We start from the raw sequence: 57,671 nt of genomic DNA, 5'->3' as shown, positions 1-57,671 counted from the left end.
ATTTCCACGACAAATATCCTGACATCGAGGTGCGGCTCAGGCTCTCGGACCACAATGTCGACATCATGAAGGAGGGCATCGACGTCGCCTTCCGGCTCGGCATCATCGAGGATTCAAGCCTCAGGATGCGCGGCATCATGGAGTGCGAACGCGTGCTGGTGGCGGCGCCGAACTATCTGGAGGCGCGCGGCGAACCGGCGGAGCCGCAGGAGCTGATCGGCAAGAAACACGACTGCCTGATGCTGCGCTATTCCGGCGCACGCGAATATGTCTGGACACTGCAGACCCCCGCCGGCCCGCAGAAATTCGAGGTGCACGGACCCTACGACACCGACGATGGCGATGTGCTGACCGGCTGGGCACTGTCGGGACGCGGCATCATCAACAAGCCGCGCTTCGAGGTCGAACCGTTCATCCGCGACCGTCGGCTGCAGGTGATCCTGGCCAACACGCCGCCAACGCCGGTGCAGTTCGCCGCCGTGTATCCGCACAAGAAGCTTCAGGACCCCAAGGTGCGGCTTCTGCTCGACTTCATGGCCGAGCGCTGCCAGCGGCTGATCAAGGATATCCTGGCCGGCAAGTGAGCGGCTGGCCGACAAGTGAGGGTCCACTGGTCTATCCGCCGGACTTGCCTTGCGCACCGGCGAACCTAGGTTGGCGCAATGCATCTCGCCATTTCGCTCAACATCGCTGCCGCCAACGAACAGGCCGTTCTGGATTTCGGAGAGATCAAGACCTTCGTGCGGGCGGCAGAGGCGGCCGGCATCGATATGGTGGTGATTTCCGACTCCGCGGAAGGGTCATCAAGCAGCCCGTTCGAAGCGACAACGCTGCTGGCCGCCCTGGCGACCGTCACCGATAAGATAGGGTTCGTGGCCAGTGCCTCGACGGTTGCCCATCAGCCCTACAATCTGGCGCGTCGTTTCGCTTCGCTCGACATCATCAGCCATGGTCGTTCCGGCTGGCATGCGACGATGGTGCAGGGCTCTCGCGAAGCCGCCAATTTCAGCCGACCGGAGGGGTTTTCCGACGCCGACTTTCGCCGCCGCGCCGAGGAATATATCGGTATCGTTCAAGGCCTGTGGCAGGGCTGGGATGAGGATGCTCTGCTGTTCGACAAGACAGGTGGCCGCTTCCATGATCCCGAAAAGATGGATCTGCTGGACCACAGGGGCGAGTTCTTCTCCGTGCGCGGGCCGCTGAACGTCGCACGCTCGCCGCAGGATACCCCGGTGCTGGTGCTGTCAGGCCTATCCGAGCCCGACCTGGATATTGCGGCCCGCACCGCCGATGTCATTTTGCTGGAGAGCGGGTCGGCCGAGCGCGCGAAAATACGCTTCGATGAGCTGAAGCGTCGCGCAACGGCCGCCGGGCGCGATCCCGACGCTGTGAAGGTGCTGACGAATATCTCGTTCGCCCCGGATGATGGGGCAGCCGCCACCGCGGACAAGCTGGAAACCCAATTGCGGGCGAAAAGCTGCGACGGCTTCAACATCCGGCTGCCCGCGCAGCACTCAGCGCTCGACGATTTCGCCGATCGTGTTCTGCCGGAGTTGCGGCAACGCGGCCTTGTCCGGGAGGGCTATCACGGGGCGACGTTGCGCTCGCATCTTGGACTTGCAGGCGGAGGTGACCGATGACCGCGCAGATGAAGCTCGGCGCCTTCCTGTGGGCGACGGGTCACCACATCGCCGCCTGGCGCCACCCGAAGGCGCATGTCACGGCAGGCATCGACATCGACCACTACATCCAGCTGGCGCGCACGGCGGAGGCGGCGAAGTTCGACATGATCTTCTGCGAGGATGCCGCCGGCTTGCGGGAGGCCAATGTCGGCATCGCCAGCCAGACGTCGCGTTCGATCGGCTTCGAGCCGATCAGCCTGCTTTCGGCGCTGGCGGTCCAGACCAGCCGCATCGGCCTCGTGTCGACGGCCTCGACAAGCTACAACGAGCCCTACGGACTGGCGCGGACTTTCCTGTCGCTCGATCATCTGAGCGGCGGCCGGGCCGGCTGGAACCTGGTCACCTCGGCCAGCCCGATCGAAGCCGCCAATTTCGGCTCGACGGGCCTCAAGCCCCATGCCGACCGCTACGAGCGGGCGCGCGAATTCGCCGAGGTGGTCACCGGCCTATGGCACGGCAAGGCTTCCGGCCATGACGGCCAGAGCTTTTCGGTTCGCGATCCGCTCGACCTGCCGCGCTCGCCGCAGGGCGCACCGGTCATGGTGCAGGCCGGCGCCTCGGATGTCGGCCGCGACCTTGCCGCCTGCACCGCCGATGTGGTGTTCACGGCTGCGCAGACCTTCGAGGAGGCGAAGGCCTTTTATGACGATCTCAAGGGACGCATGGCCGCCTATGGACGTGAGCCTGACGACATCAAGATCATGCCAGGCGTCTCACCTGTGGTGGCGGAAACAGAGGCCGAGGCCCGGGAGAAACATGAGGAATTGCAGGAGCTGATTCCGGACGATGTCGGCGTGGCGCTGCTGTCCAGCTATCTCAGCATCTCCGATCTCTGGCGCTACCCGATCGACGGGCCGCTGCCGGACTTGCCTGACAGCGAGGGGATGAAAAGCCGGCAGGCGCTGGTCGTCGAGCAATCGCGCCGCGACGGCCTTTCCATCCGCCAGCTGGCCCGCCACTTCGCCGGCGCGCGGGGCCATTGGCGCATTGTCGGAACGGCGGCGCAGGTCGCCGACGAACTCCAGGCGCGGTTTGAGGGCGGTGCGGCCGACGGCTACAACGTCATGCCGTCCTGGTTCCCGGGCGAGCTCGATGCCTTTGCCACGCTGGTGGTGCCGGAACTGCAGCGGCGCGGCCTGTTCCGTAAGGAATATGACGGCAACACGCTACGGGAGCATCTGGGCTTGAAGCGGCCGGCGTGAGCTGGAGACTTCTATGCTTCGTCCATCATCCGGGCCGTGCCAGAAACCCTGACCGAGCTGCCGATCTCAGGCCGAATATCGGCATGCAGACGCGACCGCATGCCCATGTCCTCGCCTTGCACGACATCGATCGCGCCGCCATGCAGCCAGCCAATGTCGCGCAGATAGCCGGCAAAGGCAGCTGTCGAGGCGCCCGTCGCCGGATCCTCATAGACGCCACCTGAAGCAAAAGGATTGCGCGTGTGGAACAGTCGTGGCGTTTCGCCATAGGCCAACAGGATCGTTACCAGCCCTTCGCGACGCATCAGGGCCTGTCCGGCTTTCAACTCGTAGCGCATCGCGGCCAGTGCCTCGCGCGATCCGAGGGCCAAGACCAGATGGTCGGCGCCGCCGTGGATCAGCGCCGGCGGAATGGCCGGATCGAGATCGGCCGCGGTATAGCCGAACAATGCCAGCGCCTCGGTAATCAGCGCCGGCGGCCCCGGCTTGCTGCGTGTCGGCGGCGACTGCAACGCCGCGGCGATGGTCGCACCGTCGCGGAACCCTTCGACAGTGATGTTCGCCTGGTTGAGTTTCAGCGGGAAAATCCCATCGCCGAACTGCCGGACCAGGGCGGCTCCCAAGGCGATCGTGGCGTGACCACAGAAGGGGACTTCGGATTCCGGCGAGAAATAGCGGACCCGCCAGTTATCTCCCTGCCTGGCGGCAAAGGCCGTTTCAGAGAACCCGACTTCCGCTGCCAGACGCTGCATCTCGGCCGCATCGGGCAAGACATCGCCTATCAGCACCCCGGCAGGATTGCCGCCGGTGTTGCCATCCGAAAAAGCCGCGATTTTCAGAACGCCCATGTCTCCACACCTCATGCCGCAACGCCGGGTGGATATAGCAAACGGATCTTTCCCGCGATTGAAAAACGGACAAGCCGCTGAGCAGCTGTGACTAACCGGCGAGCACCCTGTGCCGCGGCACCTGATGGTCGGCATTTGATGCAGCTCTATGCACGACCAGCGCGGTCATGATCTCGGCGGCAGCAAGTGCCGCAATGACTTGAGGGCGCTTGTCCTTGACGGCGTCGCCGCCGATTGGCGAGACGAGACGGGCAAATTCCGCTTCTGTGCCTTCGGCCGATTTCAGGAACCAGTTCCTGAACGTCGCTTTCTTGGTCTTCGAGCCGATCATGCCGACATAGGCCGCATCGTCGCGTTTCAGCGCTTCGGCGACGATCAGGAAATCCAGCGCATGGTCATGGGTGAGGATGGCGAAGGCGGTGCCGGCGGGCGCGTTGCGCACTTCGGCCTCGGGCATCGGCGTCAGCCGCGTCTCGACGGTTTGCGGCATGCCTTCCAGCGCCTCGGCCCGCGTCTCGATGACGGCGCCGTGCACGGGAAGCAGCGACATTGCCGCTGCCAGCGCCTGGCCGACATGACCGCCGCCGAAGATATAGACATGCGGTAGATGCGCTTCTTCGGCTTCCGCCGCTGCAACCAACTCGTTGGCGAGATCGACATCGACGAGCCGGATCAAGACTTCGACGCGGCCGCCACAGCATTGGCCAATCTCCGGTCCGAGCGGCACGTCCAGTGTAGCGCAGACTTCATCGGCCTCGATGCGGGCTTCTTGGCCCTGCGGCTTGCGGCGAGGTGACGACGCCACCATCTGCCGCGCCCTGTCGATCGCCATATATTCGAGCTGGCCACCGCCGATCGTGCCAAAAATCGCCTCCCGCGAGACCAGCATGAAGGCGCCCTTCTCGCGTGGCGTCGAGCCCTTGGTGCCGGCCACTTCGACCAAAGCGACGCGACCCTGGCCAGCCAGGAAGTCTTTCAGGCTTTGCACTTTCGAAGTCATCATTCGCATTCCCGTGCGGGAAACATAGGGTTTTTCGACCTGAATTGCACGTTTTGCCGGATTCAGGCCTTCGCCTCGCCTTTCAGCCGCTCGATCGCCATCAGCACGCGCTCCGGCGTCGCCGGGGCGTCAAGGCGCGGACAGATCCTGTGATCGGCGACGCTGGCCACCGCATCCGACAGCGCATGCAGCACGGACATGCCTAGCGGGAAGGGCGGCTCGCCGACCGCCTTGGAGCGGTGGATCGTTGGCTCGCTCGCTTCCGGCCAGTCGGCCAAAGTGACGTTGAAGATCTTCGGCCGGTCGGAGGCGAGCGGGATCTTGTAGGTCGACGGCGCATGGGTGCGCAGCCGGCCCTTGTCGTCCCACCACAATTCCTCGGTCGTCAGCCAGCCCATGCCCTGGATGAAGCCGCCCTCGATCTGGCCGAGGTCGATGGCGCGGTTCAGCGAGCGGCCGGTCTCGTGCAGGATGTCGGTGCGCTCGACCACATATTCGCCGGTCAGCGTGTCGACCGAGACTTCCGAGCAGGAGGCGCCGTAAGCGAAATAGTAGAAAGGGCGGCCCTCGCCCTTGTCGCGATTCCAATGGATTTTCGGCGTCTTGTAGAAGCCCGCCGCCGACAGCTGGATGCGCGCCATATAGGCCTGCTTGACGAGATCGGCGAAGGCGATCTCCTGGTTGCCGATGCGCACCCGGTTGGGCAGGAACAGCACCTGATCGCGCGGCACCTGGTATTTCTCGGCAGCGAAATCGGTCAGCCGGCCCTTGATCTGGCGAGCGCCATTCTGTGCCGCCATGCCATTGAGGTCTGAACCGGACGATGCCGCTGTGGCCGAGGTGTTGGGCACCTTGCCGGTGGTGGTGGCGGTGATCTTCACCTGGTCGAGATCGATCTGGAATTCTTCCGCCACCACCTGCGCGACCTTGAGGTAGAGCCCCTGCCCCATCTCGGTGCCGCCATGGTTCAGATGCACCGAACCATCGGTATAGACATGCACCAGCGCGCCGGCCTGGTTGTAGTGCGTGGCGGTGAAGGAAATGCCGAACTTGACCGGCGTCAGCGCCAGGCCGCGCTTGACGAAACGGCTGTTGGCATTGAAGGCCGAAATTTCGCGCCGCCGCCGCGCATAGCAAGCGCTCTCTTCGAGTTCAGTGACGATGCGCTGGATGATGTTGTCCTCGACCGTCTGGTGGTAGGGCGTGATGTTGCGGTCGCTGGTGCCATAGAAATTCTTCTTGCGGATCTCGAGCGGATCCTTGCCGACCGCGAACGCCACCTCGTCGATGACGCGTTCGGCGCCGACCATCCCTTGCGGGCCGCCGAAACCCCGGAAGGCAGTGTTCGACACGGTGTTGGTGTAGAGCGGCGCCGATTGCGCGTGCACGGCGGGCCAGAAATAGGTGTTGTCGCAATGGAACAGCGCGCGATCGGTCACCGGGCCTGACAGATCCGACGAGAAGCCGCAACGCGCGGCGAACATGAAATCGACACCGAGAATGTTGCCCTCGTCATCGAAGCCGACTTCGTAGTCGACGAGGAAATCATGGCGCTTGCCGGTGGCGATCATGTCGTCGTCGCGGTCGGGCCTGATCTTGACGGCGCGATGGTGTTTCTTGGCGGCGATGGCCGCGAGCGCGGCAAACTGGTTGCCCTGCGTTTCCTTGCCGCCGAAACCGCCGCCCATGCGGCGGATCTCCACCGTGATGGCATTGCTGGGTATGCCGAGCGCATGGCTCACCATGTGCTGGACTTCGCTTGGATGCTGGGTCGAGGAATAGATGGTGACGTCCTGATCCTCGCCGGGTACGGCCATGGCGATATGGCCTTCAAGATAGAAATGCTCCTGGCCGCCGACGCGCATCTTTCCCTTCAGCCGGCGCGGCGCCGACTTGATCGCAGCGGCGGCATCGCCGCGCTTCAAGGTAAGCGGCGGCGTGACGAGCTTGTCCTTCCTCGGATCGAGTCCGCCGATGTCGGTGACGAAGGGCAATTCCTTGTATTCGACCTTGGCCAGCCTGGTGGCGCGGCGTGCCTGTTCGCGGGTTTCGGCGATGACGCAGAAGATCGGCTGGCCGAAGAACTCAACCTTGCCGTCGGCGAGCACCGGCTCATCGTGCCGGCCGGTCGGCGAAATGTCGTTCTCGCCCGGCACATCCTTTGCCGTGAGCACATCGACGACACCGGAAGCAGCGCGCACCGCCGAAAGATCCATGCGGGTGATGGTGGCATGCGCGGCGGCCGAGAGACCGAGGCAGCCATGCAGCGTGCCGGCCGGTTCCGGCATGTCGTCGATGTAGACGGCGGTGCCGCTGACATGCTTGTGGGCGGAATCATGCCGCTGATCGGTGGCGACGCCGCCGACGATCTTCTCAGCCTTGAGATTTGATGTGGCGTGCTTGTTCATCATGCCGCCTCGTTGCGGGACACCTGGAAGGGCGCCCTGGTGCCGGAGGTTTCGACGAAGAAGCGCAACAACAGGTTCTTGGCCGCCAGCGCCCGGTATTCGGCTGACGCCCGCATGTCGGTGAGCGGGGTGAAATCCCTGGCATATTGCGCCATCGCCGTCTCGACCGTCTCTTCGGTCCATGGCTTGCCGAGCAGCGCCTGTTCGACAAAAGACGCCCGCTTCGGCGTCGCAGCCATGCCGCCATAGGCGATGCGCACATCGGCAACCGTACCGTCCTTGGCTAGCGTCAGCAAGAAGGCGCCGAGGGCAGCGGTGATATCCTCGTCGCGGCGCTTGGTGATCTTGTAGACGGCAAATTTTTCGCCCTTGGCCGGCACGGGCACGTGCACGGCCTCGACGAACTCGCCCGGTTGCCGGTCCTGCTTGCCATAGGCGATGAAGAAGGTTTCCAGCGGGATCGTGCGCCGCTTCTTGCCCTTGCGCAGCGTCAGGCGCGCGCCGAGCGCGATCAAGGGCGGCGGCGTGTCGCCGATCGGCGAGCCGTTGGCGATGTTGCCGCCGATGGTGCCCATGTTGCGCACCTGTTCGCCGCCGATGCGGTCAAACAGCGGCCCGAGCGCCGGGATGGTTTTGGCCAGCGTCGAAAAGGCTTCGCTGTAGGTGACGCCGGCGCCGATCGAAATGACGCCCTTGTCTTCGGCGATGGTGCACAGCCCGTCGAGATTGCCGATGAAGACCGCCGGAGAGATGTCGCGCATGTGCTTGGTCACCCACAGGCCGACATCGGTCGAGCCGGCAACGATGGTGGCGCCGGGTTCCTGGTCGAGCACATTGGCGAAATCGTCGACATTGGCCGGCACGATAAGCCGCGCCTCGGCCGAACCGATCTCGACCCGCGCGCCGTCCCGCAAGGCTTCCAGCCTCGCGGTGATCGCCTTGCGCTCCGCCGCCAGCGGATCCTTCGCCGCTTTGCCGTAACTGGAGATGGCGTGCGCGGCGCGGACAATCGCCTCGTAGCCGGTGCAGCGGCAGAGATTGCCTTGCAAAGCCTTTTCGATCGCCGCGTCCGACGGCTCCGGCGACCGCATCCACAGGCCATAGAGCGACATGACGAAGCCCGGCGTGCAGAAGCCGCATTGCGAGCCGTGGAAATCGACCATCGCCTGCTGGACGGGATGCAACTGGCCGGGCTGACCACGCAAATGTTCCACTGTCACGACATGGGCGCCGTCGAGCGAACCGAGGAAGCGGATACAGGCATTGACGCTTTCATAGACCAGACCGGCGGCCGAAAGCTTGCCGACCAGAACCGTGCAGGCGCCGCAATCGCCCTCGGCGCAGCCTTCCTTGGTGCCGCGGAGCGAACGGTCGAGACGCAGCCAGTCGAGCAGGGTCGCGTCCGGCGCCACCGACGACAGCACGACATCCCTGCCATTGAGGATGAAGTGGATTTCGTTGCGGATTTTGATCTTGGCCATGCCTCAGCTCCCCCTGTAGGTCGAATAGCCATAGGGCGAGATCAGCAATGGCACGTGATAGTGCACTGCCTCTGCCATGCCGAAACGGATCGGCACACTGTCAAGGAAAGCCGGTTCCGGCAGTTCTGTGCCCTGGCCGCGCAGATAGTCGCCGGCCGCGAACACCAGCTCATATTGGCCGGCGCGGAACTCGGCGCCCGCCAGCAGCGGCGCGTCGCAACGGCCGTCGATATTGGTCGCGACTGTCTTCAAATGTGTCCTGGCCGAACCGTCAAGGCGATAGAGCGCGATCGACAACCCAGCCGCCGGCTTGCCGGTCGCGGTGTCGAGGACATGCGTCGTCAGACGTCCGCCATCGGCTTTCGACGTTTCTGCCACTGGCGCCTCCCATTCCCGGTACAGTCGAACAAAGCAATGAATTGTGCGCCAATTAAAGGCGATGCATAAGTCCCGGTCGAGCGGAGCGGCACAAAAACACTTTCAAAAATTTCAAGGGAATGCGGCGGCAACCCTTTCGACTATCCTGATCACAACTTCCGGCAGTGTCCGGCAGGAGGGGCAATGCGTTACGAAAGAGACATGCGCGGCTACGGAGCCAATCCACCGGATCCGAAATGGCCCGGCGGGGCGCATGTCGCCGTGCAGTTCGTCGTCAATTACGAAGAGGGCGGTGAGAATTGCGTGCTGCATGGCGACAAGGCGTCGGAAGCCTTCCTGTCGGAGATCGTCGGCGCCGCGCCCTGGGTGGGACAGCGCCATTGGAACATGGAATCGATCTACGAATATGGCGCGCGGGCCGGCTTCTGGCGGCTGTTGCGCCTGTTCAGCGAGTCGCAAGTTCCTGTGACCTGCTACGGGGTCGCCTCGGCACTTGCCCGCTCGCCCGACCAGGTCACGGCCATGCAGGACGCCGGGTGGGAGATCGCCTCGCACGGGTTGCGGTGGATCGACTACCGCGATCATAGCGCCGAGGACGAGCGCCGCGACCTCGAGGCGGCAATCAAGCTGCATTACGAGGTGACAGGCCAGCGCCCGACGGGCTGGTACACGGGCCGCACATCGGTCAACACGGTGCGGCTGGTGGCCGAAGAAGGCGGCTTTGACTATGTCTCCGACACCTATGACGACGAACTGCCTTACTGGTTCGAGCATGCCGGCGGCACGCAGCTCATCATCCCCTATACGCTCGACGCCAACGACATGCGCTTCGCCACGCCGCAGGGCTTCAATTCAGGCGACCAGTTCTTCGCCTATCTCAGGGATAGTTTCGACACGCTCTATGCCGAGGGCCAGGCGGGGCGGCCGCGCATGATGAATATCGGCCTGCATTGCCGCCTCGTCGGGCGGCCGGGCCGGGTGGCGGCGCTGAAGCGCTTCGTCGACTATGTGAAGTCGCATGACAAGGTCTGGCTGGCGCGGCGCATCGATATCGCCAAGCACTGGCAAGAGAACCATCCCTACAAGCCGGCGGCACTGCGCCCGTCGAAAATGGAATTCGAGACATTCGTTCACACTTTCGGCGGCGTGTTCGAGCATTCGCCCTGGATCGCCGAGCGGGCCTACGAGCTGGAGCTGGGCCCGGCGCACGACACCGCGGGCGGCCTGCACAATGCGCTCTGCCGCATCTTCCGCGCTGCCAGCGAGACCGAGCGGCTGGGTGTGCTCAACGCCCATCCCGACCTTGCCGGCAAGCTGGCCAAGGCCAGGCGGCTGACGGCGGAATCGACAAGGGAACAAGCCTCCGCCGGCCTCGACGCGCTGACCGACAAGGAGCGCGAACTGTTCTCCAAGCTCAACGCCGCCTACGTCACCACCTTCGGTTTCCCCTTCATCATCGCGGTGAAGGACAAGACCAAGGAGGAAATCCTCGCCGAGTTCGAGGCGCGCATCGGCAACAGCCGTGGCGTCGAATTCGAGACCGCCTGCAAACAGGTCGAGCGCATCGCGCTGCTCCGCCTCAGAGACATGCTACCGCAATAGGTTTGAACCCATGGACACGATCAGGATGCCAGAGCGCACCTACTACGCACCGCATGGCGGCCATCCCGGCCAATCTGAATTGCTGACAGGCCGCGCCGTCTTCACCGAGGCCTACGCCGTCATTCCCAAGGGCGTGATGCGGGACATCGTCACCAGCGCCTTGCCGTTCTGGGACAAGACCCGCGTCTGGATCCTGTCGCGGCCACTGTCCGGTTTTGCCGAGACATTCTCGCAATACATTGTCGAGGTGGAGCCTGGCGGCGGCAGCGACCGGCCGGAGCCCGACGCCGGCGCCGAAGGCGCCCTGTTCGTGGTCGAGGGCGAACTGACCGTTCTGCTTTCCGGCAAGAAGCATATGTTGCGGCCCGGCGGCTTTGCCTTCCTGCCGCCGGCGAGCGGCTGGACCGTTCGCAATGAAAGCAAGGCGCCGGTTCGCTTCCACTGGATCCGCAAGGCCTACGAAGTGGTCGACGGTCTCGACGTGCCGGAAGCCTTCTTCACCAACGAGCAGGAGATCGCGCCGTCGCCGATGCCGGGCACCGAAGGCCGCTGGGCGACGACCCGCTTCGTCGATCCCGCCGATCTGCGCCACGACATGCATATGACCATCATCACGCTCGAGCCGGGCGCCGTCATTCCCTTCGCCGAGACGCATGTGATGGAACACGGGCTCTACGTGCTGGAAGGCAAGGCGGTCTATCGCCTCAACCAGGACTGGGTCGAGGTCGAGGCCGGCGACTATATGTGGCTGCGCGCCTTCTGCCCGCAGGCCTGCTATGCCGGCGGCCCCGGCAAGTTCCGCTACCTGCTCTACAAGGACGTCAACCGGCACGCCAAGCTCGGCGGCGTCGGCATCGGCGGTCGCGCGCGGTGACCCGCATCACAGCACAGAAGCTGACCCGGGAGGCCTTTGCCCCCTTCGGCGATGTCATCGACATGGGTGGCGACAACCATTACCCGATCAATGGCGGCAAGGCCGAGCGCTACCACGACCTCGCCACCGCTGAAGCCACGGGACCGAACGCGCGCGTGCTGATCTCGATGGTGCGCGGCACGCCTTACGAACTGCCGCTGAAACTGACCATGGTCGAGCGGCATCCGTTCGGCAGCCAGGCCTTCATTCCGCTGTCGCCGCGTCCGTTCCTGGTCGTCGTCTGCCTTGACGGCAAGGAGGGGCCGGGCGAACCGCACGCCTTCATCACCGCGCCCGGACAAGGCATCAACTATTCGCGCAATCTCTGGCACGGCGTGCTGACGCCGCTTGGCGAGCCACAGGATTTCCTGATCGTCGACCGCGGCGGCGACGGCTCGAATCTCGAAGAGTTTCATTTCTCGCACGCCTACGAGATCCATCTCCCCTGAAAGCTTTTGATCCCCATGACCGACATTTCCTTGATCGACCGCCTGCTCGACGTTATCGAGCACGATATCGTGCCGAAGACGGCCGAGGGTGTTGCCCATGGCAACAAGCTGTTCGGCGCGGCGATCCTGCGCAAGGACGACCGCTCGCTGGTGCTGGCCGAAACCAACAACGAGATCGAAAATCCGCTCTGGCATGGCGAGGTGCACTGCCTGAAGCGGTTCTACGAGATGCCGAAAGCCGAGCGCGTCGACACCAAGGACGCTCTGTTTATCGCCACGCATGAGCCCTGCTCGCTCTGCCTGTCGGCGATCACCTGGACCGGCTTCGACAATTTCTACTATCTCTTCAGCCACGAGGATTCGCGCGACAGCTTTGCGATCCCGCACGACCTGAAGATCCTGAAAGAGGTCTTCACCCTCGACCCAGGCGGCTACAACGCCCAGAATGCCTATTGGAAGAGTTTTTCCATCCGCAGGATGGTGCGGGCGCTGCCCGAGGCGGAACGCCAGCGGCTGGAGACACGCATCGGCAAGATCTCGGCACGCTACGACGCGCTGTCCGGCGCCTACCAGGCGAGCAAGGGCGAGAACGATATTCCGCTAGACTAACCTTCGGCCGCAGGATCATCCACTTTGAATTGCCCCCTTTATGGTGGCACATTGCGGCATGGAAAAAACGCATGGCGACAAGAGAAGGAAGTAAAACGATGATTTCCCCCGAAACCGGGGAAACCCTGACGCGTCAAGTGCGTCCATTCACCGTGACCTATAAGGGCGAGAGCATGATTGTCGACCTGCCAGGTTACTATCCGGCTTCGCAGGGCGAAGGTGTGCATGTTGGAGACGACATGACTGCTGTCGACGCAGCTCTTCGTGCCCTCAGGGAAAAGATCGATGGCGTGCCCGCTCCGGCAACCATCCGGCGGATGCGCACAAAGCTCAAACTGTCACAGCGCGAGGCGGGATCGCTGTTCAAGGTCGGCGAGAATGCCTTCGACAAGTATGAAAGAGGCCTGATCGAGCCTAGCGGCCCGACCATCCAACTGATGACGTTGCTGGAAGGACATCCCGAATTGTTGGACGAATTGCGGTAACGGCACAGGTCGCATAATTCGCTGCTCCAGTCGCGAATGGCGATTGAAACTTGCCGCGCCTCGGGGCGTTATGCGCAGCCATGAAAACCGTCACCGAATTTCCCCGCAAGGTCGTTGAATTCCCAGATATGGGCATCATCATGCCGGATGGCTGCCGGCTGTCCGCGAGGGTGTGGATGCCGGAGGATGCCGGCGACGATCCGGTGCCTGTCATCCTCGAGCACCTGCCCTACCGCAAGCGTGACGGCACCATTTTTCGCGATCAGCTGACGCATCCCTATTTCGCCGGCCACGGCTACGCGTCGATCCGCGTCGACATGCGCGGTAATGGCGATTCCGAAGGGCTGATGGACGACGAATATTCCGAGCAGGAATTACAGGACGCCTGCGACGTCGTCGCCTGGGCGGCGGCTCAGCCCTGGTGCAACGGCAATGTCGGCATGATGGGCATCTCCTGGGGCGGCTTCAACTGCCTGCAGGTTGCGGCCAAGCAGCCGCCGGCGCTGAAGGCGGTGATCAGCCTATGCTCGACCGTCGACCGCTATGCCGACGACATCCACTACAAGGGTGGCTGCCTGCTGATCGAGAATTTCGGCTGGGCCTCGACCATGCTCTCCTACTCGTCGCGGCCGCCGGACCCGCTGATCGCCGGCGACAACAGATGGCGCGATCTGTGGCTGACCCGGCTGGAGAACCAGCCCTTCCTTTTGCCGCTGTGGCTCAGCCACCAGCATCGCGACGCCTATTGGAAGCGCGGCTCGATCTGCGAGGATTTTTCGGCCGTCAAGGCCGCCGTTCTGTCGATCGGCGGCTGGCATGACGGCTACCGCAACACGATCTCGCACCTCGTCACCAACATCGAGGCGCCGGTCAAGGGCATTGTCGGCCCCTGGATCCACAAATATCCGCACTATGCCGGCCCCCAGCCGGCCATCGGCTTCCTGCAGGAGGCGCTGCGCTGGTGGGACCATTGGCTGAAGGGCACCGAGACCGGCGTCGAGGACGATCCCGCCTACCGTGCCTATGTGATGGACAGCGTGCGCCCGGCACGCTGGCATCCCGAGCGGCCCGGGCGCTGGGTGGCGGAACAACAATGGCCGTCACCCGCGATCAAGACCCAGGCCATCGCACTGCTGCCCAAGGGGAGCCAACCAACCATTGTCGCCTCGCCGCAGAATTGTGGGCTCGCCGGCGGCGAATATTTTCCGTTCACCTTCGGTCCGGAATTGCCGGGCGACCAGCGTCCCGACGATGCACTGTCGGTGTGTTTCGACCAACCGGAACTCGCCGAGACCATCGACATTGTCGGCGCGCCGGAAGTCGAGGTCACGTTCGCTTCCGATCGCCCGCAGGCCAACATCGCGGTGCGGCTCTGCGACGTCCATCCCGACGGCGCTTCCGAACTGATCTCCTATGGTGTGCTCAATTTGACACATCGCGACTCGCACGAATTCCCGCAGGCACTGGCGCCGGGCGAGACCGTGTCGGCGCGCGTCGTGCTCGATCAATGCGCCTACCGCGTGCCGGCCGGCCACCGCCTGCGCGTCGCCGTGTCGAACGCCTATTGGCCCATGATCTGGCCGTCGCCGGAGCCGGTGCAGTTAAGCTTGTCGGCGGCGACACTTGCCTTGCCGCTGCGGCCGCTGGCGAAAGGCGGCGAAGCGACGTTCGCCGAGCCGGAAGGTGCCGCGCCCTGGGCCACCGAGACGACCCGTGCAGCGAATTCCGAACGCCATGTCGATCGCGACGAAAAGACCGGAATCATCACGCTTTCCATTGCGGATGATTTCGGCGAGGTGCGCGATCTCGACCACGGCCTGGTCAATGGCAGCATCGCCCGCGAAACATGGACGATCCATCCTGACAATCCATTGTCGGCCTCTGGGAAAACACACTGGACGCAGACATTGTCGCGAAATGGATGGTCGGTGCGAACCGAGACATGGGCAGAGATGCGATCGGACGCACAAAACTTCATCGTCAGCGCCAGAATCGAGGCCTATGAGGGCGAACAAATCGTCTTCGAGCGCAATTTCGAGGAGAAAATTCCACGTGCGCTTGTCTGAGCGCTGACGCCCTTGGTCCAAATGCGACGTACGATTTACGCCACGGCATGTCGCATTCGGTCTTGCTTACGGCGTTAGCTTACCCTCATTATTCAGGGAGAATTAACAACAAAAATCGACCGTAGAGTCGAACCAACAGAGTGAGGAACTCAATATGTCGAACGAACTGGAATTCCTTAGCCGGCGTGTCGCAGCAGGCAAGCTGAGCCGTCGTGATTTTCTCGGTCGCGCGGCAGCGCTCGGCATCGCCGCGCCCTTCGCCAATTCGCTGCTTTCAAGCGCGGCGCGCGCGGCAGGCCCGGTCAAGGGCGGCACGCTGAAGGCCGGCCTGGTCGGCGGCGAATCCACCAACAGTCTCGATCCGGCGCTGTTCATGACGCAGGTGCCGTTCGCCTTCGGCAAGTGCTGGGGCGAAATGATCGTCGAGCTGTCGCCGGACGGCAAGCTCGAGAACCGCATCGCCGAAGAGATCGGCTCATCCGACGACGCGAAGACCTGGACTCTGAAAATCCGCGACGGGGTCGAATTCCACAACGGCAAGACCGTGACCGCCGAGGACGTGGCCGCCACGCTGGAGCGCCACTCGGACGAGAAGTCGAAGTCCGGCGCGCTCGGCTACATGAAGGGCATCGACACCATCAAGGCCAGCGGCAAGGAAGTGGTGCTGACGCTGAAGGAGGCCAATGCCGACCTTCCCTACCTGCTCAGCGACTACCACCTGATCGTCCAGCCCAATGGCGGCAAGGACAAGCCCGATGCCGGCATTTCGGCCGGCCCGTATGTGGTCAAGACCAACGAGCCCGGCGTGCGCCATGGCGCCGAACGGTTTGCCAATTACTGGCAGGGCGACAAGATGGGCCATGCCGACCAGATCGAAGTCATCGTCATCAACGACGCGACGGCGCGCACGGCGGCCCTGCAGGGCGGCCAGGTCAACATGATCAACCGCGTCGAGCCGAAGATCGTCGACCTGATCAAGCGCGTGCCGGGCGTGACCATCCGCAACCATGCGGGTCCGGGCCACTATGTCTTCATCATGCATTGCAACACGGCTCCCTTCGACAACAATGACCTGCGCATGGCGCTGAAGCTCGCCATCGACCGCGAAGAGATGCTGACCAAGGTGCTGCGCGGCTATGGCTCGCTCGGCAACGACTTCCCGATCAACGCGTCCTATCCGCTGTTCACCGAAATCGAGCAGCGCAAGTACGATCCCGACAAGGCCAAGTTCCACTACAAGAAGTCCGGTCATGACGGCACCGTTCTGCTGAGGACCTCGGACGTCGCCTTCCCCGGCGCGGTCGATGCCTCGCAGCTCTTCCAGCAGAGCGCGGCCAAGGCCGGCATCAAGATCGAGCTCAAGCGCGAGCCCGGCGACGGTTACTGGAACGAGGTCTGGAACAAGCAGCCCTTCTGCGCTTCCTATTGGGGTGGGCGATCGACGCAGGACCAGATGTACTCGACCGCCTACCTGTCGACCGCCGACTGGAACGACACGCGTTTCAAGCGCCCGGACTTCGACAAGATGGTGCTGGCGGCGCGCGCCGAGCTCGACGAGGCCAAGCGCAAGCAGATGTACCACGACATGGCCGTCATGGTGCGTGACGAAGGCGGCCTGATCCTGCCGATGTTCAACCAGTTCATCGACGCCACCGGCGCCAAGGTCGATGGCTGGGTGGACGATCCGCACCAGGAACTGATGAACGGCTACGCCCTGGCGAAGTGCTGGCTGCAGGCCTGAGTCCGGCTTTGCGGAGATGTCCTCACCCATCCTGAAGCTAATTGCCCAGCGCATCGCGCTGGGCATCCTCCTTCTGCTGGCCATTTCGGTCCTGATCTTCGCCGGCACGCAAATCCTGCCCGGCGACGTCGCTCAAGCCATTCTGGGACAATCGGCGACGCCGGAGTCGCTCGCCAATCTGCGCGAACAGCTCGGGCTGAACGATCCGGCCTATGTCAGGTATTTCCACTGGCTCGGCGGCGTGCTGACCGGCGACCTCGGCACCGCCATGTCGAGCGGCCAGGATATCGCCACCTCGATCAAGGGCCGGCTGTGGAACACGCTGTTCCTCGCCTTCTGGGCGGCGATCGTCGCCATCCCGCTGGCCATAACGCTCGGCCTGATCGCCGTGCGTTTCCGCAATGGCTGGGTCGACAAGCTGATCTCCGGGCTGGCGCTCGCCTCGACCTCCTTCCCGGAATTCTTCATCGGCTACTTGCTCGTCTTCTACTTCGCGGTTCAGCACCAATGGTTCCCCGCCATCTCGACCGTCTATGACGGCATGCCCTTCGGCGAGCGGATGCAGGCGATCGCGCTGCCGGCGACGGCGCTGACGCTGGTGGTGTTGGCCCACATGATGCGCATGACGCGCGCCGCCATCCTCAACGTCATGCAGTCGGCCTATGTCGAGACGGCGGAGCTCAAGGGGCTCTCGGCCTTCGCCGTCATCCGCAAGCACGCCTTTCCGAACGCGATCGCGCCGATCATCAACGTCGTCATGCTCAACCTCGCCTATCTCATCGTCGGCGTTGTCGTCGTCGAGGTGATCTTCGTCTATCCCGGCATGGGGCAGTATCTGGTCGACCACGTCACCAAGCGCGATGTGCCGGTGGTGCAGGCGGTCGGCCTGATCTTTGCCGCCGTCTATATCAGCCTCAACATCATCGCGGACATTGCAGCGATCGTCGCCAATCCGCGGCTCAGGCATCCAAAGTGAGGGGGCGGGCATGCTCGATATAAGACGCATCCCCATCCCTGCCCTGATCGGCCTGGTGCTGACCGCCCTGTTCGTGCTGGCGGCGATCTTCGCGCCGTGGATCTCGCCGCACGACAATGCCGAGATCGTCGGCGACGTCTGGGAACCAATGTCGGCCGCGCATTGGCTGGGCACCGACAATCTCGGCCGCGATCTGCTATCGCGCATGATCTACGGCGCCCGCATCACCCTGTTCATCGCCGTGCTGGCCACCGCGCTGTCCTTCTCGCTCGGCGCCATACTCGGTTTTTCGGCGGCGGTGTTCGGCGGCTGGTTCGACACGATCTTGTCGCGCCTCGTCGACCTGCTTATGTCGATCCCGACCCTGATCATGGGCCTGGTCGTGCTCTCCGTGCTGCCGACAAACCTGGTGACGCTGATCCTGGTCATGGGCATTCTCGATTCGACCCGCGTCTACCGCCTGTCGCGCGCGGTGGCCGTCGACATCAACGTCATGGACTATGTCGAGGCCGCCAAGCTGCGCGGCGAAGGCAGCGCCTGGATCATCTTCCGCGAGATCCTGCCCAACGCGCTGTCGCCGCTCGTTTCGGAACTCGGCCTGCGCTTCATCTATGCGGTGCTGTTCCTGTCGACGCTGTCCTTCCTCGGCCTTGGCGTGCAACCGCCGGACGCCGACTGGGGCGGCATGGTCAAGGAGAACAAGGACGGCATCGTCTTCGGCATTGCCGCGGCACTCATTCCGGCGGGGGCGATCGCCGCGCTCGCCATCTCGGTCAACCTTGTCGCCGACTGGATCCTCAACCGCACGACAAGCCTGAAGGGAGGACGCGGGTGATGGCTGATAGCAACGCGAAGCCCGGACAACCCAAGCCAGGCGTGCTGCTCGATATCAGGAATCTGCGCATCGAGGCCACGGTCTATCCGCCCGGCGAAGCGCCAAAGAACATCGTGCTGGTGCACGATGTCTCGCTGACGCTGGAAAAGGGCAAGGTGCTGGGCCTGATCGGCGAATCCGGCGCCGGCAAGTCGACCATCGGCCTGTCGTCGATGGGCTATGGCCGTGGCGGCGTGCGCATCACCGGCGGCGAAGTGATCCTCAACGGCCGCGATATCCTGAAGGGCGGCAAGGAAGGTTTCCGCAAACTGCGCGGCCGCGAGGTCTGCTATGTCGCGCAGTCGGCGGCGGCCGCCTTCAACCCGGCGCACCGGCTGATGGACCAGGTGGTGGAAGCCACGCTGCTGCATGGCACGGCGACACGCGCCGAGGCCGAAAAGCGCGCCGTCGCGCTGTTCAGGAAGCTCAGCCTGCCGAACCCGGAAACCATCGGTGAACGCTTTCCGCACCAGGTCTCGGGCGGCCAGTTGCAGCGCGTGATGACGGCAATGGCGCTGTGCTCGGAACCCGACCTGATCGTCTTCGACGAGCCGACAACGGCGCTCGACGTGACGACGCAGATCGACGTGCTGGCGGCGATCAAGGACGCCATCCGCGACACCCATGTGGCGGCGCTCTACATCACCCACGACCTTGCCGTCGTCGCCCAGGTCTCCGACGAGATCATGGTGCTGCGCCATGGCAGGCTGGTCGAATGGGGTGGTACCCGCCAGATCATCAAGGAGCCGCGCCAGGAATACACCAACGCGCTGGTCTCGGTGCACGAGATCGAGCACCAGGAGCAGACCCCCGGCGCCACGCCGTTCCTGTCGGTGAAGAACGTCACCGCCGCTTATGGCGGCGGCCACGTCAAGGTGCTGAAGAACGTGTCGGTCGACATCTACCCCGGCCAGACGCTGGCAGTGGTGGGCGAATCCGGCTCCGGCAAGTCGACGCTGGCGCGCGCCATCACCGGCCTTTTGCCGCCCGAGCAAGGCACTGTCACCTTCGATGGGCGGCCGCTCGCCAACCGGCTCGCCGACCGGCCGAAGGAAGATCTGCGCCAGCTGCAGATGATCTACCAGATGGCCGACGTCGCGATGAACCCGCGCCAGACCGTCGGCACCATCATCGGCCGGCCGCTCGAATTCTATTTCGGCATGCGCGGCAGGGAACGCGACAAGCGCGTCGCCGAACTGCTCGACGAGATCGAAATGGGTAAGGGCTTTGTCGACCGCTATCCGGCGGAACTTTCAGGCGGCCAGAAGCAACGCGTCTGCATCGCCCGCTCGCTCGCCGCCAAGCCGAAGCTGATCATCTGCGACGAGGTGACCTCGGCGCTCGATCCGCTGGTGGCCAACGGCATCCTCAAGCTGCTGCTCGACCTGCAGCAGCACGAGAAGGTCGCCTATCTCTTCATCACCCACGATCTGGCGACAGTGAAGTCGATCGCCGATTCGATCGCGGTGATGTATCGCGGCGAAGTGGTCCGCTACGGTTCGAAGAGCAAGGTTCTGACGCCGCCCTTCGACGCCTATACCGACCTTCTCCTGTCGTCGGTCCCTGAGATGGAGATCGGCTGGCTGGAAAAGGCGATCAAGGGGCGGCGCATGGCCAGCGCGGGGAACTAACGACCTGCTGGTCGGGCCCGGGACCCCATCCCTGCCCTCTATGACAAGACTGCATGGAGCAGCCCATGGCGCTCAAATCCAAGCTTCTGCTGATCATCCTCGACGGCGTTCCCTATCGCAACTGGCGCCGGCTGATGGGCAATCTCGAAGGCTGGGTGCAATCGGGCGAGGCGCGGGTCTGGAAGATGCGCTCAGTGCTGCCGTCGACCTCGGCCTGCTGCTATGCCTCGATCCACACCGGCGTGTCGCCGCAGGTGCATGGCATCCTCTCCAACGAGAACCGGTTCCGCGTCGCGCAGCCCGACATCTTCTCGGAAGTCAGCAAGGCCGGAGGCAAGACCGGGGCGGTGACCCACTCCTACTGGTCGGAATTCTTCCGCTCCTACCCGTTCGACCTGGTCGAGGACATGGAATATGACGAGCCGGGCGGGCCGATCACGCATGGCCGCTTCCACACCATGACCGGCTACAACGCCCGCAACCAGATGACGCCGAGCGATGTCGATCTGCTCGCGACGCTGACCATGCTGACCAAACGCCACGGCATCGACTACGGCATCCTGCACACCTGCACACTGGACTCGATGGGCCATCGCTTCGGCCATGACTGCCACGAGATGGACCATGCGGTCTATGCGATGGATGGCATGCTGGCCGCCTTCCTGCCAGGCTGGATCGCGGCCGACTACGAGGTCATGGTCACCGCCGATCACGGCCAGACCGACCGCGGCCACCATGGCGGCCATGATAACGAGATGCAGGATTTCGCGCTGTACTATTTCGGACAAGGCCAAGGGCCTGAGGCCGATACGCTGCTCGACCAATTGCAGCTGGCGCCGACGGTGCTGAGCCGGCTCGGCGTGCCGGTGCCCGCGACGATGAAGGCGAAGCCTTTCTTGGGGTGAGGGCGGCTTTCCCTTCTCCCCTTGTGGGAGAAGGTGTCGCCGAAGGCGATGGATGAGGGGTGTTCCAGGGAACGCCAACGTCTCACTCCGCTGGACCACCCCTCATCCGTCTCGGCGCTGCGCGCCGATCCACCTTCCCCCACAAGGGGGGAAGGAAGGCGTCCCTACTGGCAACCGCCCCGCTCTTCGGTTAGCCTCCGCAAATTCCTTGGCGGAGGATGAACCTTTTTGGACCGATCGGCGACAGAGCAGGCAGGAGCCAGGCGGCTCGACCGGCCATGACGGCGGCGACGGAGACCGATCGCGCGCTTGTCGACCGGGTCGCGAAGGGCGACCGTGCCGCCGTGCGGCTCCTGTTCATGCGTCACCACGCGCGCGTCTACCGCTTCGTGGCGCGCCAGACGGGATCGGAAATGATGGCTGACGATATCGCGAACGAGGTGTTCCTTGAGCTGTGGCGCCAGGCGCCAGGCTTCGAAGGGCGCTCCGAAGTCTCGACCTGGCTGCTTGGCATCGCCCGGTTCAAGGCGCTGTCGCTGCTGCGCAAGAAGAAGGAAGACTGGATCGACGACGAGGCGGCCGCCGCGGTGCCGGACAGCGCCGACACGCCGGAGGTCGTCACCATGAAAGAGGACAAGGCCGCCGCCTTACGCCGCTTCATCGACGCCTTGCCCGAAGAACACCGCACGGTGATCGATCTTGCCTATTATCACGGGCAGTCGGTGGCAGAGATCGGCGAGGTGCTCGCCATCCCGGTCGCGACGGTCAAGACCCGGATGTTCTACGCCCGCAAGAAACTCGGCGAGGCCCTCAAGGCCGCCGGTTACGACAGGGGGTGGCCATGAGCGCCGCTGAAAAAATGTCGCGTCGCGACGAAATGGAAACGCTGCTGCCGTTCTATCTGAACGGCTCGCTGGAAGGCTCCGACCTCGAAGCCGTAGAGGAGTGGCTGGCGACCGATCCGGCGGCGATGGCAGCCCTTGGCGAGGCCGAGGCCGAATTCTCCGGCACATCGGCCGCCAATGAAGCAATCCGCCCGCCAGCCGATGCGCTCAGCCGCTTCGCCAAGGCGCTCGATGCCGAGGCCGGCCCTGCACGCAAGCCGGCTGGCTCGTCCTGGCTGGCGCAGGCCTGGAGCCGCTTCATGGCTGTGCCGGTCGGCGTCGCCTGGGCGACGGCCGCGGTCCTGCTGGCGCTGATCGCTGTGCAGTCCCTGGTGCAGCCCGGTGGCAAGGGCAAGGATTTCGAGATTGCCGGCGCGCAAGACGATCTGGCAAAAATGCCGTTCGCGCTGGTCAAGTTCAAACCGGATGCGAAGATGTCGGACATTTCGGCATTCCTCGGCAGCAACGGGCTGAAGGTCATCGGTGGACCGACCGCAGACAGCGTGTTCCGGATCGGCATTCCCGCCGCCAACGCAGCCGACTATGCCAAGCAGCTTGGCCTTATTGCAGCCCAGCCATTCGCCGACACTGTGATCGAGGGAAGGAAACCGGTTGATGGCGGCTGAGGCGGCCCTTCGATTTGCGGCAATCCTGGCGGCGGCGATGACAATCACCGCCGTGCCTGCGTCGGCACAGACCAATGCCGCCAAGAGCGACCAGACGAAAATCGACTGCCGAAACGGCACCAACGCGGCCGGCGCAGATTGCGCCAAGGACGGCAGCGCCAGCGGCAATGCCAGCGGTGCGGGTCCTGCCCAGGCGGCCGCCGTCTTTCTTCCCGCCTTGATCGTCGACCTGTTTCCCAATCCGGTCGCGCCTCCGGCACCGGTGCCGACGCCGCCGCCGGAACCGGTCACGCCGCCTGGCAACAATCAGGCCGGCCCTCCGGCCGGCGGGCCGATCGTCTCGCCGACCGATCTCGTCGCCGTCCAGCCACCGCGCGCCGTGGCCGGCGAATTTGTGCCCGACGAGGTGCTGGTGACGGTCGACGGCGATGCCGGCGCCGTGCAGCAGATCGCCGCCTCCTTCGGCCTCCAGGTGCGCTCGCAGCGCCAGTCACGCCTGCTCGGCACCACTTTGGTACGCTTCGGTATTCCCGATGGTCGCCCCGTCGGCGTCGTGCTGGCGCAGCTTGCCGCCGACGGCCGGACGCAGCGGCGCGAGCCCAACCACATCTACTCGCTGCAGCAGGCCGCCGGCATCGTCAACTATGCCTTTGACCGTATCGCGCTCGATGCCAAACAGGCGAGCGGTCAAAACGTCCGCGTCGCCGTCATCGATACCGGCATCGATGACACCAATCCGGCACTGGCCGGTGTCATCGCCGGACAGTTCGACGCCATGCCCGACGTGCCGGTCGAAAAGCGCGACCATGGCACCTCGATCGACGGGCTGATCGCCGGCGTCGGCGCGCTGGAAGGCATGGCGCCGGGCGCCAGGATTTACCACGCCCGCGCCTTCGAAGGCGGCAAGTCGACCATGGACGTCATCCTGTCCGCGCTCGACTGGGCGGCCGAGCAGAATGTCAGCATCATCAATATGAGCTTCGTCGGGCCGAAGAACGACCTGCTCGGCGCCGCCTGCCGCAATGCCCGCGCGCTCGGCATGGTGCTGGTCGCCGCCGCCGGCAACAACGGGCCGAAGGCGCCCTATGGCTATCCGGCCGCCTTCGACGGCGTCATCGCCGTGACCGCGACCGACGCCAAGGACGGACTGATGCCGCAGGCCAATCGCGGCGCCTATGTCTTCATCTCGGCGCCGGGCGTCGAAATGGTGGCGCCAAGCGGCGCCGGCTCGGATGTCGTCACCGGCACCTCTTTCGCCGCGGCGATCGTCAGCGGCGCCATCGCCAATCTCCTCCATGCTTCGCCCGCCCGCTCGGCCGATGACATCGAGAAAGCGCTGGCGGCAACGGCTAGGGATCTCGGGCCCACGGGCAGAGACAATGATTTCGGCTACGGCTTGTTGGACATCAAGGCCGCGGGGGCGGCAAGCGACTAAGGTTAGCTTGGAGTTTAACGTGGCTGCGACCCCGTGAGATCGCTCAGTCAATACGCTCGAAGGTGTCCAGGCTCGTCCCGAAGGCGCGCCACGCTCCAACCGTGGTCAGCTTTGCGGGCTCACCTTCCGCCTCGGCTGAGAGCACCTGTCCGGCCACCGTGTGCCACAACATCTCGATCTTGCCGTCTCGAACAATGCCGGTGTAGCTGACAGCCGCAGGCCCCGCCTTTCCCGACGCCGCAGACGTGAAGCCAATCACATCTCCATGAGCGGCGCCATAGAATGGCACCACCATCCCGGAGAAGCTGCTGTCCGGCAACGCTGTCCTGAAGACACCCCGGATCATGCCACCACTATCATCTTCGATAATCACAACCGAGCCGTATTGATTGCGCCAAGTGCCTTTCCACGAAACCATATTTGCCTCCTCTCAGCCCGTCATGTCGCCCGTCATGCGCTAACGTGGGAGGCGGCCTACCGTTCCGCACGATTACCGGGTCGAACCCCGTCGCTCGGAGTGGTTGCGTTTCGACCCCTAACCCGGCGCTCCCGCAACCGATCCCCTGACCACCAGGTCGACCGGCCAGACTTCACCGCGGGCGCCTTCTTCCAGCCCCGAAATCCGCGCCGCCAGCCGTTCGGCGACGCGGGCGCCGGCAAGGCGGATGGATGAGCGCGTCGTCGACAGCGGCACCGAAAAATTCTCCGGCTTCAGCCAGGGGAAGACGTCGTCATGGGCGATCAGCGAGACATCGCCGGGAATGGTGAGGCCGAGGTCGCGCACCGCGCGCACGACGCCCAGCGCCATGATCAGGCTGGAGCAGGCGATCGCCGTCGGCGCGTCGCCCTCCTCGAGCAGGCGCCTGGTGGCGCGATAGCCGTTCTCTTCGGTCATGACCACGGAGCAGACATGGCGTTCGCCCAGGCTTAGCCCGCTTGCCGCGAGCGCGCGGCGCACGCCGCGCTCGCGATGGATGGCGAAGGTCTCGCGGTCGTCGCCATTGATCAGCGCCAGCCGCCGGTGGCCGAGCTGGACCAGCAGCCGCGCCGCTTCGTGGAAGGCGCCCTCATTATCGATGTCGAGATAGGGATAGTCGAAATCGAAGCCCTCGCTGCGGCCATGGACGAGGAAGGGAATGCCGAGCGTGCTGACCAGCGCCACCCGACTGTCCTGCGGCCGCGGCGAAGAGATATAGACGGCATCGACCTGCCGGTTGGCGACGATGCGCCGATAGGTCGTCTCCTGGTCGTCGGCGTCGGCCGGGGACAGCACGAGGTCGAGCTCGTGCGAGCGGGCATAGTCGCCGAGGCCGGACAGAAACTCGACAAAATGCGGATCGATGTCGACGGCCGCACCCGTCGGCAGGACATAGCCGATCATGCCGGATTTGCCGGTCGCCAGCCGCCGCGCGCTCGGATTGGGGCGATAACCATGGCGCTTGGCGGCGTCCATGACGCGCCTGCGCGTCTCCTCGTTGACCTCCGGATAGCCATTCAGTGCCCGGCTTACCGTGGTCTGCGAAAGCGCCAGCATATGCGCGAGCTGCTTGAGGTTCACAACGGCCTCCATTCCCTCAAAGCGCTTTTAAATTGAATCGACCCAATCGCCACAAAGGCGCGACGGTATCGAGATGACCATAGTCGGGGTTGGAGTCAGTTTGAAACGAAAATTGCTGTTGCGTTGCCAAAAAAGCATGCTGCGGTGCACTTTTCGGTGGCATAATCTGCAAAATTAAATCGATTAGCTACCGAGCCTCTTGACTTTCAGATGATTCAATGGCGTGATCCAAAAAGCCAAAGCGCTTTGGAAGGCTCTTCGAAAGGTTGCGGTTCCCTTACGACTGAGTCACAGTCCTGCGGCGTCGGCGGGCGGAATGGAGGTTCCGTCCGGTGTGTGTGACCCACTGGGAGGAATACCGATGAAGAAAATGCTTTTGCTGGGTGTTGCGTTTGGTGCGCTCGCCCTGAATACGCCCGCGCATGCCGAACTGAAGTTCAAACCAGGCGAGGACAAGCGCTTCAACTGGGCAAACTTTGAAGACCTCAAGAAGGTCGACCTCAAGGGCGAGACGCTGACCATCTTCGGGCCGTGGCGCGGCGAGGATGAGACGCTTGTCCGTTCGGTGCTCGACTATTTCTCCGAGGCGACCGGTGCGGAGGTGAAATACTCCTCGTCCGAAAATTACGAGCAGCAGATCGTCATCGACACCCAGGCCGGCAGCCCGCCGAACATCGCCGTCCTGCCGCAGCCGGGCCTGATCCAGGACCTCGCTTCCAAGGGCGTGCTGACCCCGCTGGGCGACGACGTCGCCGCGTGGATCAAGGAAAACTACGCCGCCGGCGACTCCTGGGCCAAACTCGGCACCTACACCGGCAAGGACGGCAAGTCGGCCTTCTATGCCTTTCCCTACAAGATCGACGTGAAAGGGCTGGTCTGGTACTCGCCCGACAATTTCGAGGAAGCCGGCTACAAGGTGCCGAAGACGCAAGAGGAACTGGCCGAGCTCGAAAAGAAGATCATCGCCGATGGCGGCAAGCCCTGGTGCATCGGGCTTGGTTCCGGCGGTGCGACAGGATGGCCGGCGACCGACTGGGTCGAGGACATCATGCTCAGGACGCAGCCGCCGGAAGTCTACGACAAGTGGGTCAAGAACGAGATCCCGTTCACCGATCCGGCAGTGGTCAGCGCCATCGACATCTTCGGCAAGATCGCCACCGACGACAAGATGGTGGATGGCGGCGCCAAGGCAGTAGCGGCGACCGATTTCCGCGACAGCCCGAAGGGGCTCTTCACCGTGCCGCCGAAGTGCTACATGCACCATCAGGCATCGTTCATCCCGTCCTTCTTCCCGGAGGGCGTGAAGCTCGGCCAGGACGCGGACTTCTTCCCCTACCCGCCCTACGCCTCCAAGCCGGAACTCGGAACGCCGCTGGAGGTCGCCGGAACGCTGGTGATGATCACCAAGGATTCCAAGGCATCGCGCGAGTTCATCAAGTTCCTCGAAATGCCGCTCGCGCATGAATTGTGGATGGCACAGAAGAGCTTCGTCACCCCCTTCAAGAGCGCCAACAAGGATGCCTATGGCAGCGATGCGCTGAAGAAGCAGGGCGAGATCCTGGTCGGAGCGACGACAGTCCGTTTCGACGGCTCCGACCTGATGCCCGGCAAGATCGGTGCCGGCTCATTCTGGACCGGCATGATCGATCTGGTCGGCGGCAAGTCCGCCCAGGACGTGGCCGCCGACATCCAGAAGAGCTGGGACGCAATCAAGTAGATCGCAACAGGCAAGCTGGAACCTTACTGATCCTCCTGCAGGATCCGGGCCACGGCCCGGGTCCGACCGGCGGCATACGCCGGAAGCCTTCGCGTTTCGATTGTTCCGAATGACTCACAAAGTCGGTGCATCCGACCGCCAGCTTGCCTGGCTGGTCATGCGCAGGGAGAGGGACCCATGGCGGCTCAGATTTTCTCGGCCATTTTCGTCATCATCATCGGCGTCGGCGGCTGTGTCGCCTACTTCTGGGGCGCCAACAAACTGCTGGACCTGACCTTCCCTTCGCGCGGGGTCACCGGCACGGCTGCCGTCAACAATCTGCGCCGGCAGGGCCTTGTGCGGCCATGGCTGTTCGTCGGCCCGGCGCTGATCATTCTCACCATCTACCTGATCTACCCGGTGATCGCGACACTATGGCTCTCCTTCCTCGACCGCGGCGGCAGCAGTTTCGTCGGGCTCGCCAACTACGAGTGGGCTTTGCGCGATCCAGATCTTCGGCGCTCGATCCTGAACAACCTGCTGTGGCTGGCGGTGGTGCCGGCGGCCTGCACCTTCCTCGGCCTGATCATCGCCGTGCTCACCGACAAGATCTGGTGGGGCACGATCGCCAAGAGCCTGATTTTCCTGCCGCTGGCCATCTCCTTTGTCGGCGCCAGCGTGATCTGGAAGTTCATTTACGAATATCGCGGCGAGGGCCAGGTGCAGATCGGCCTGCTCAACGCCATCATCCAGCATTTCGGCGGCCAGCCGCAGGTGTGGATATCGCTGCCGTTCTGGAACAATTTCTTCCTGATGATCATCCTGATCTGGATCCAGACCGGCTTTGCCATGGTCATCCTGTCCTCGGCGTTGCGCGGCATTCCGGAAGAGACGCTGGAGGCCGCGGTCATCGACGGCGCCAACCCGTTCCAGATCTTCTGGAAGATCATGGTGCCGCAGATCTGGGGCACCATCGCCGTTGTCTGGACCACCATCACCATCCTGGTGCTCAAAGTTTTCGACATCGTGCTGACCATGACCAACGGCCAGTGGAACAGCCAGGTGCTGGCCAATCTGATGTTCGACTGGATGTTCCGAGGCGGCGGCGATTTCGGCCGCGGCGCAACGATCGCCATCATCATCATGATAGCGGTCATCCCGATCATGGTCTGGAACATCCGCCAGGCGAACAAAGAGACGGGAGGACATTGAGATGGCCGTCGCGACCGGAAAATCCTTCGCCAGCCGTTTCGGCGTCCACATAGCGGTGCTGGTCTTCGTTGCCATCTGGACCATTCCGACACTCGGCATCCTGGTCTCGTCGCTGCGCGACAAGGACCAGATAGTCGCCTCGGGCTGGTGGAATTCATTCGCCAGCTCCAGCCAGACCGAGGCCGGGCGGCTGCCGCCCGCCACGGCGCAGACCCAGAAGGACGGCAAGTACGTTCTCGAGGGCAACATTTTCGGCGATGGCGCCAAGCGCAACATCAGCGCCTTCGGCGTCAAGGCGGCCGCTCCGACGCAATATCCGGCCGGCTCATCGGCCGACCTGGGTGAAGGCGTCACCCTGCAGGTCAATGCCGACGGCAGCTTCGTCATGACCTCGCCCAAGGCGTTCGAAGGCGACCGCGGCCAGCGTCTCTACTATGCTTCGTCGGCGCCGCCGAAATTCACCCCCGACAACTACCAGACGGTGCTGTTCTCGGAAGGCATCGGCCGCTCGTTCATGAATTCGCTGACCGTCACCATACCGGCGACGGTCATCCCGATCCTGATCGCCGCCTTTGCCGCCTATGCGCTGGCCTGGATGCGGTTTCCCGGCCGTGCGCTGCTGATCGCGGTCATCATCGGCCTGCTGGTAGTGCCGCTGCAGATGTCGCTGATCCCGCTGCTCAAGCTCTATAACGGCGTCGGTACTTTCTTCGGCGTGCCGTCGAAGACCTATCTCGGCATCTGGCTGGCGCATACCGGCTTCGGCCTGCCCTTCGCAATCTACCTGCTGAGGAGCTATATCGCCGGCCTGCCACGCGAGATCATGGAATCGGCCCGCATCGACGGCGCCAGCGATTTCGAGATCTTCGTCAAGATCGTGCTGCCGCTGTCCTTCCCGGTGCTGGCCTCCTTCGCCATCTTCCAATTCCTGTGGGTATGGAACGATCTCCTGGTGGCGATGGTTTTCCTTGGTACGGCACCCGACCAGATCGTGTTGACGGCCAAGCTCAACGCGCTGCTCGGCTCTCGCGGCGGCAACTGGGAGATCCTGACGACATCGGCCTTCATCACCATCATCGTGCCGCTAATCGTCTTTTTCTCACTGCAGCGCTATTTCGTCCGCGGGCTGCTCGCCGGCTCGGTGAAAGGAGGCTGAAACCATGCAATCCGCTTTGAAAGCCAGTTCGAACCCCGACCTCGCCATCGATCGCGACTGGTGGCGAGGCGCGGTGATCTACCAGATCTATCCGCGCAGCTACCAGGATTCGAACGGCGACGGCATCGGCGACCTCAAGGGCATCATCGGACGGCTGCCCTACATCGCCGCGCTCGGCGCGGACGCCATCTGGATCTCGCCCTTCTTCAAATCGCCGATGAAGGATTTCGGCTATGACGTCTCGGACTATTGCGACGTCGACCCGATGTTCGGCACGCTGGCCGATTTCGACGCGCTGACGGCGGAGGCGCACCGGCTGGGTCTCAAGGTGATGATCGACGAAGTGCTGTCGCATACGGCCGACATCCATCCCTGGTTCAAGGAAAGCCGGTCGAGCCGTAGCAATTCCAAGGCCGACTGGTATGTCTGGGCGGACGCCAGGCCCGACGGGACGCCGCCCAACAACTGGCTGTCGATCTTCGGGGGGTCGGCCTGGCAGTGGGACACCAGCCGCCAGCAATATTACCTGCACAATTTCCTGGCCGAGCAGCCCGACCTCAATTTCCACAACCGTGAAGTCCAGGATGCGCTGCTCGACGTCACCCGCTTTTGGCTGGAACGCGGCGTCGACGGCTTTCGCCTCGACACGATCAATTTCTACTTCCACAGTCAGGGCCTGGAAAACAATCCGCCGCTGCCGCCGGAAGAACGCAACGACCAGACCGCGCCGGCGGTCAATCCCTACAACTACCAGGACCATCTCTACGACAAGAGCCGCCCGGAAAATCTCGGCTTCCTCGAACGCTTCCGCGCTTTGCTCGACGAATATCCGGCAACCGCCGCCGTCGGCGAGGTCGGCGATTCGCAGCGCGGGCTGGAAGTCGTGGCCGCCTACACGGCCGGCGGCAAGCGCGTGCACATGTGCTATTCCTTCGACTTCCTGGCGCCGGAAAAGATCAGCGCCGCCAAGGTGCGCTCGGTGCTGGAAGCCTTTGGCAAGGTCGCCAGCGACGGCTGGTCGTGCTGGGCGTTTTCCAACCATGACGTGATGCGCCCGGCCTCGCGCTGGGCCGCCGGCGAAGCCGACCCTGTCGCCTATCTCAAGGTCATCTCGGCATTGCTGATGTCGCTGCGCGGCTCGGTCTGCATCTACCAGGGCGAGGAACTCGGGCTGGGCGAGGCCGAACTGCGCTTCGAGGACCTGCAGGACCCCTATGGCATCCGCTTCTGGCCGGAGTTCAAGGGCCGCGACGGCTGCCGTACGCCCATGGTGTGGGATGGCGGCGCCAGGAATGGCGGCTTTTCCCAGGCCAAGCCCTGGCTGCCGGTGCCGGCCAAGCATCTGGCGCAGGCGGTCAATGTCCAGCAAGGCGACCAGGCTTCGCTGCTCGAGCACTATCGGCGCTTCCTGACCTTCCGCCGCGCCCATCCGGCTCTGGCCAAGGGCGACATCACCTTCATCGAAAGCGAGGGCGACACCGTCGCCTTCACGCGCCGCGCCGGAAACGAGCAGGTTGTCTGCGTCTTCAACCTGGGCGCCAAGCCGGCCAAGGTTGACCTTGGCAGCCGATCACTGCAACCTTTGCCGGGACACGGGTTTTCGGGGCAGGCGAGCACCGGTTCGATCGAGCTTGGCGGCTACGGCGCCTGGTTCGGGCGCATAGACTGAAATCTTTGAGGAAATCACTGGGAGGACACCAATGGCCGATGTCAATCTGAGACAAGTGAAGAAGTCCTACGGCAATCTCAACATTCTCCACGGCATCGACCTCGATATCAAATCGGGCGAGTTCATCGTCTTCGTCGGTCCATCGGGCTGCGGCAAGTCGACCTTGCTGCGCTCGATCGCCGGGCTCGAGGAAATCACGTCGGGCGAACTCAAGATCGATGGCGACGTTGTCAACGACGTGCCGCCGTCCAAGCGCGGCATCGCCATGGTGTTCCAGTCCTACGCGCTCTATCCGCATATGACGGTCTACGACAACATGGCGTTCTCGATGAAGATCGGCAAGGAGAACAAGGCCGAGATCGACCGCCGCGTGCGCCAGGCGGCGGAAATCCTGCAATTGACCAAGTATCTCGACCGACTGCCCAAGGCGATGTCGGGCGGCCAGCGCCAGCGTGTCGCCATCGGCCGCGCCATCGTGCGCAATCCGAAAGTGTTCCTGTTCGACGAGCCGCTGTCGAACCTTGACGCCGCGCTACGCGTCGCCACGCGCATCGAGATCGCCAAGCTCAAGGAATCGATGCCCAACACGACGATGATCTATGTCACCCACGACCAGGTCGAGGCGATGACGCTGGCCGACCGCATCGTGGTGCTGAAGGACGGCCATGTCGAACAGGTCGGCACGCCGATGGACCTTTACAAGAAACCCGGCAATCTGTTCGTCGCCCAGTTCATCGGCTCACCGGCCATGAACATCCTGCCGGCAACCATCGACAAGACCGGCAACCCGACCGTCGTCAGCCATGTCGGCGGCCGCAAGGCGGCGGTGCCGATCACCACGCCGGCCTCGGCCAAGGGCGCGGCGGTCAGTTTCGGCGTGCGGCCGGAAGACCTGATGATCGCCAGCGGCGCGGACTATCTGTTCGAGGGAACGGTCGACTATGTCGAGCAGCTCGGCGAGGTCCAGCTGGTCTATGTCGATATCGGCCGCGCCGACCTGCCGCTGGTGACCAAACTGCCGGGCAATGTCGAGGTCAAGCGCGGTTCGACATTGCGGCTGAGCGCCAATGCCGAGGACCTGCATATCTTCGATGCGGACGGACATTCCTTCGCGCTGCAAAAGCCGGAAGCAAAAGCGGCTTGAGGCCGCCGGTCCTGCTGGGTCAAGGCAACAAAAAAGAGCGGCGGGCCAGGCCCGCCGCTCCTTTTTTGGAAATCAGCTACGGCTGTTAACGGCCGAAGAGGTTGCGGTCGCTGCCCTGAGGAGCGGACTTCTGCGCGTCGCCCGACGAATTGAGCAGCTTGTAGACAGGCGAGCCGCTCTCGCGGATCGAAGCCGTACGCGAGTTGTCAATCGAAGTTGCGGCGGGCGAAGTCACGGCGGGCTGGTTGGCGCCATTGGAACCAAAATTGTCGCTGCCCGCGAAAGCGCTGCCGGAGATGGCCAGAACGGCGGCGGCAGCAAGGATGATCTTGTTCATGTTAGTCTCCTGAATTTCTGGATTTCACGGGAACGGCCGGCATCGCCGCCATTCCCGTAAACCGGCATTACTTGCCGAAGAGGTTGCGGTCAGCGCCCTGCTGAGCAGGCAGCTGGGTGGCCGGAGCCGACTTGTCGACCGAAGCCGTGTAGGAATGGTCGGCCGCAGCGGCCGACTGGTTGGCACCGTTGGAACCGTAGTTGTCGCTGCCAGCGAAGGCGCTGCCGGAAATGGCCAGGACGGCGGCGGCAGCAAGGATGATCTTGCTCATGTTAGTCTCCTGAATTTCTCAAGGTCGGCCAGAGCGGCGGGCGAAAAGCCCGCTGTCGGCCGGGATCTGTTGTTAGTTGTTGCCGAAGAGGTTGCGATCGGCGCCCTGGGCAGGCGTCTGAGCAGCCGGCTCCGACTTGTTGGTCGAAGCGGTGTACGAGCTGTCGACAGCCGTGGCTGCGGCGGCATTCGAACCATAGTGGTCGCTACCAGCAAAGGCGCTGCCGGAAATAGCCAGAAGGGCGGCGGCAGTGAGAACAATCTTTTTCATTTTTGGTACTCCAGTATTTTTTCCGTCCGTCTAGCGGCGTGTCTTGGGATTGAAATCGCGTCGTTCGGACAGGCCCGATGTGGGAAAGCCAGTTCGCCGTTTCCAATCACGAAGTTGTTCCGTGTGGACCAAGAATCCACCACTTGAAATTGTGCCAGGGCTTCCGAGCCATGCATTTTTCTTTTTGATATCAACCACTTAGTAAACGCCAGCCGCAAGGTCACAGACTGTATCGGAGGTCCATCGTTCACACCGTCCTGCACGCACCGTCAACAGAAACGAACCGTTCGGTTCGATTTTAGAGTCTGCTAATAGTCACTTTTCGAAACCGTTAACCTCTTTTGCCCCAGTTCCGGGTCGATTTTGACAGCCGGCACAGCTATCGGCGGAGGCGATTTTCGTGACCGCTGCCCGTGACCTGATCGTTGCGCATGCGTGTCGCGCCGCATGGATACGATGTCGCTTTCATGCCGATGTCGCAAACGCTGTCGTGATTAGATCATGTCATCTCAGGTGCCGCTTCGTGACGACGGGGCGGAGAATTGGGAAGCCGGTCAAAATCCGGCGCTGCCCCCGCAACGGTGGTGGAGTTCAAGTCGCAACGGGAGACCACTGGGCAAAAGCCTGGGAAGGTGTCGCGACCGTCCGCAAGGACACTCCAGAGCCCGGAAACCAGCCCGAGATTTTTGAACTCGACTGATCGCGGTGGGCGGTCAAGAGGCGGATCGCGCGTGCCCGGCTTTCGCCGAGCTGCGTCTCATCCTTCCTCAATCACCACCAGTTCAGTCCTTGAAGTATGAGGACAGGACATGGATGCGCGCAACGATATGCTGAGGCTGTTGAATGGCCGCAGAGAGGGCTTCTCGCTCGAGCAACCCTTCTATACCGATCCCGATTTCTTCAAGCTCGACATGGAGCTGATCTGGTATCGCGACTGGCTGTTCGTCGGCCATGATTGCGAACTGCCCAAGCCCGGCAGCTTCATCACCGTACAGATCGGCGACTACCCTGTCGTGCTGGTGCGCGATCAGCAGGGCAAGATCAACGCCTTCCACAATTCCTGCCGCCACCGCGGCAGCCGCGTCTGCAACACCGACAAGGGCATGGCCGCCAAGCTGGTCTGCCCCTATCACCAATGGACCTATGAGTTGGACGGAAGGCTGCTGTTTGCCCGCCAGATGGCAGACGGCTTCGACAAAAGCCAGTTCGGCCTGAAGCCGGTCGCCTGCGAAAGCGTGGCCGGCTATATCTTCATCTGCCTGGCCAAGGAACCCGCCGACTTCGCGCCGATGCGGGCGATGATCGAACCCTATCTCAAGCCGCACCGGCTCAGCGAAGCAAAGATCGCCTTCGAGAGCACGATCGTCGAGAAGGGCAACTGGAAGCTCGTCTGGGAAAACAACCGCGAGTGCTATCATTGCGCCGGCAATCACCCGGAACTGTGCAAGACCTTCCCGGAAGCCCCGACGGTGACCGGCGTGCAAGGCGCCGACAGCGATCCGGAAATGCTGGCACACTGGGCCAAATGCGAGGCGGCCGGGCTGCCGAGCAAGTTCCGCATCGATCCGGCCGGGCAATACCGCGCCACCCGCGCGCCGCTGCTGCGCGATGCGGTCAGCTACACGATGACGGGCAAGCGGGCGGTGAAGAAGAACCTGTCCGACAGCGTCTCGGCCGACCGCATCGGCTCCTTGCTGCTCTATCACTATCCGACGACGTGGAACCACATCCTCGGCGACCATGCCGTCACCTTCCGCGTGCTGCCGATCAGCGCCACGGAAACCGCGGTGACGACCAAATGGCTGGTGCACAAGGACGCAGTCGAGGGCGTCGACTACGATCTTGCCGAACTCACCCATGTCTGGACCGAGACCAACGACCAGGATCGCCGCATCGTCGAGGAAAACGCCTTCGGCATTCTGTCGCCGGCCTATGAGCCCGGCCCCTATTCGGAGCTGCACGAGGGCGGCGTGATCCAGTTTGTCGAATGGTACGCGTCCTTCATCGGCCCACGGCTTGCCGAAGACGGCCGGCCGGCCCTGCGCAGTGTCGCCTGAGAGGTTTGGGGATGAACGCGATGACGGATCTTGGCCTCTATCGCCATCTCGATCAGATGGCGCCCTGGAACGACAGGCTGCAGGTGCTGGAAGTGATCGGCGTCAGCGACGAGGCGCCTGACGTCAAGACCTTCACCTTCCGCTCCGACAACCAGACCTGGTTCCGCTACAAGCCGGGCCAGTTCGTGACGCTGGAACTGCCGACGTCGGACGGACCGCTGATGCGCACCTATACGCTGTCGTCGTCGCCGTCACGGCCGTTCTCGATCGCGGTGACGGTGAAGGCGCAGGCCGGCAGCATCGGCACACGCTGGATGTTCGATCACCTGGTGCCCGGTTCGCACGTCAAGGCTTATGGGCCGAGCGGCGACTTTTCGCTGCACAGCCACCCGGCGGCCAAATATCTGTTCATCTCGGCCGGTTCCGGCGTGACGCCGATGATGTCGATGCTGCGTTGGCTGAACGATTGCGCGCCATGGACCGATGTCGGCTTCGTCAACTGCGCGCGGCGCGCCGAAGAGATCATCTTCCGCAAGGAACTCGAACTGCTCGGCGGCCATATGCCGGGCCTGTCGCTCGGCTTCATGATCGAGGAGCGGTCGAGCCGCGAGGGCTGGTATGGCCATATGGGCCGCATCGACGCGATCCGGCTGCCGCTGCTGGCGCCCGATTTCCGCGAACGCGAGATCTTCTGCTGCGGTCCGGATCCTTTCATGCGCGCCGTGCGCGGCATGCTTGAAGCCGCTGGCTTCGACATGACGAAATACCACCAGGAGAGCTTTGCAGCCCCCGCGGTGGAGGAAGTCCCGGCGCCGTTCGCGTCGCCCGCGGAAGACGGCGTTGCCGTTCCCATCGAGGCAACACCGATCCGCTTCGCGCTTTCGGACGTCGATGCCGAGTGCATCGCCGGCCAGACCGTGCTGCAGACGGCGCGTTCGTCGGGCGTGCGGATCCCCGCGGCCTGCGAATTCGGCCTGTGCGGAACCTGCAAGGTGAAGAAAGTCTCGGGCGCCGTCGAGATGAGCCACAATGGCGGCATCCTCGATCACGAGATCGATGACGGCTTCATCCTCGCCTGCTGCTCGAAGCCGCTTTCGGCTCTCGAAATCGAGGCGTGACAACGTCGGGCGGCCCCGCCACGGCAGCCTTGCCAAGCAGTTGCAGCTGTTTCCAAGACCCTGGCGACCTCGGTAGGGCGCGCGTCAGGATCGGCTTATAAGGCGTTCTCGTTCGGCTTCGTCACCCGCCGCAGCGTCAGATTGATCCTGCCGCCGTTCTTGAGCAGCGCCGAGGTCGAGGGATAGATGCGGTCGACGCCGTGGAAGGCGAGACGGCCCTCGCCGCCGAGCACGACGACGTCGCCGCTCTTCAGCCTGAACGATTTGGTGGCGCCGTCGCGCGTCGTCTGGCCGACCCTGAACAGGCAATCGTCGCCCAGCGAGACAGAGACGACAGGCGCCGAGAAATCGGCCTCGTCGCGGTCCTGGTGCAGGCCCATCTTCGCGTCGGCCGTGTAGAAATTGATAAGACAGGCCTCCGGCGGATTCGGATAGCTCGACACCTGCCGCCAAAGATCGAGCAGGCCCTCCGGGATCGGCGGCCATGGCTCTCCTGTCAGCGGATGCGTCGGCTGGTAGCGATAGCCGCGCTCCTTGTCGGTGACCCAGCCGAGCAGGCCGCAATTGGTCATGCGCACGCTCATCTCCTTGCCGGTGCGCGGCATGGCAGGGACGAACAGCGGGGCCTGCTGGACGATGCCTCTCACCTCTTCGACCAGCGCCTCCTGAACAGCGCGGGAGAGATGGGCCGGCATGTGACGGACGCCTTTGGGCAAAACGAGCATGAGGTCGGTGATAATCCGGTTGCTGCTTTGACCTTGAAGAATGCCACACGGAGGCGCTGACAACGACCCGAAAACGTTCTGGCAGACGGATCAGTCGTCGCCGACGCGGCCGCGCAGCTTCTTGATCGTGCCGCGTCCAGCCTTGCTCTTCAGCCGCCGCTCCACCGCGCCTTTCGAAGGGCGCGTCTTCTTGCGGGGTGGCGGCGGCGGTTCGGCTGCCTTGGCGACAAGCGCCGTGAGCCTCGCCCGGGCGTCCGCCCGGTTCTGCTCCTGGGTGCGGAAGCGCCCGGCCTCGATGACGATGACGCCGTCCTTGGTGGCGCGCTGGCCGGCAAGCTTGATCGTGCGGGCACGCACGCGTTCCGACAGGCCGGCCGCGCCGGCCGCGTCGAAGCGCAGTTGCACGGCGGTTGCCACCTTGTTGACGTTCTGGCCACCGGGCCCCGACGAGCGGATGAAATCCTCGTGCAGGTCACCGGGATGGATCACGGCTTCGCCCGATATGATGATGTCGTCGTCGATCGGCATGCCGCAGTCATGGCGCGGCGGCGGACAAAAGAAAAGGCCCGATCGAAATCGGGCCTTCAATGGTGCTGAGCGACGTGACGATTACTCCGCCGCTTCCTGCATGCGTGGCGCCGCACCCATGACGGTTGCATCGACATGCGGCTCGAATTTCTCGAAGTTGACGGCGAACATGCCGACCAGTCTTGCCGCCTGGCGGTCATAGGCGGGCTTGTCGGCCCAGGTCGAGCGCGGATCGAGAATGGCGCTATCGACGCCAGGCACCGCCACCGGCACCTCGAAGCCGAAATTGGCATCGGTGCGGAATTCGGCTGTCTTCAGCGAGCCGTCGAGCGCGGCGGCCAGCAGAGCGCGTGTCGCCTTGATCGGCATGCGCTTGCCGGTGCCGTAGGCGCCGCCGGTCCAGCCGGTGTTGACCAGCCAGCAATCGGCGCCGTGGCTGGCGATGAGCTCGCGCAGCAGATTGCCGTATTCCGAGGGGTGGCGCGGCATGAACGGAGCGCCGAAGCAGGTCGAAAACGTCGCTTCGGGTTCGGTGACGCCCTTTTCGGTTCCGGCCACCTTGGCCGTATAGCCGGAGAGGAAATGATACATCGCCTGCGCCGGGGTCAGCCGCGCGATCGGCGGCATCACGCCGAAGGCGTCGGCGGTCAGCATGATGATGTTTTTGGGATGACTGGCGCGCCCGGTCTTCGAGGCGTTAGGGATGAAGTCGAGCGGATAGGCGCAGCGTGTGTTTTCGGTAAGGCGGCCATCGTTGAAGTCCGGCACGCCGTCGGCGTCGAGCACGACATTTTCCAGCACCGTGCCGAAGCGCTGCGTGGTGGCGAATATCTCCGGCTCGGCTTCAGCCGACAGCTTGATCGTCTTGGCGTAGCAGCCGCCTTCGAAATTGAAGATGCCGTGCGGGCCCCAGCCATGCTCGTCGTCGCCTATCAGCGTGCGCGACGGATCGGCCGACAGTGTCGTCTTGCCGGTGCCGGAAAGCCCGAAGAAGACGGCCGCTTCGCCGGCCGGCCCCTCATTGGCCGAACAATGCATCGGCATCACGCCCTTCTGCGGCAGCAGATAGTTGAGCATGGTGAACACCGACTTCTTCATCTCGCCGGCATAGGAGGTGCCGCCGATCAGCACGATCTTGCGGGTAAGGTCGACGGCAATCACCGTTTCCGCGCGGCTGCCGTGGCGGGCGGGGTCGGCGCGGAAGGACGGCAGGTCGATGATCGTCATCTCCGACACGAACTGTTCGAGCTCGGCCTTGTCCGGACGGATGAGAAGATTGCGGATGAACAGCGAGTGCCAGGCAAACTCGGTGATGACGCGCGTCGGCAGTTTCAGCTCGGCATCGGCGCCGCCGACGAGGTCCTGAACATAGAGATCCTTGTCCGCGGCGTGAGCAAGGAAATCGGCGAACAGCGTTTCGAACTGGGCCGGCGAGATCGCCTTGTTGTTGTCCCACCAGACATGCGCCTCGGTGTTGGCGTCGCGGACGACGAACTTGTCCTTTGGCGAACGGCCTGTGTGCTGTCCGGTCTCGGCGACCAGCGCGCCATGCGCGGTCAGCCGGGCCTCGCCGCGCCGGATCGCCGCCTCGTAAAGGGCGGCCGCGCCAAAATTATAGCGCACCATACCGGTGGTTTTCAGGCCGATACGATCGATCGGGCAAGCAGGATTGCGTTTGCCGACTTCCGACATTGGTGTCCCTTCTACGATTTGCCGCATCTTTGCCGGCGCATTTCCGGCACGCCCACCGAGCGGGCTGAGATGGTCAAAACCAGAAAAGCCAAATGATATCAAATCATTAATCGATTTAAAAATTTTGAAAGTTGTTTAAATCGTTTATATATGCGAAAAGTTTCACGGTTGCCCAAAGGATTGGCGATGTTCGTTCGTCCAATCCATGTCGAGGTAGGATTGTGGCCTGCGGCACCCCGCGCGTGACAGCGGACAAGGCCTATGCCACATTTTGTACCTAATTTGTCCTGCAAAAGCCCCTTCTCTACGAAAGAAGGGACAGCTCATGAGGGAGCCGCTTGAAATGGCAACAATCGCGCTTGTCGATGACGACCGCAACATTCTGACGTCGGTGTCGATCGCCCTCGAATCCGAGGGATATCGCGTCGAGACCTACACGGATGGTGCGTCCGCGCTGGAAGGCCTGGCGGCGCGTCCGCCAAATCTTGCCATCCTCGACATCAAGATGCCGCGCATGGACGGCATGGAGCTCTTGCGCCGGATGCGCCAGAAGTCCGACCTGCCGGTGATCTTCCTGACCTCCAAGGACGACGAGATCGATGAATTGTTCGGCCTCAAGATGGGCGCCGACGATTTCATCCGCAAACCGTTCTCGCAGCGCCTGCTGGTCGAGCGGGTGCGCGCCGTGCTGCGCCGTGCCAGCGCCCGCGAGGCTGCGGCAAAGGCGCCCAGCCAGCAGGCCCGCTCGCTCGAGCGCGGCCAGCTCGTCATGGACCAGGAGCGCCACACCTGCACCTGGAAGGGCGAACCGGTGACGCTCACCGTCACCGAATTCCTGATACTGCATTCGCTGGCGCAGCGCCCCGGTGTCGTAAAAAGCCGTGATGCGCTGATGGATTCGGCCTATGATGAGCAGGTCTATGTCGACGACCGTACCATCGACAGCCACATCAAGCGGCTGCGCAAGAAGTTCAAGGCTGTCGACGACGACTTCGAGATGATCGAAACCCTTTACGGAGTCGGATACCGGTTCCGCGAAGCGTGAAATAGGCAGTAGGTCGTAGGGAATAGTCAGTAGTCCGTTTTGAATGGTGCGAGCGGCCACATTGCGGCGATCTCAGCCACTTCTCTATTCCCTACTGCCTACTCGCTACTCACTAATTAGGCAGGGAACTGCTATTCGATGGCAGTGGAAGCACAGCGAACAAGACCGACGGGCGCCGCCAGGCGGCCGTCGCGCATCATGCCGTCCTTCGTCTCGAAGATCACGGTGCCGATGCGCCGCTTTCTCGGCCACCACATCTTTTCCAGCCTGACGCGGCGCATCCTGTTTCTCAACCTTGCCGGCCTGGCTGTCCTGGTCACCGGCATCCTCTACCTCAACACCTTCCGCGACGGGCTGATCGATGCCCGCGTCGAAAGCCTGATGACGCAGGGCGAGATCATCGCCGGCGCGATCGCGGCGTCGGCGACGGTCGAAACCGATTCGATCAGCATCGACCCGGAAAAGCTGCTTGAGCTGCAGGCCGGCGAAAGCCTGGGGCCGGGCTCGGATCAACTCGACAATCTCGATTTCCCGATCAATCCAGAACGTGTCGCGCCGGTGCTGCGGCGGCTGATCTCGCCGACCCGCACGCGGGCCCGCATCTATGACCGCGACGCCAATCTGCTGCTCGATTCGCGCCACCTCTATTCGCGCGGCCAGATCCTGCGCTACGATCTGCCGCCGGTCGAGGAGGAAGAGCCCGACCTTGTCGAACGCGTCCAGAAGTTCATCTTCGACTTCTTCCGCAACACCGACCTGCCGGTCTATCGCGAGCAGCCGGGCGGCAATGGCGCCGCCTTCCCGGAAGTGGTCAAGGCGCTGACCGGCAGCCCGTCGACCATCGTGCGCGTCTCCGAGCAGGGCGAGCAGATCGTTTCGGTGGCGGTACCAATCCAGCGCTTCCGCGCCGTCCTCGGCGTCTTGATGCTGTCGACTGAAGGCGGCGACATCGACAAGATCGTCGCGGCAGAGCGCAAGGCGATCCTGCGCGTCTTCGGCATCGCGGCACTGGTCACCGCCATCCTGTCGATGCTTTTGGCCTCGACCATCGCCAATCCGCTGCGCCGGCTGTCTGCCGCGGCGGTGCGGGTCCGGCGCGGCGTCAAGAGCCGTGAGGAAATCCCCGACTTTTCCGACCGGCAGGACGAGATCGGCAATCTTTCGGTCGCCGTGCGCGACATGACCAACGCGCTCTATGCTCGCATCGAGGCGATCGAAAGCTTCGCCGCCGATGTGTCGCACGAATTGAAGAACCCGCTGACCTCGCTGCGCAGCGCCGTGGAAACCTTGCCCCTGGCCAAGAACGACAATTCGCGCAGCCGGCTGATGGACATCATCCAGCATGACGTGCGCCGGCTGGACCGACTGATCACCGACATTTCCGACGCTTCCCGTCTCGATGCCGAACTGGCGCGAGAAGATGCGGGAACGGTCGACCTGAAGAAATTCATCACCGACCTCGTCGCCGTGTCGCGCGAGACCACGCGCAACAAGAAAGCGGTCGAGATCGAACTCAAGGTCGCCAAGCTACCGCAGGGCGTGAAAGGCTATTTCGTCGCCGGCCACGACCTGCGCATCGGCCAGGTCGTCACCAATCTGATCGAGAATGCGCGCTCCTTCGTTCCCGAGGACCATGGCCACATCAGCCTTTCGCTGGCGCGCGCCGGCAAGTTCAACATCCTGACCGTAGACGACAACGGCCCCGGCATCCGCGCCGACAATATCGACCGCATCTTCGAACGCTTCTACACCGACCGGCCGGCGGGCGAGGCGTTCGGCCAGAATTCGGGCCTTGGCCTGTCGATCTCCAGACAGATCGTCGAAGCCCATGGCGGCACGCTGACCGCCGAGAACATTCCCGGCACCAAGCCCGGCGAGATCAAGGGCGCGCGCTTCGTCGTGACGCTGCCGGCCGAAGGCTGACCTCTAGCTCGAACATAACCATGCCCGAACCCGCCGCGCAGCCTGAAAACATTCACGGAACCGCGATCCTGATCGGCGACCGCGGCGTCCTTATCACCGGGCCGTCCGGCGCCGGCAAGACGACGCTGGCGCTGACACTCCTGGACCATTGCCGCGCGCGAGGGCTGTTCTCACGGCTGATCGGCGACGACAGGCTGCTTGCCGCGGACCGCGCCGGGCGGCTGGTCTGTCGCGTGCCGCCGACTATCGCCGGTCTCGCCGAAGTCCCTGGGTTCATGCCGCGCCCGCTGCCGTTCGAACCGGGCGGAGTGATCGACCTGCATGTGAGGCTGGTGCCAAAGGCAGAGATGGCCCGTTTCCAGGAGGAAATCAGCGAGCCGGTCGTAGGCTGCCCGGTACCGCGTATCGACCTTGCCGAGCGTAACGCCGCCACGGCCCTGCCCGCCGTGATGGCGCGGCTGTCCATCATGCCTTTTCTATGATCCGCCCTGGGTTTTTTGCTGCAATGCGTCAAAATGGCATGGGCCGGCGCAATTTTGGGCTTGTCAACGGCCCGCGCGTCGACAAGATAGCGCTCCCGCCGCCTGGAATGGCTGGCGAACATAAAATGCGCCTGTGAAGCGGCGATGACGGGAGCCACCAAAGAATGATCGGACTCGTGCTTGTAACGCACGGTCAACTGGCCACCGAGTTCCGACATGCCGTCGAACATGTCGTCGGGCCACAAGACAATTTCGAAACCGTGGCGATCGGTGCCGACGACGATATGGAACAGCGTCGCCGCGACATCGTCGACGCCGTGGCCCGTGTCGATACCGGGGCTGGTGTTATCGTGCTGACCGACATGTTCGGCGGCACGCCGTCGAACCTCGCCATTTCGGTGATGGAGTCCGGCCGCACCGAGGTGATCGCCGGCATGAACCTGCCGATGCTGATCAAGCTGTCCTCGATCCGCAAGGGCGACAATATGGCCGCCGCGCTCGACGAGGCGCAGGCCGCCGGGCGCAAATACATCAATGTCGCCAGCCAGCTTCTGAGCAGCAAATGAACGCGATATCCCCGGAAAAGGACCACATCGTCCGGGAGTTTCCGATCGTCAACCAACGCGGCCTGCATGCGCGCGCCTCGGCGAAATTCGTCCAGCTCGCCAGCGGTTTCGACGCAGCGGTCCATGTCGAGAAGGACGGCGTCAAGGTCGGCGGCACGTCGATCATGGGCCTGATGATGCTGGCCGCCAGCCCAGGCTACTCGATCCGCGTCACCGCCAGCGGGCCGGAAGCGCTCGAGGTCATGGACGCGCTTGAACAGCTTGTCGCCTCCCGCTTCGGCGAGGAATGCTGATCCCGGACGCTGCCCAAGCATGCTCGCAGGACATGCAGGGATAAAGATTTCTTTATATCCCATTGTCGACTTGAGCCTGATCTGCTAGTCAGGCCGGCAATTCGCGTCCTTCGACGCGCCGACCGGGCGCGGGCGCACCCGCAACCAATTCGCAGCACAACAATTCGCAGGGAGTACTACCATGACGGGTAGCAAGGATTATGTGGTCGCCGACATCTCGCTTGCCGGCTGGGGCCGCAAGGAACTCGATATCGCCGAAACCGAAATGCCGGGCCTGATGGCCTGCCGCGAGGAATTCGGCGCCAAGAAGCCGCTGAAGGGCGCGCGCATCACCGGCTCGCTGCACATGACCATCCAGACCGCGGTGCTGATCGAGACGCTGAAGGCGCTCGGTGCCGACATCCGCTGGGCCTCCTGCAACATCTTCTCGACCCAGGACCACGCCGCCGCGGCCATCGCCGAGGCCGGCATTCCGGTCTTCGCCGTCAAGGGAGAGAGCCTCGAACAGTACTGGGACTACACCGACCGGATCTTCCAGTGGGCCGACGGCGGCCTCTCCAACATGATCCTCGACGATGGCGGCGACGCCACCATGTACATCCTGATCGGCGCCCGCGCCGAGGCCGGCGAGGACGTGCTGTCCAACCCGCAGAGCGAGGAAGAGGAATATTTCTACGCCCAGGTCAAAAAGCGCCTGAAGGCTTCGCCCGGCTTCTTCACCAAGCAGAAGGCTGCGATCCGCGGCGTCACCGAAGAGACGACCACCGGCGTCAACCGGCTCTACCAGCTGCAGAAGAAGGGCCTGCTGCCCTTCCCCGCCATCAACGTCAACGATTCCGTCACCAAGTCGAAGTTCGACAACAAGTATGGCTGCAAGGAATCGCTGGTCGACGGCATCCGTCGCGGCACCGACACGATGATGGCCGGCAAGGTCGCGGTCGTCTGCGGCTATGGCGACGTCGGCAAGGGCTCGTCGGCCTCGCTCAAGGGCGCCGGCGCCCGCGTCAAGGTCACCGAGGTCGATCCGATCTGCGCGCTGCAGGCGGCGATGGACGGCTTTGAAGTGGTGACGCTGGAAGACGCGGCTCCGACCGCCGACATCGTCATCACCACCACCGGCAACAAGGATGTCGTCACCCTCGACCATATGCGGTCGATGAAGGACATGGTGATCGTCGGCAATATCGGCCACTTCGACAACGAGATCCAGGTCGCCTCGCTGCGCAACCTGAAATGGACCAACGTCAAGCCGCAGGTCGACATGATCACCTTCCCGGACGGCAAGCGGATGATCCTTCTGTCGGAAGGCCGCCTGCTCAATCTCGGCAACGCCACCGGCCATCCGAGCTTCGTCATGTCGGCGTCTTTCACCAACCAGGTGCTGGCCCAGATCGAGCTGTTCACCAAGGGCGAACAGTACCAGAACCAGGTCTATGTCCTGCCCAAGCATCTCGACGAGAAGGTCGCGCGCCTGCACCTCGACAAGCTCGGCGCACGCCTGACCGAACTGTCGGGTGAGCAGGCCGCCTATATCGGCGTCACGCCGCAGGGCCCGTTCAAGCCGGAACACTACCGCTATTAACCAAAGCTAAATTTGCTACCATATATTGAGGCCGGGCGATTGACTTTTCGCCCGGCTTTATTTTTGCGCGCGATCAGCCTTCACGCCGATTCGGCGAGGGTTTATTGTCGGGTGATTCGCGACGCTTCCGGCCCGAGAGGATCAAGAGAAGCGCGTATCAGGGCGGTCTTGCATTCAGGCGGCGGAGAGGACCAAGACATGCCGGGGCAAAACCCGCACGGAGCGGGATCGGCCGTTTCCGGCGGCCATGACGATTCGGGGACCACAGGCTCGACCATTCAGGGCGGGCGCCTTTCATGGCGTGTCCGCGCCGGGCTGTTCCTGACCAGTTCCGCGCTGGCCGGCCCCCTGGCCAGCGCGGTGGCGCATGCCGAGAGCGCCGCCGTGGCCACCGCCGGCCTGTCGATCAACACGGTCGAAGTCATGCAGCTTGCCGTGTTCGTCGGCGTGACCGGCGCGGCATTCCTGTCGGCCATCGTTCTCATCCGCGAACGGGCCCGCACCTCGGCGGAGAATGTCGAACTGAGAAGCCGTGTCGCCGACATCAATGCGGCACTGCGCCGTTCGGAAGCGCTGCTCAATCTGCGCGACCAGCGCGTGGTGGTCTGGGCCTCGGAGAACAAGAAACCCGAACTCATCGGCACATTGCCGGTCGAAAGCGGCGCGCCGGAGGAGCGGGCGGCTTTCCTCGCCTTTGGCCGCTGGCTGATGCCGCGCTCGGCGGCGGCGCTCGAGCACGCCATCGCGGGCTTGCGCGAAAAGGCCAGGCCCTTCGACCTGGTCATCGAATCGCAGGCCGGCGCCCCGCTCGAAGTGCATGGCCGCAAGAGCGCCGCGCACATACTGGTGCGGTTTGTGTCGCTTTCCGAGACCCAGCGCAGCCAGGCCCGGCTGAAGATCGACAACCAGCGGCTGGCCGCCGACCACGACACCATGATCGGCCTGCTCGAAGCGCTGAAGATGCCGGCATGGCTGCGCGACGAGCATGGACGCCTGAAATGGGTCAACCGGGCCTATGCCGACGCGGTCGAAGCCGAAAGCGCGGAAGCCGCCGTCCGTGACGCCAAGGAATTCCTCGGGGGCCAGGCACGCGAGGCAATCGACGCCCAGCACAAGACGCATCCGGTCTTCGAGCAGTCGCTCTCCACCGTGATCGAAGGCGACCGGCGCGTCTTCGCGGTGACCGACTTCGCCGGCGCCGACGGTTCGGCCGGCCTTGCCGCCGACACCAGCGCCATCGAGACCATTCGCGGCGAATATGAGCGGACGGTGCGCAGCCACGCCGACACGCTCGACCAGCTCAACACCGCCGTCGCCATCTTCGACACTGACGAGAAGCTGCGCTTCTTCAACCAGGCGTTCCAGAAACTGTGGGGCCTGGACAGCGGCTTCCTGCACAGCGCGCCCGACAATGCGCTTTTGCTCGACCGGCTGCGCAGCGAAGGCAAGATTGCCGAGCAGCCCGAATGGCGCCGCTGGAAGGAAGGCCTGCTCGGCGCCTATCGCGCGGTCGAATCGCAGGAACATTGGTGGCATCTGCCCGACGGCAAAACCATCCGCGTCGTCGCCAACCCGCAGCCCAAGGGCGGGGTCACCTGGGTGTTCGAGAACCTGACCGAAAAGATGGACCTGGAAAGCCGCTACCGCACCGCGGTGCGCGTCCAGGGCGAAACGCTCGACAATCTCGCCGAAGGCGTGGCGGTGTTCGGCCCCGATGGTCGGCTGCGCCTGTCGAACCCGGCCTTTGCGACGCTCTGGGGATTGAGCGGCGAAGCCGCCAAGCCCAATGTGCACGTCTCTACCATACGCGACCTTTGCGACCGCCAGGCGGTCGACAGCCCGTGGCCGGGTTTCGTCGCCGCCATCACCGGTTTCGACGACGAACGCCGCGACCGGCACGGCCAGAGCGAGCTCAACAACGGCACCGTGCTGCGCTACGCCGTGATCCCGCTGCCCAACGGGCAAGTGATGATGACCTTCGTCGACGTCACCGACAGCGTGCATGTCGAACGTGCGCTGAAGGACAAGAACGAGGCGTTGGAGAAGTCGGACCAGCTCAAGAACGACTTCGTCCAGCACGTGTCCTACGAACTGCGTTCGCCGCTGACCAACATCATCGGCTTCACCGAACTGCTTTCATTGCCGACGACCGGGCCGCTGAACCAAAAGCAGCGCGAATATGTCGAGCATGTCAGCTCGTCCTCCTCGGTGCTGCTGACCATTGTCAACGACATACTCGACCTTGCGACCGTCGATGCCGGCATCATGCAGCTCGACATTTCCGAGGTGCATGTCGACCGCACCATCGCAGCGGCCGCGGAACTGGTCGCCGACCGGCTGCAGGAGCATTCGATCCGGCTCGAGGTCGATGCCGCTGCCGCGCCGAAGACGTTCCACGGCGACGAGACCCGCATCCGCCAGATCCTCTACAATCTGCTCAGCAACGCCGCCAACTACGCGCCGGAAGCCAGCACCATCCGGCTTGCCTGCCGCCATCTGGCGGACGGGGTGGAATTTTCCGTTCACGACGATGGACCCGGCATGCCGCCCGACGTGCTGGACTCGGTGTTCCGCCGCTTCGAACCGCGCACCAATGGCGGCCGCCGGCGGGGCGCCGGCCTCGGCCTGTCGATCGTCAAGAGCTTTGTCGAACTGCATGGCGGCAATGTTCGCATCGAAACCGGCAAGGACAAGGGCACGACCGTCATCTGCACCTTCCCCGACATGCCGGGCATCCGCGCCGCGGCCGAGTAGCGCGCTCGATGACGGGACCCGTGCTGGAGCGTTTGCTCGCGGATGAGACACAGACAGCGCGGCTGGGCGAGGATCTGGCGCTGTCCCTGCGCGCCGGCGACGTGCTGGCGCTCAAGGGCGATCTCGGCGCCGGCAAGTCGACATTGGCGCGGGCACTGATCAGGGCGCTGGCCGATGATGCCAGCCTCGACGTGCCGAGCCCGACCTTCACCCTGGTGCAGAGCTACGACACGCGCATTCCGGTGCACCATTTCGACCTTTACCGCCTGGCCTCGGCAGCCGAGCTCGACGAACTCGGCTTCGACGAGGCGCTGACGCAAGGGGCTGCCCTGGTCGAATGGCCCGAGCGGGCGGAGGACTATCTGCCGAAGACGACGCTCTTGATTGAACTCGTCCAGCATGGCGAGGGCCGGCTGGCGCGGCTGTCGGGGCAAGGCGCTGCCTTCGACCGCGCGGCGCGGTCGCTGGCCATGCGCGGTTTTCTCGAAAATGCCGGCTGGGGAGAAGCGCGGCGGCGCCATTTCATCGGCGATGCCTCCGCCCGCTCCTACGAGATCGTGACGCTCGCCGGCCAGGAGCCGCGCGTGCTGATGAACTCGCCGCGGCTGGTGCTCGGCCCGCCCGTGCGAGACGGCAAACCCTATGCCGTGATTGCCCACACCGCCCAGTCGGTCACCGCCTTCGTCGCCATCGACCGCGCCTTGAAGGCCGGTGGCGTCAGCGTTCCGCAAATCCATGCCGAGGACCAGGACCAGGGCTTTTTGCTGCTCGAACATCTCGGTTCCGAGGGGTTTCTCGGCAAGGACGGCGAGCCGGTGGCCGAGCGCTATGCGGCGGCGGCCGAGCTGTTGGCCATGATGCATGGCAGGAGCTGGCCGCAGCGCCTGCAAGCCGGACCCGGCAGCTTCCATGAGGTGCCGCCCTTCGACCGCGACGCGATGATGATCGAAGCCGATCTGCTGGTCGACTGGTATGTGCCGGCGATATCGGGCGGCCCGCCAAGCGACGACCTGCGCTCGGGCTACGCCAGGGAATGGAACGCGCTTTTCGACCGGCTGCAAGGCAGCGAATACGCGCTGATGCTGCGCGACTTCCATTCGCCCAACATCATCTGGCGCGACGACCGCGCCGGCCACGACCGGCTGGGCGTCGTCGACTTCCAGGATGCGCTGATCGGGCCTTCAGCCTATGACGTCGCCTCGCTGGCCATGGACGCCCGTGTCACCATCTCACCTGAGATCGAGAAGAAAACGCTCGATGCCTATGTCGCGGCGCGCCATGCGGCAGGCGCCTTCGACGACGTAAGCTTCCTGCAAGCCTATGCAATCATGGCCGCGCAGCGCAATTCCAAGATCCTCGGCATTTTCGTGCGTCTCGAAAAGCGCGACGGCAAACCTTATTATTTGAAGCACCTGCCGCGCATCCGCGACTATCTGCGCCGGGCGCTGTCCCACCCGGCACTTGCCAGCCTGCGGGAATTCTACAATACGCACGGGCTGCTCGAGGAACGAACGCTGTGACGAGACCGAACACTGCCATCGTCCTTGCCGCCGGGCTCGGCAAGCGCATGCGGCCGATCACCGATACGATCCCCAAGCCGCTGGTCAGGATCGCCGGCAAGACCTTGCTCGACTGGGGGCTCGACAGTCTCGCCGCCGCCGGCGTCGCCAAGGCGGTGGTCAACGTCCACTATCTTCCTGAGCAGATCGTCGCCCATGTCGCGGCGCGCAGCGCTCCGCAGATCATCATTTCCGATGAGAGCGACCGGTTGCTCGATTCGGCCGGCGGCATCGTCAAGGCGCTGCCGGAATTGGGCCAACAACCCTTCTACATCCTCAATGCCGACACGTTCTGGATCGACCATGGTCCGCTCAATCTCGGCCGGCTTGCCCTTGCGTGGGACGCCGCGAAAATGGATATTCTGCTGATGCTGGCGGATCTCCATCAGGCGACAGGTCACTGTGGCAGCACCGATTTCCTGGTGGCGCCGGACGGAGCCTTGCGGCGCTCGAAAGGCGATCCGGCCGGCCTGATTTATGCCGGTGCCGCGATCGTTCATCCACGCCTGTTCAAGGATGCAACGGCCGAACCGCATTCGCTCAACGCCTATTTCGACAAAGCCATCGCCGCCGGCCGGCTGTTCGGCATGCCGATGCACGGCCACTGGATTACCGTCGGTACGCCCGATGCCATTCCACTGGCGGAAGAAGCCGTCGCCGGCGCGCTAGCCGAGATGCAATGAGCGGCTCAAGCCGCGTTTTCTCTATTCCCCCCGGAGCGCCGTTCCTGCCGACGCTGGCCGAGGCACTGCTTGCCGGTCGCCTGGTCCCGGGATTTCGTTTCGACGGCGATCCGCTCGCGCTGGCCGATGTCACCATCTATGTGCCGACGCGTCGTGCCGCGCGCGCCTTGCGCGGTGTCTTCGTCGACAGCTTGAGGGCACGCGGCGGCGGCGGTTCGGCGATCCTGCCGATCATCCGCCCGCTCGGCGAATTCGACGAGGACGAAGCCCTGTTCGAGGCCGAGCCAGCGGCGGCGATCGATCTCGCGCCGCCGATCTCGGCGACCGAACGCCTGTTGCTGCTCACGCCGCTGGTGCGTGCCTGGAAACGCCGGTTGCCGGAGCATGTGGCCAAGCTTTTCGCCGAGGAAATCGTCATCCCGGCCTCCACCGCCGACGCAATCTGGCTGGCGCGCGATCTCGCAGGGCTGATGGACGAGATCGAGACGGAAGGCACCGACTGGACCAAGCTCGCAGATCTGGTCACCGGCAACCTTGCCGGCTGGTGGCAGGTGACGCTCGAATTCCTCGGCATCGTCACCGATGCCTGGCCGAAATTCCTCAGGGAAAGCGACCGCTCCAATCCGGCCGCGCATCGCAGCGCGCTGATCCGCTCCGAGGCGGCGCGGCTGCGGCGCAATCCGCCAGCCGCGCCGGTCATCGCCGCGGGGTCGACCGGCTCCATCCCGGCGACGGCGGAGCTGCTTGCAGCGATTGCCCGCCTGCCCGGCGGCGCCATCGTGCTGCCCGGGCTCGACCGGACGCTGGACGAAGCGTCCTTCCAGGCGCTTGTCGCCCCCGGCGCGCGACCGGCCGTGCTTGGCCACCCGCAATATGGCCTGGCCAGGCTGATCGGCAAGATCGGCGTGCTGCGCTCAGATATCGAGGAAATCGGCACCGCCGAGCCGCACCTTGCGCTTCGCGCCGCGCTTGTCGGCGAGGCGCTGCGGCCGGCCGAGACCACCGAATTGTGGGCCGAAACACGCAGCGGGTTTTCGGCGTCCGATATTGCCGGCGCCTTTGCCGAGGTGACGCTGCTGGAAGCTGCCAGCGAGCGCGACGAAGCCGTCGCCATCGCCGTCGCGCTGAAGCAGGCCGTCGAACAGCCCGGCCAGCGGGCCGCGCTCGTCACCGGCGACCGCGCGCTGGCGCGGCGCGTCGCGGTGGAACTCAGGCGCTTCGGCGTGGTCGCCGACGATTCCGGCGGCACGCCGCTCGCCAACAGCCCGGCGGCCAGCCTGCTCCGGCTTGCGCTCGAAGCAGTGTTCCGGCCGGGCGATCCGGTCGGCCTTTTGTCGCTGCTCAAGCATCCGCTGCTCGGCCTCGGCCTCGAACGCGCCGATGTGCGCCACGCGGCGGAACTGGTCGAACTGGTGGCGCTGCGCGGCGGCACCGGTCGCCCCGACATCGTTTCGCTGCCGGACTTGTTCGAGGCCCGACTGACGAGCCTCGGCGATGACAGCCGGCCGCCCCTCTGGTTTTCCCGTCTCACCGTGCGCTCCATCGAGGATGCTCGAACCCTCCTCGTACGACTGACGGAAGCGCTGGCTCCGCTTTCGGCGTTTCGCGACCAAGCGGAAGCCGATCTTGCCGCGCTGGTCAAAGCCAGCGTGGTGGCCCTGGAAAGCCTCGGGCGCGCCGCCGATGGCGGCCTGGGCGACCTCTATGCCGGCGATGCCGGTGAAAAGCTCGCCGAGCTGCTGCGCGGGTTGGTCGCCGCTTCGGCATCGCTGTCGTTCGCTACCAGCGAGTGGCCCGATGTGATGAACGCGCTGATCGCGCCCGAGACGGTCAAGCCGGCGCAAGGCACCGACAGGAACATCGCCATCTGGGGGGCGCTGGAAGCGCGCTTGCAGGATGTCGACACGCTGGTCATTGGCGGGCTCAACGAAGGCGTGTGGCCGCGCAAGCCGGAGAGCGACCGCTTCATGTCGCGGCTGATGAAGACCGGCATCGATCTCGAACCGCCGGAGCGGCGCATCGGCCTTGCCGCGCATGATTTCCAGATGGCGATGGGCGCGATGCACGTCGTTCTGGCCCGCTCGGCGCGTTCCGGCGACGCGCCCGCCGTGCCGTCGCGCTGGCTGCAGCGGCTACTTACCTTCACCGGCAACGACCAGGCGGCAACCCTGCGCCGGCGTGGCGACGAACTGCTCGCCTGGGCACGCGCACTCGACACCGGCCCAAAGCAGGATTTCGCGCCGCGGCCGCAACCGAAGCCGCCATTGGCGGTGCGCCCAACGCATTTCTCGGTCACCGAGATCGAGACGTTGCGCCGGGATCCCTATGCCGTCTATGCCAGACGTATCCTCGGCCTGATGCCGCTCGATGCGCTCATCCGTGATCCCGGCGCGGCCGAGCGCGGTACGCTGTTCCACGCCATCCTGCATTTGTTCTCGTCGCGCGTTGCCGATCCGCGCGCACCCGACGCGCTGGCCGGTCTCATTGCCGCCGGCCGCGCCTGCTTTGCCGAAGCCGCCCTTCCGGCCGATGTCGAGGCGGTGTGGTGGCCGCGCTTCGAAAAGCTCGCCGCCAACATCGTCGAATGGGAGCGCACGCGTGCCGATGCGGTGGTCCGGCGCCATGCCGAGGAGCGTGCCGGCAAGACCCTCGTCGGCCAGTCCGGCGTGACGCTGTCCGGCTATGCCGACCGCGTCGATCTGCTGGCCGGCGGCATGGCCGATATTCTGGACTACAAGACGGGCTCCTCGCCCTCCAAGGCGCAGGCGCACACGCTGCTGGCGCCGCAGCTGGCGCTGGAAGGCGCGCTGCTGCGGCGCGGCGCGTTCAAGGATCTGGGCGCGCGCGAGCCGTCGCAGCTGGCCTTCATCAGGCTGAAGCCGAATGGCGAGGTGTTCGAGGAGTCCATTCTCGAGCACAACCGCCAGCCACGGACCGCCGCAGATCTTGCCGAAGAGGCTTGGGCGCGGCTGGAAAAGCTGCTGATCCACTATACCGACCCGCAGACCGGCTATCTGTCGCGCGCGCTGCCGTTTCGCGAGGGCGAGACAGATGGCGATTACGACCATCTCGCCCGTGTGCTCGAATGGTCGGCCGGTGGCGATGCCGGCGACGAGGGAGGGGAGGCATGAAGAAGGCCTATCCCATCCCGAGCGATACCGCCAACAGCCAGGCCAGCGCCGCCGATCCGCAGAATTCGGCCTGGGTGTCGGCGAATGCCGGCTCCGGCAAGACCCATGTGCTGGCCCAGCGCGTCATCCGGCTGCTGCTCAACGGCACCGACCCGTCGAAGATCCTGTGCCTGACCTATACGCGCGCCGCCGCCGCCAACATGTCGAACCGGGTCTTTTCCACACTGTCGGACTGGACGGTGCTCGGCGATGCCGAGCTGGCCGCGAAGATCGAGGCGCTTGAAGGGCGGCGGCCCGACCGCGACACCATGCGCCGGGCCCGGCGCCTGTTCGCCGAGGCGCTGGAGACGCCGGGCGGACTGAAGATCCAGACCATCCACGCCTTCTGCGAATCGGTGCTCCACCAGTTCCCGCTGGAAGCCAATATTCCGGCCCATTTCGAGATGCTCGACGGCCAGATGGAGGCATCGCTTTTCGCCGCCGCGCGGCGCGAGATGATCTCCGGCACGGCTGCCGGCAACCCGGACCTGGCCGACGCCTTCGCCACCGTGCTGGAACGCGGCGGCGAGGCCGGTCTCGATGCCTTGCTCGGCGAGATTGTGCGCAAGCGCGACGGATTGCGGCAGTTCCTCGACGCGGTCGGGCGTGACGGCTTCCAGCCTTTGTTCGATGAATTCCATTTCCGCCCTGGCCAGACCACCGAAGGGATTGCAGCATCGGCCTGGCCGCTGCCCGGCTTCCTGCCCGACTATTTCGCGGGCTTCGCCCAGGCCGCCGAATCCACCGACGCCAGATCGGTGCTGAACAACATCCTGCCCTATGCGCGCCAGGCTTTCGCCGAGAGCGATCCCGTTCGCCGCCTGCAATTGCTGGCCAGAGCCTTCCTCAAGACCGATGGCGATCCCTACGACCCGGCAAAGGCCTTCAAGAAAGCCCTGAGCGACCGGCTGCCGGACCTGGCCGAGCGCTATGTCTCGGCGGCAAGCACCATCGTCGAAACCGTCGACCGGCTGGCGCTGTTCCGCATGTTGGAAGGCACACGCGCGGCACTGACCATCGCCGACTGGCTGATCGCCCGCTACGACGTGCTGAAGCGCAGCCGGGGTTTCCTCGACTTCAACGATTTGATCACCCGCACGGTCAACCTCCTGGCGCGGCCCGATGCCGGCCCTTGGGTGCAATACAAGCTCGACCAGGGCATCGACCACATCCTGCTCGACGAGGCACAGGACACCAGCCCGGATCAATGGGAGGTGGTGAAGCGGCTGGCGGAGGAATTTTTCGCCGGCTTCGGCGCGCGCGACAGGGTCCACCGCACGGTCTTCGCCGTCGGCGACGAGAAGCAGTCGATCTATTCCTTCCAGGGAGCCGCGCCGGATTCCTTCGCCGACAGCCGGCTGCTGTTCGCCGGCCGGGTGCGCGATGCCGAGGCGTCCTTTGCCGACCTCAAACTGACCTGGTCGTTCCGCTCGACCGACGACGTCCTGGCCGCCGTCGACCGCGTCTTTGCCGATCCTGTCGTGCGGCGCGGCATCAGCCATGATCCCGATCCGTTGAGCCACAAGGCCATCCGCACCGATGCACCGGGCTATGTCGAGGTCTGGCCATCGATCGGCGCCGACGTCGTCGACGAACCCGACGACTGGACGCAAGCCATCGACCACGCCCATGCGCCGGCGGTGCGCGTTGCCGAGAATGTCGCGGCGACCATTGCCGGCTGGATCGGCAGAAGCGAGATCGTCGAAGGCCGCGGCAAGCGGCTTCGCCCGGGCGACGTGCTGGTGCTGGTGCGCAAGCGCGACAGTTTTGTTCACGCGCTGACCCGCGCCTTGAAACGCCGCGACATTCCGGTCGCCGGTGCCGACCGGCTGAGCCTGCCGGGCCACATCGCGGTCAAGGACCTGATCGCGCTCGGCCATCTCCTGCTCCAGCCGCAGGACGATCTGTCGCTCGCGGCCGTGCTGCGCAGCCCGATCTTCGACCTGCCGGAGGAGACGCTGTTCACACTCGCCGCGCAGAGGCTGCCGGGCGTGTCTCTGGCCACGTCGCTGCGCCAGCATGCCGAAAAAAACGAGCGCCTGGCGAAGATTGTCGCGCAACTCGACGTCTGGGCTGGCGAGGCCGCCTTCAAGCCTGTGTTCGAGTTCTATGCCGGCCTGCTGGCGCGCGACGGCGTGCGCCGAAAAATGATCGCCCGGCTTGGGCCCGAAGCCGGCGATATTCTCGATGAATTCCTGAGCTTCTGCCTTGCCGAGGAACGGACCGGCCTGCCCGGGCTGGAGGCCTTCCTGTCGACGCTGGAAAATGCCGGACCCGAGATCAAGCGCGAGATGGACCAGACCCGCGACGAGGTCCGCGTCATGACCGTGCACGCCGCCAAGGGCCTGGAGGCGCCGGTGGTGTTCCTGGTCGATGGCGGCTCCGCCCCGTTCAGCGACCAGCATCTGCCGCGGCTGATGCCGTTCGACGGCTCGGGCACCTTCTGGGACGGCAAGGGCTATCTCTGGCGTTCGGCCAGCGATGTCGCCAACGGCTTCTCGAAGGCGGCAGCCGCCCGCGCCCGCGAACTCGCCGACGACGAATACCGCCGGCTGCTCTATGTCGGCATGACCCGCGCCGAGGACCGGCTGATCGTCTGCGGCTATCACGGCAAGCGGGCACCAAGCACCGGCACCTGGCATTCGATCGTCAGTCGCGCGCTCACCGGCGCGCCGGAAAGCGAACAGCGCGCGCATCCCGCCGGCGGCGAGCCGGTGCACCGTTTCCACGTCACCAAGCTGCCGCCCGTCGCGGCGAGCGCCGATGAACAGGCGCGGCGGGCCGATGCTTTCGGTCCGCTGCCGGGGACGCTGTTCCGCCCCTTGCCGCCCTTCGAGGACCTGCCGCGGCCGCTGTCGCCATCCGGCGCCTCGGCGCTGATCGATGAAGGCAAGGAAGCGGTCATCGACAAGGCTTCGCCGGTGCTGGACGCCGACGCCGAACCGGGCTTTGCCGTGCTGCGCGGGCTGGCTTTGCACAAGCTGCTGCAGATGCTGCCCGGCATTGCCGAGGGTGAACGCCAAGGTGCCGCCGAGCGTTATCTCGCGCGAACGGGTGCCGCATGGCCGCCGTCGGAGCGGGACAAGGCCCTGGCATCGGTCATCGCCATCCTCGACGACCCGCGCCTCGGCCAATTGTTCGCGCCCTCCTCGCGCGCCGAGGTGGCTATCATGGGCAGCCTGGAGGTGAGGGGCAAAACGCGCTCGATTTCCGGCAAGATCGACCGGCTGGCGGTGACAGCGAACACGATTTCGATCGTCGACTACAAGACCAACCGGCCGGCGCCCCCCTCACTGGCCGAGGTTCCTCCGGCCTATCTTTTGCAGTTGGCGCTTTATCGCGCCCTGCTGCAGCCGCTTTATCCCGGGCGCGAGGTGAAAGCCGCCCTTTTGTTTACAGAAATGCCAAGGCTGATCGAACTGCCGGCCCGGGCCATGGATGACGCCCTTGCCCGACTCACGGGAGCGTGACACAAGACCTGCTTGAAGAAGGGCTAGATAACCACCACATTTGGTGCGACAAAGAACTCTCGAAAGGAATTTTCCGCATGGGTGCAACCGTCAAGGTCGACAAGAACAATTTTCAGGCTGACGTGCTCAACGCCAACGTACCGGTGGTGGTCGATTTCTGGGCGGAATGGTGCGGCCCCTGCAAGCAGATCGCGCCGTCGCTTGAGGACATCGCTCTCGAACTCGGCAGCAAGATCAAGATCGCCAAGCTCAACATCGACGAGAATCCCGAGTTGGCCGCGCAGTTCGGCGTGCGCTCGATCCCGACGCTGATGATCTTCAAGGGCGGTGAAGTGGCCGACATGAAGGTTGGCGCCGCGCCGAAGACCGCGCTGTCGCACTGGATCAATGGCAGCCTCTGATCCGACTGAATTTCCCGATATCAGAAGCCCGGCCATCGTGAACTGACCCCGTAAAGTTGGACGGTTCATTGATGTGGTGAGTTTAGGGGCTGGATCCTGTATTGCACAGGGGCCA

General features: G+C 64.1%; 49 protein-coding genes and 1 riboswitch (1 of these 50 running past the window's edge). Of the genes, 36 read left to right on the top strand and 13 right to left on the bottom strand.

Annotation, left to right across the window (positions count from 1 at the left end):
* From FJV83_RS12990 to FJV83_RS12980, 3 genes are all read left to right on the top strand, one after another.
* Nucleotides 1-584, top strand: partial view of a LysR family transcriptional regulator gene (locus FJV83_RS12990; protein ID WP_142886099.1) — the 3' portion only. 337 nt of this gene lie to the left of the window's left edge; only the last 584 of its 921 coding nucleotides appear in the window; its start codon lies off the left edge, out of view; its stop codon occupies nt 582-584.
* A gap of 78 nt (nt 585-662) precedes the next feature.
* Nucleotides 663-1,640, top strand: a complete 978-nt coding sequence (locus FJV83_RS12985; RefSeq protein ID WP_142886098.1) for an LLM class flavin-dependent oxidoreductase — start codon at nt 663-665, stop codon at nt 1,638-1,640.
* The gene (locus FJV83_RS12980) at nt 1,637-2,884 is read left to right on the top strand and encodes an LLM class flavin-dependent oxidoreductase (RefSeq protein ID WP_142886097.1); all 1,248 of its coding nucleotides are present in this window, start codon (nt 1,637-1,639) and stop codon (nt 2,882-2,884) included. The genes FJV83_RS12985 and FJV83_RS12980 overlap by 4 nt, the downstream gene beginning before the upstream one ends.
* Before the next feature lie 11 nt (nt 2,885-2,895).
* Here FJV83_RS12980 and FJV83_RS12975 read toward each other — a convergent pair whose 3' ends face one another.
* The 5 genes from FJV83_RS12975 to uraH all read right to left on the bottom strand — a co-directional run bounded on the left by FJV83_RS12975 (nt 2,896) and on the right by uraH (nt 8,999).
* Nucleotides 2,896-3,732 carry a PhzF family phenazine biosynthesis protein gene (locus FJV83_RS12975; RefSeq protein ID WP_095771568.1) on the bottom strand — a complete coding sequence of 279 codons (837 nt, stop codon included), beginning with the start codon at nt 3,730-3,732 and terminating at the stop codon, nt 2,896-2,898.
* Between the two features lie 91 nt (nt 3,733-3,823).
* A complete protein-coding gene (gene xdhC / locus FJV83_RS12970) occupies nt 3,824-4,732 on the bottom strand; it encodes a xanthine dehydrogenase accessory protein XdhC (protein WP_142886212.1) in 909 nt (302 codons plus the stop codon).
* Between the two features lie 62 nt (nt 4,733-4,794).
* The gene (gene xdhB / locus FJV83_RS12965; RefSeq protein WP_142886211.1) at nt 4,795-7,140 is read right to left on the bottom strand and encodes a xanthine dehydrogenase molybdopterin binding subunit; all 2,346 of its coding nucleotides are present in this window, start codon (nt 7,138-7,140) and stop codon (nt 4,795-4,797) included.
* Nucleotides 7,140-8,621, bottom strand: a complete 1,482-nt coding sequence (gene xdhA, locus FJV83_RS12960; protein WP_142886096.1) for a xanthine dehydrogenase small subunit — start codon at nt 8,619-8,621, stop codon at nt 7,140-7,142. Before xdhA ends, xdhB begins: the two co-directional genes overlap by 1 nt.
* A 3-nt stretch (nt 8,622-8,624) precedes the next feature.
* On the bottom strand, nt 8,625-8,999 hold the full coding sequence (gene uraH, locus FJV83_RS12955) for a hydroxyisourate hydrolase (RefSeq protein WP_095771565.1): 375 nt from the start codon (nt 8,997-8,999) through the stop codon (nt 8,625-8,627).
* Nucleotides 9,000-9,182: 183 nt separating this feature from the next.
* Here uraH and puuE point away from each other — a divergent pair, with 183 nt between their 5' ends.
* The 14 genes from puuE (at nt 9,183) to FJV83_RS12880 (ending at nt 24,195) form a co-directional block, all read left to right on the top strand.
* Nucleotides 9,183-10,601, top strand: coding sequence for an allantoinase PuuE (gene puuE / locus FJV83_RS12950; RefSeq protein ID WP_142886095.1), 1,419 nt, complete (start codon nt 9,183-9,185; stop codon nt 10,599-10,601).
* 10 nt (nt 10,602-10,611) lie between these two features.
* Nucleotides 10,612-11,475: a bifunctional allantoicase/(S)-ureidoglycine aminohydrolase gene (locus tag FJV83_RS12945; protein ID WP_142886094.1), complete on the top strand. Its 864-nt coding sequence runs from the start codon at nt 10,612-10,614 to the stop codon at nt 11,473-11,475.
* A complete protein-coding gene (locus tag FJV83_RS12940) occupies nt 11,472-11,963 on the top strand; it encodes an ureidoglycolate lyase (RefSeq protein WP_095771562.1) in 492 nt (163 codons plus the stop codon). The genes FJV83_RS12945 and FJV83_RS12940 overlap by 4 nt, the downstream gene beginning before the upstream one ends.
* Before the next feature lie 15 nt (nt 11,964-11,978).
* Nucleotides 11,979-12,572 carry a nucleoside deaminase gene (locus FJV83_RS12935; protein WP_095789427.1) on the top strand — a complete coding sequence of 198 codons (594 nt, stop codon included), beginning with the start codon at nt 11,979-11,981 and terminating at the stop codon, nt 12,570-12,572.
* A 71-nt stretch (nt 12,573-12,643) separates the two neighbouring features.
* Nucleotides 12,644-13,057 (top strand): type II toxin-antitoxin system MqsA family antitoxin, encoded by a 414-nt coding sequence (locus tag FJV83_RS12930; RefSeq protein ID WP_142886093.1) that lies wholly within the window; start codon nt 12,644-12,646, stop codon nt 13,055-13,057.
* An 80-nt stretch (nt 13,058-13,137) separates the two neighbouring features.
* Nucleotides 13,138-15,123, top strand: a complete 1,986-nt coding sequence (locus tag FJV83_RS12925; RefSeq protein WP_142886092.1) for a CocE/NonD family hydrolase — start codon at nt 13,138-13,140, stop codon at nt 15,121-15,123.
* A 154-nt stretch (nt 15,124-15,277) separates the two neighbouring features.
* Nucleotides 15,278-16,864 (top strand): ABC transporter substrate-binding protein, encoded by a 1,587-nt coding sequence (locus FJV83_RS12920; RefSeq protein WP_095771559.1) that lies wholly within the window; start codon nt 15,278-15,280, stop codon nt 16,862-16,864.
* 16 nt (nt 16,865-16,880) lie between these two features.
* Nucleotides 16,881-17,840: an ABC transporter permease gene (locus tag FJV83_RS12915; protein WP_095771558.1), complete on the top strand. Its 960-nt coding sequence runs from the start codon at nt 16,881-16,883 to the stop codon at nt 17,838-17,840.
* 10 nt (nt 17,841-17,850) lie between these two features.
* Nucleotides 17,851-18,675, top strand: a complete 825-nt coding sequence (locus FJV83_RS12910) for an ABC transporter permease (protein ID WP_095789423.1) — start codon at nt 17,851-17,853, stop codon at nt 18,673-18,675.
* On the top strand, nt 18,675-20,345 hold the full coding sequence (locus FJV83_RS12905; RefSeq protein ID WP_142886091.1) for an ABC transporter ATP-binding protein: 1,671 nt from the start codon (nt 18,675-18,677) through the stop codon (nt 20,343-20,345). The genes FJV83_RS12910 and FJV83_RS12905 overlap by 1 nt, the downstream gene beginning before the upstream one ends.
* A 65-nt stretch (nt 20,346-20,410) precedes the next feature.
* Nucleotides 20,411-21,250, top strand: coding sequence for an alkaline phosphatase family protein (locus FJV83_RS12900; RefSeq protein ID WP_142886090.1), 840 nt, complete (start codon nt 20,411-20,413; stop codon nt 21,248-21,250).
* Between the two features lie 278 nt (nt 21,251-21,528).
* Nucleotides 21,529-22,095 (top strand): sigma-70 family RNA polymerase sigma factor, encoded by a 567-nt coding sequence (locus tag FJV83_RS12890; protein ID WP_142886088.1) that lies wholly within the window; start codon nt 21,529-21,531, stop codon nt 22,093-22,095.
* Nucleotides 22,092-22,760, top strand: a complete 669-nt coding sequence (locus FJV83_RS12885; RefSeq protein ID WP_095789421.1) for an anti-sigma factor — start codon at nt 22,092-22,094, stop codon at nt 22,758-22,760. Before FJV83_RS12890 ends, FJV83_RS12885 begins: the two co-directional genes overlap by 4 nt.
* Entirely contained in the window at nt 22,750-24,195 is a 1,446-nt protein-coding gene (locus FJV83_RS12880; RefSeq protein WP_142886087.1) for a S8 family serine peptidase, read from the top strand. Before FJV83_RS12885 ends, FJV83_RS12880 begins: the two co-directional genes overlap by 11 nt.
* A gap of 43 nt (nt 24,196-24,238) precedes the next feature.
* Here FJV83_RS12880 and FJV83_RS12875 read toward each other — a convergent pair whose 3' ends face one another.
* Nucleotides 24,239-24,613: an avidin/streptavidin family protein gene (locus FJV83_RS12875; RefSeq protein WP_095771555.1), complete on the bottom strand. Its 375-nt coding sequence runs from the start codon at nt 24,611-24,613 to the stop codon at nt 24,239-24,241.
* 117 nt (nt 24,614-24,730) lie between these two features.
* Nucleotides 24,731-25,753, bottom strand: a complete 1,023-nt coding sequence (locus FJV83_RS12870; RefSeq protein WP_095771922.1) for a substrate-binding domain-containing protein — start codon at nt 25,751-25,753, stop codon at nt 24,731-24,733.
* A gap of 361 nt (nt 25,754-26,114) precedes the next feature.
* On the opposite strand from FJV83_RS12870, the gene FJV83_RS12865 reads away from it, so the two are divergent.
* The 5 genes from FJV83_RS12865 (at nt 26,115) to ugpC (ending at nt 32,630) form a co-directional block, all read left to right on the top strand.
* Nucleotides 26,115-27,470 (top strand): ABC transporter substrate-binding protein, encoded by a 1,356-nt coding sequence (locus tag FJV83_RS12865; RefSeq protein ID WP_095771554.1) that lies wholly within the window; start codon nt 26,115-26,117, stop codon nt 27,468-27,470.
* 177 nt (nt 27,471-27,647) lie between these two features.
* Complete coding sequence (locus FJV83_RS12860) at nt 27,648-28,661, top strand: sugar ABC transporter permease (RefSeq protein ID WP_095771553.1); 1,014 nt, start codon at nt 27,648-27,650, stop codon at nt 28,659-28,661.
* Nucleotide 28,662: 1 nt separating this feature from the next.
* Nucleotides 28,663-29,817: a carbohydrate ABC transporter permease gene (locus FJV83_RS12855; RefSeq protein WP_095771552.1), complete on the top strand. Its 1,155-nt coding sequence runs from the start codon at nt 28,663-28,665 to the stop codon at nt 29,815-29,817.
* Between the two features lie 4 nt (nt 29,818-29,821).
* Nucleotides 29,822-31,486: an alpha-glucosidase family protein gene (locus tag FJV83_RS12850; RefSeq protein WP_095771551.1), complete on the top strand. Its 1,665-nt coding sequence runs from the start codon at nt 29,822-29,824 to the stop codon at nt 31,484-31,486.
* Between the two features lie 31 nt (nt 31,487-31,517).
* Nucleotides 31,518-32,630, top strand: a complete 1,113-nt coding sequence (gene ugpC / locus FJV83_RS12845) for a sn-glycerol-3-phosphate ABC transporter ATP-binding protein UgpC (protein ID WP_095789419.1) — start codon at nt 31,518-31,520, stop codon at nt 32,628-32,630.
* Nucleotides 32,631-32,715: 85 nt separating this feature from the next.
* Here the strand turns inward: ugpC and FJV83_RS12840 are convergent, their stop codons facing one another.
* The 3 genes from FJV83_RS12840 to FJV83_RS12830 all read right to left on the bottom strand — a co-directional run bounded on the left by FJV83_RS12840 (nt 32,716) and on the right by FJV83_RS12830 (nt 33,508).
* Nucleotides 32,716-32,967 carry a DUF680 domain-containing protein gene (locus FJV83_RS12840; RefSeq protein WP_095771549.1) on the bottom strand — a complete coding sequence of 84 codons (252 nt, stop codon included), beginning with the start codon at nt 32,965-32,967 and terminating at the stop codon, nt 32,716-32,718.
* Nucleotides 32,968-33,034: 67 nt separating this feature from the next.
* On the bottom strand, nt 33,035-33,238 hold the full coding sequence (locus FJV83_RS12835; protein ID WP_095771548.1) for a DUF680 domain-containing protein: 204 nt from the start codon (nt 33,236-33,238) through the stop codon (nt 33,035-33,037).
* Between the two features lie 72 nt (nt 33,239-33,310).
* Entirely contained in the window at nt 33,311-33,508 is a 198-nt protein-coding gene (locus FJV83_RS12830) for a DUF680 domain-containing protein (protein WP_095771547.1), read from the bottom strand.
* A 494-nt stretch (nt 33,509-34,002) separates the two neighbouring features.
* Nucleotides 34,003-34,204: riboswitch (cobalamin riboswitch) on the top strand.
* 113 nt (nt 34,205-34,317) lie between these two features.
* Between FJV83_RS12830 and FJV83_RS12825 the strand changes: the two genes are divergently transcribed.
* Nucleotides 34,318-35,565, top strand: coding sequence for an aromatic ring-hydroxylating dioxygenase subunit alpha (locus FJV83_RS12825; protein ID WP_095792075.1), 1,248 nt, complete (start codon nt 34,318-34,320; stop codon nt 35,563-35,565).
* A 20-nt stretch (nt 35,566-35,585) separates the two neighbouring features.
* Nucleotides 35,586-36,683, top strand: coding sequence for a hybrid-cluster NAD(P)-dependent oxidoreductase (locus tag FJV83_RS12820; protein ID WP_142886086.1), 1,098 nt, complete (start codon nt 35,586-35,588; stop codon nt 36,681-36,683).
* A gap of 95 nt (nt 36,684-36,778) precedes the next feature.
* On the opposite strand, the gene FJV83_RS12815 is transcribed toward FJV83_RS12820, so the two are convergent.
* From FJV83_RS12815 to FJV83_RS12805, 3 genes are all read right to left on the bottom strand, one after another.
* Complete coding sequence (locus FJV83_RS12815; RefSeq protein ID WP_095792076.1) at nt 36,779-37,408, bottom strand: alpha-ketoglutarate-dependent dioxygenase AlkB; 630 nt, start codon at nt 37,406-37,408, stop codon at nt 36,779-36,781.
* A gap of 90 nt (nt 37,409-37,498) precedes the next feature.
* A complete protein-coding gene (gene arfB / locus FJV83_RS12810; protein WP_095771544.1) occupies nt 37,499-37,936 on the bottom strand; it encodes an alternative ribosome rescue aminoacyl-tRNA hydrolase ArfB in 438 nt (145 codons plus the stop codon).
* A gap of 81 nt (nt 37,937-38,017) precedes the next feature.
* On the bottom strand, nt 38,018-39,628 hold the full coding sequence (locus FJV83_RS12805) for a phosphoenolpyruvate carboxykinase (RefSeq protein ID WP_142886085.1): 1,611 nt from the start codon (nt 39,626-39,628) through the stop codon (nt 38,018-38,020).
* Between the two features lie 343 nt (nt 39,629-39,971).
* Here FJV83_RS12805 and FJV83_RS12800 point away from each other — a divergent pair, with 343 nt between their 5' ends.
* The 12 genes from FJV83_RS12800 (at nt 39,972) to trxA (ending at nt 57,556) form a co-directional block, all read left to right on the top strand.
* On the top strand, nt 39,972-40,673 hold the full coding sequence (locus tag FJV83_RS12800; RefSeq protein WP_010912942.1) for a response regulator transcription factor: 702 nt from the start codon (nt 39,972-39,974) through the stop codon (nt 40,671-40,673).
* 138 nt (nt 40,674-40,811) lie between these two features.
* Entirely contained in the window at nt 40,812-42,596 is a 1,785-nt protein-coding gene (locus tag FJV83_RS12795) for a sensor histidine kinase (RefSeq protein WP_142886084.1), read from the top strand.
* 20 nt (nt 42,597-42,616) lie between these two features.
* A complete protein-coding gene (locus FJV83_RS12790) occupies nt 42,617-43,078 on the top strand; it encodes an HPr kinase/phosphorylase (RefSeq protein WP_142886083.1) in 462 nt (153 codons plus the stop codon).
* 164 nt (nt 43,079-43,242) lie between these two features.
* Nucleotides 43,243-43,644 carry a PTS sugar transporter subunit IIA gene (locus FJV83_RS12780; protein ID WP_010912939.1) on the top strand — a complete coding sequence of 134 codons (402 nt, stop codon included), beginning with the start codon at nt 43,243-43,245 and terminating at the stop codon, nt 43,642-43,644.
* Nucleotides 43,641-43,937: an HPr family phosphocarrier protein gene (locus FJV83_RS12775; RefSeq protein WP_095771540.1), complete on the top strand. Its 297-nt coding sequence runs from the start codon at nt 43,641-43,643 to the stop codon at nt 43,935-43,937. The genes FJV83_RS12780 and FJV83_RS12775 overlap by 4 nt, the downstream gene beginning before the upstream one ends.
* A gap of 181 nt (nt 43,938-44,118) precedes the next feature.
* Complete coding sequence (ahcY, locus tag FJV83_RS12770) at nt 44,119-45,519, top strand: adenosylhomocysteinase (RefSeq protein WP_010912937.1); 1,401 nt, start codon at nt 44,119-44,121, stop codon at nt 45,517-45,519.
* Between the two features lie 198 nt (nt 45,520-45,717).
* Nucleotides 45,718-48,273: a PAS domain-containing sensor histidine kinase gene (locus FJV83_RS12765; protein ID WP_095792078.1), complete on the top strand. Its 2,556-nt coding sequence runs from the start codon at nt 45,718-45,720 to the stop codon at nt 48,271-48,273.
* An 8-nt stretch (nt 48,274-48,281) separates the two neighbouring features.
* Nucleotides 48,282-49,793, top strand: a complete 1,512-nt coding sequence (gene tsaE / locus FJV83_RS12760; RefSeq protein ID WP_142877091.1) for a tRNA (adenosine(37)-N6)-threonylcarbamoyltransferase complex ATPase subunit type 1 TsaE — start codon at nt 48,282-48,284, stop codon at nt 49,791-49,793.
* On the top strand, nt 49,790-50,515 hold the full coding sequence (locus FJV83_RS12755) for a nucleotidyltransferase family protein (RefSeq protein WP_281408844.1): 726 nt from the start codon (nt 49,790-49,792) through the stop codon (nt 50,513-50,515). Before tsaE ends, FJV83_RS12755 begins: the two co-directional genes overlap by 4 nt.
* Nucleotides 50,512-53,646, top strand: a complete 3,135-nt coding sequence (gene addB, locus FJV83_RS12750) for a double-strand break repair protein AddB (RefSeq protein ID WP_142886082.1) — start codon at nt 50,512-50,514, stop codon at nt 53,644-53,646. The genes FJV83_RS12755 and addB overlap by 4 nt, the downstream gene beginning before the upstream one ends.
* A complete protein-coding gene (gene addA, locus FJV83_RS12745; RefSeq protein WP_142886081.1) occupies nt 53,643-57,155 on the top strand; it encodes a double-strand break repair helicase AddA in 3,513 nt (1,170 codons plus the stop codon). The genes addB and addA overlap by 4 nt, the downstream gene beginning before the upstream one ends.
* A 77-nt stretch (nt 57,156-57,232) precedes the next feature.
* On the top strand, nt 57,233-57,556 hold the full coding sequence (gene trxA, locus FJV83_RS12740; protein ID WP_095771535.1) for a thioredoxin: 324 nt from the start codon (nt 57,233-57,235) through the stop codon (nt 57,554-57,556).
* Nucleotides 57,557-57,671: the final 115 nt, after the last annotated feature.

It is taken from the genome of Mesorhizobium sp. WSM4307, assembly GCF_007003945.1.
GTDB lineage: Bacteria > Pseudomonadota > Alphaproteobacteria > Rhizobiales > Rhizobiaceae > Mesorhizobium.
This window is presented reverse-complemented; position numbering and strand designations above follow the sequence as displayed.

Coding starts and splice junctions, on each gene's coding strand:
- FJV83_RS12985 (WP_142886098.1), top strand. CDS start 663: ATGCATCTCGCCATTTCGCTCAACATCGCTGCCGCCAACGAACAGGCC.
- FJV83_RS12980 (WP_142886097.1), top strand. CDS start 1,637: ATGACCGCGCAGATGAAGCTCGGCGCCTTCCTGTGGGCGACGGGTCAC.
- FJV83_RS12975 (WP_095771568.1), bottom strand. CDS start 3,732: ATGGGCGTTCTGAAAATCGCGGCTTTTTCGGATGGCAACACCGGCGGC.
- xdhC (WP_142886212.1), bottom strand. CDS start 4,732: ATGACTTCGAAAGTGCAAAGCCTGAAAGACTTCCTGGCTGGCCAGGGT.
- xdhB (WP_142886211.1), bottom strand. CDS start 7,140: ATGAACAAGCACGCCACATCAAATCTCAAGGCTGAGAAGATCGTCGGC.
- xdhA (WP_142886096.1), bottom strand. CDS start 8,621: ATGGCCAAGATCAAAATCCGCAACGAAATCCACTTCATCCTCAATGGC.
- puuE (WP_142886095.1), top strand. CDS start 9,183: ATGCGTTACGAAAGAGACATGCGCGGCTACGGAGCCAATCCACCGGAT.
- FJV83_RS12945 (WP_142886094.1), top strand. CDS start 10,612: ATGGACACGATCAGGATGCCAGAGCGCACCTACTACGCACCGCATGGC.
- FJV83_RS12935 (WP_095789427.1), top strand. CDS start 11,979: ATGACCGACATTTCCTTGATCGACCGCCTGCTCGACGTTATCGAGCAC.
- FJV83_RS12930 (WP_142886093.1), top strand. CDS start 12,644: ATGGCGACAAGAGAAGGAAGTAAAACGATGATTTCCCCCGAAACCGGG.
- FJV83_RS12925 (WP_142886092.1), top strand. CDS start 13,138: ATGAAAACCGTCACCGAATTTCCCCGCAAGGTCGTTGAATTCCCAGAT.
- FJV83_RS12920 (WP_095771559.1), top strand. CDS start 15,278: ATGTCGAACGAACTGGAATTCCTTAGCCGGCGTGTCGCAGCAGGCAAG.
- FJV83_RS12915 (WP_095771558.1), top strand. CDS start 16,881: ATGTCCTCACCCATCCTGAAGCTAATTGCCCAGCGCATCGCGCTGGGC.
- FJV83_RS12910 (WP_095789423.1), top strand. CDS start 17,851: ATGCTCGATATAAGACGCATCCCCATCCCTGCCCTGATCGGCCTGGTG.
- FJV83_RS12905 (WP_142886091.1), top strand. CDS start 18,675: ATGGCTGATAGCAACGCGAAGCCCGGACAACCCAAGCCAGGCGTGCTG.
- FJV83_RS12900 (WP_142886090.1), top strand. CDS start 20,411: ATGGCGCTCAAATCCAAGCTTCTGCTGATCATCCTCGACGGCGTTCCC.
- FJV83_RS12890 (WP_142886088.1), top strand. CDS start 21,529: ATGACGGCGGCGACGGAGACCGATCGCGCGCTTGTCGACCGGGTCGCG.
- FJV83_RS12885 (WP_095789421.1), top strand. CDS start 22,092: ATGAGCGCCGCTGAAAAAATGTCGCGTCGCGACGAAATGGAAACGCTG.
- FJV83_RS12880 (WP_142886087.1), top strand. CDS start 22,750: ATGGCGGCTGAGGCGGCCCTTCGATTTGCGGCAATCCTGGCGGCGGCG.
- FJV83_RS12875 (WP_095771555.1), bottom strand. CDS start 24,613: ATGGTTTCGTGGAAAGGCACTTGGCGCAATCAATACGGCTCGGTTGTG.
- FJV83_RS12865 (WP_095771554.1), top strand. CDS start 26,115: ATGAAGAAAATGCTTTTGCTGGGTGTTGCGTTTGGTGCGCTCGCCCTG.
- FJV83_RS12860 (WP_095771553.1), top strand. CDS start 27,648: ATGGCGGCTCAGATTTTCTCGGCCATTTTCGTCATCATCATCGGCGTC.
- FJV83_RS12855 (WP_095771552.1), top strand. CDS start 28,663: ATGGCCGTCGCGACCGGAAAATCCTTCGCCAGCCGTTTCGGCGTCCAC.
- FJV83_RS12850 (WP_095771551.1), top strand. CDS start 29,822: ATGCAATCCGCTTTGAAAGCCAGTTCGAACCCCGACCTCGCCATCGAT.
- ugpC (WP_095789419.1), top strand. CDS start 31,518: ATGGCCGATGTCAATCTGAGACAAGTGAAGAAGTCCTACGGCAATCTC.
- FJV83_RS12840 (WP_095771549.1), bottom strand. CDS start 32,967: ATGAACAAGATCATCCTTGCTGCCGCCGCCGTTCTGGCCATCTCCGGC.
- FJV83_RS12835 (WP_095771548.1), bottom strand. CDS start 33,238: ATGAGCAAGATCATCCTTGCTGCCGCCGCCGTCCTGGCCATTTCCGGC.
- FJV83_RS12830 (WP_095771547.1), bottom strand. CDS start 33,508: ATGAAAAAGATTGTTCTCACTGCCGCCGCCCTTCTGGCTATTTCCGGC.
- FJV83_RS12825 (WP_095792075.1), top strand. CDS start 34,318: ATGGATGCGCGCAACGATATGCTGAGGCTGTTGAATGGCCGCAGAGAG.
- FJV83_RS12820 (WP_142886086.1), top strand. CDS start 35,586: ATGACGGATCTTGGCCTCTATCGCCATCTCGATCAGATGGCGCCCTGG.
- FJV83_RS12815 (WP_095792076.1), bottom strand. CDS start 37,408: ATGCTCGTTTTGCCCAAAGGCGTCCGTCACATGCCGGCCCATCTCTCC.
- arfB (WP_095771544.1), bottom strand. CDS start 37,936: ATGCCGATCGACGACGACATCATCATATCGGGCGAAGCCGTGATCCAT.
- FJV83_RS12805 (WP_142886085.1), bottom strand. CDS start 39,628: ATGTCGGAAGTCGGCAAACGCAATCCTGCTTGCCCGATCGATCGTATC.
- FJV83_RS12800 (WP_010912942.1), top strand. CDS start 39,972: ATGGCAACAATCGCGCTTGTCGATGACGACCGCAACATTCTGACGTCG.
- FJV83_RS12795 (WP_142886084.1), top strand. CDS start 40,812: ATGGCAGTGGAAGCACAGCGAACAAGACCGACGGGCGCCGCCAGGCGG.
- FJV83_RS12790 (WP_142886083.1), top strand. CDS start 42,617: ATGCCCGAACCCGCCGCGCAGCCTGAAAACATTCACGGAACCGCGATC.
- FJV83_RS12780 (WP_010912939.1), top strand. CDS start 43,243: ATGATCGGACTCGTGCTTGTAACGCACGGTCAACTGGCCACCGAGTTC.
- FJV83_RS12775 (WP_095771540.1), top strand. CDS start 43,641: ATGAACGCGATATCCCCGGAAAAGGACCACATCGTCCGGGAGTTTCCG.
- ahcY (WP_010912937.1), top strand. CDS start 44,119: ATGACGGGTAGCAAGGATTATGTGGTCGCCGACATCTCGCTTGCCGGC.
- FJV83_RS12765 (WP_095792078.1), top strand. CDS start 45,718: ATGCCGGGGCAAAACCCGCACGGAGCGGGATCGGCCGTTTCCGGCGGC.
- tsaE (WP_142877091.1), top strand. CDS start 48,282: ATGACGGGACCCGTGCTGGAGCGTTTGCTCGCGGATGAGACACAGACA.
- addB (WP_142886082.1), top strand. CDS start 50,512: ATGAGCGGCTCAAGCCGCGTTTTCTCTATTCCCCCCGGAGCGCCGTTC.
- addA (WP_142886081.1), top strand. CDS start 53,643: ATGAAGAAGGCCTATCCCATCCCGAGCGATACCGCCAACAGCCAGGCC.
- trxA (WP_095771535.1), top strand. CDS start 57,233: ATGGGTGCAACCGTCAAGGTCGACAAGAACAATTTTCAGGCTGACGTG.